The 57671-nt window shown below is 70.6% G+C and carries 51 protein-coding genes and 1 pseudogene (2 of these 52 only partly in view); 37 read left to right on the top strand and 15 right to left on the bottom strand.

Annotated features, from left to right (window positions below):
- The 4 genes from metH to AC5677_RS08255 form a co-directional block, all read left to right on the top strand.
- On the top strand, positions 1-2682 hold the 3' portion of the coding sequence (metH, locus tag AC5677_RS08270; protein WP_497194359.1) for a methionine synthase. 828 nt of this gene lie to the left of the window's left edge; 2682 of the gene's 3510 nt are visible here — the last part of the coding sequence; its start codon lies beyond the left edge, outside the window; it ends in the stop codon at positions 2680-2682.
- A gap of 154 nt (positions 2683-2836) precedes the next feature.
- Entirely contained in the window at positions 2837-3538 is a 702-nt protein-coding gene (locus AC5677_RS08265; protein WP_497194358.1) for an HAD family hydrolase, read from the top strand.
- A gap of 397 nt (positions 3539-3935) precedes the next feature.
- Positions 3936-5540 (top strand): ABC transporter substrate-binding protein, encoded by a 1605-nt coding sequence (locus tag AC5677_RS08260; RefSeq protein ID WP_497194357.1) that lies wholly within the window; start codon positions 3936-3938, stop codon positions 5538-5540.
- Positions 5541-5699: 159 nt separating this feature from the next.
- Positions 5700-7298 carry an ABC transporter substrate-binding protein gene (locus tag AC5677_RS08255; protein ID WP_497194356.1) on the top strand — a complete coding sequence of 533 codons (1599 nt, stop codon included), beginning with the start codon at positions 5700-5702 and terminating at the stop codon, positions 7296-7298.
- Between the two features lie 72 nt (positions 7299-7370).
- Here the strand turns inward: AC5677_RS08255 and AC5677_RS08250 are convergent, their stop codons facing one another.
- Both AC5677_RS08250 and AC5677_RS08245 read right to left on the bottom strand, forming a co-directional pair.
- Positions 7371-8042 (bottom strand): response regulator, encoded by a 672-nt coding sequence (locus AC5677_RS08250; protein ID WP_497194355.1) that lies wholly within the window; start codon positions 8040-8042, stop codon positions 7371-7373.
- Between the two features lie 13 nt (positions 8043-8055).
- Positions 8056-9018 carry a RecB family exonuclease gene (locus AC5677_RS08245; RefSeq protein ID WP_497194354.1) on the bottom strand — a complete coding sequence of 321 codons (963 nt, stop codon included), beginning with the start codon at positions 9016-9018 and terminating at the stop codon, positions 8056-8058.
- A gap of 175 nt (positions 9019-9193) precedes the next feature.
- Here AC5677_RS08245 and AC5677_RS08240 point away from each other — a divergent pair, with 175 nt between their 5' ends.
- The 3 genes from AC5677_RS08240 to AC5677_RS08230 all read left to right on the top strand — a co-directional run bounded on the left by AC5677_RS08240 (position 9194) and on the right by AC5677_RS08230 (position 12519).
- The gene (locus AC5677_RS08240) at positions 9194-10444 is read left to right on the top strand and encodes a site-2 protease family protein (RefSeq protein ID WP_497194353.1); all 1251 of its coding nucleotides are present in this window, start codon (positions 9194-9196) and stop codon (positions 10442-10444) included.
- Positions 10445-10777: 333 nt separating this feature from the next.
- Complete coding sequence (locus tag AC5677_RS08235; RefSeq protein ID WP_497194352.1) at positions 10778-11731, top strand: tRNA (adenine-N1)-methyltransferase; 954 nt, start codon at positions 10778-10780, stop codon at positions 11729-11731.
- Between the two features lie 200 nt (positions 11732-11931).
- Complete coding sequence (locus tag AC5677_RS08230; RefSeq protein WP_497194351.1) at positions 11932-12519, top strand: hypothetical protein; 588 nt, start codon at positions 11932-11934, stop codon at positions 12517-12519.
- A 93-nt stretch (positions 12520-12612) separates the two neighbouring features.
- On the opposite strand, the gene AC5677_RS08225 is transcribed toward AC5677_RS08230, so the two are convergent.
- The gene (locus AC5677_RS08225; RefSeq protein ID WP_497194350.1) at positions 12613-12909 is read right to left on the bottom strand and encodes a ferredoxin; all 297 of its coding nucleotides are present in this window, start codon (positions 12907-12909) and stop codon (positions 12613-12615) included.
- Between the two features lie 250 nt (positions 12910-13159).
- Here AC5677_RS08225 and arc point away from each other — a divergent pair, with 250 nt between their 5' ends.
- The 6 genes and pseudogenes from arc to prcA all read left to right on the top strand — a co-directional run bounded on the left by arc (position 13160) and on the right by prcA (position 19271).
- Positions 13160-14926 (top strand): proteasome ATPase, encoded by a 1767-nt coding sequence (gene arc, locus AC5677_RS08220; protein WP_403504356.1) that lies wholly within the window; start codon positions 13160-13162, stop codon positions 14924-14926.
- A gap of 276 nt (positions 14927-15202) precedes the next feature.
- Entirely contained in the window at positions 15203-16714 is a 1512-nt protein-coding gene (gene dop / locus AC5677_RS08215; protein WP_403504358.1) for a depupylase/deamidase Dop, read from the top strand.
- A 188-nt stretch (positions 16715-16902) separates the two neighbouring features.
- Positions 16903-17121, top strand: coding sequence for a ubiquitin-like protein Pup (locus AC5677_RS08210; protein WP_363151457.1), 219 nt, complete (start codon positions 16903-16905; stop codon positions 17119-17121).
- Positions 17122-17353: 232 nt separating this feature from the next.
- Positions 17354-17533: pseudogene (locus AC5677_RS08205) on the top strand (endonuclease VII domain-containing protein); the annotation flags it as partial.
- The gene (gene prcB, locus AC5677_RS08200) at positions 17485-18330 is read left to right on the top strand and encodes a proteasome subunit beta (protein ID WP_497194349.1); all 846 of its coding nucleotides are present in this window, start codon (positions 17485-17487) and stop codon (positions 18328-18330) included. The pseudogene AC5677_RS08205 and the gene prcB, both read left to right, overlap by 49 nt.
- Positions 18331-18392: 62 nt before the next feature.
- The gene (gene prcA, locus AC5677_RS08195; RefSeq protein ID WP_497194348.1) at positions 18393-19271 is read left to right on the top strand and encodes a proteasome subunit alpha; all 879 of its coding nucleotides are present in this window, start codon (positions 18393-18395) and stop codon (positions 19269-19271) included.
- Positions 19272-19308: 37 nt separating this feature from the next.
- Here prcA and AC5677_RS08190 read toward each other — a convergent pair whose 3' ends face one another.
- Positions 19309-20436, bottom strand: a complete 1128-nt coding sequence (locus tag AC5677_RS08190) for a LacI family DNA-binding transcriptional regulator (RefSeq protein WP_497194347.1) — start codon at positions 20434-20436, stop codon at positions 19309-19311.
- 121 nt (positions 20437-20557) lie between these two features.
- Between AC5677_RS08190 and AC5677_RS08185 the strand changes: the two genes are divergently transcribed.
- The 10 genes from AC5677_RS08185 (at position 20558) to tatC (ending at position 28896) form a co-directional block, all read left to right on the top strand.
- On the top strand, positions 20558-21817 hold the full coding sequence (locus AC5677_RS08185; RefSeq protein ID WP_497194346.1) for an MFS transporter: 1260 nt from the start codon (positions 20558-20560) through the stop codon (positions 21815-21817).
- 9 nt (positions 21818-21826) lie between these two features.
- Positions 21827-23188, top strand: a complete 1362-nt coding sequence (pafA, locus tag AC5677_RS08180; RefSeq protein WP_497194345.1) for a Pup--protein ligase — start codon at positions 21827-21829, stop codon at positions 23186-23188.
- A 339-nt stretch (positions 23189-23527) separates the two neighbouring features.
- On the top strand, positions 23528-24331 hold the full coding sequence (locus tag AC5677_RS08175) for an FKBP-type peptidyl-prolyl cis-trans isomerase (RefSeq protein WP_497194344.1): 804 nt from the start codon (positions 23528-23530) through the stop codon (positions 24329-24331).
- A 57-nt stretch (positions 24332-24388) separates the two neighbouring features.
- Positions 24389-24763 (top strand): FKBP-type peptidyl-prolyl cis-trans isomerase, encoded by a 375-nt coding sequence (locus AC5677_RS08170; RefSeq protein ID WP_497194343.1) that lies wholly within the window; start codon positions 24389-24391, stop codon positions 24761-24763.
- Positions 24764-24882: 119 nt separating this feature from the next.
- Entirely contained in the window at positions 24883-25851 is a 969-nt protein-coding gene (locus AC5677_RS08165; RefSeq protein WP_497194342.1) for a helix-turn-helix transcriptional regulator, read from the top strand.
- A gap of 16 nt (positions 25852-25867) precedes the next feature.
- Positions 25868-26818: a helix-turn-helix transcriptional regulator gene (locus tag AC5677_RS08160; protein WP_497194341.1), complete on the top strand. Its 951-nt coding sequence runs from the start codon at positions 25868-25870 to the stop codon at positions 26816-26818.
- A 59-nt stretch (positions 26819-26877) separates the two neighbouring features.
- Positions 26878-27150 (top strand): hypothetical protein, encoded by a 273-nt coding sequence (locus AC5677_RS08155; protein WP_497194340.1) that lies wholly within the window; start codon positions 26878-26880, stop codon positions 27148-27150.
- Between the two features lie 16 nt (positions 27151-27166).
- Complete coding sequence (locus tag AC5677_RS08150; protein WP_497194339.1) at positions 27167-27367, top strand: hypothetical protein; 201 nt, start codon at positions 27167-27169, stop codon at positions 27365-27367.
- 217 nt (positions 27368-27584) lie between these two features.
- The gene (gene tatA, locus AC5677_RS08145) at positions 27585-27875 is read left to right on the top strand and encodes a Sec-independent protein translocase subunit TatA (protein WP_497194338.1); all 291 of its coding nucleotides are present in this window, start codon (positions 27585-27587) and stop codon (positions 27873-27875) included.
- A 115-nt stretch (positions 27876-27990) separates the two neighbouring features.
- Entirely contained in the window at positions 27991-28896 is a 906-nt protein-coding gene (tatC, locus tag AC5677_RS08140) for a twin-arginine translocase subunit TatC (protein WP_497194337.1), read from the top strand.
- Between the two features lie 115 nt (positions 28897-29011).
- Here tatC and AC5677_RS08135 read toward each other — a convergent pair whose 3' ends face one another.
- A complete protein-coding gene (locus AC5677_RS08135; RefSeq protein WP_497194336.1) occupies positions 29012-29305 on the bottom strand; it encodes an alpha-amylase inhibitor in 294 nt (97 codons plus the stop codon).
- Positions 29306-29561: 256 nt separating this feature from the next.
- Here AC5677_RS08135 and AC5677_RS08130 point away from each other — a divergent pair, with 256 nt between their 5' ends.
- Positions 29562-32381 carry a DEAD/DEAH box helicase gene (locus AC5677_RS08130; RefSeq protein ID WP_497194335.1) on the top strand — a complete coding sequence of 940 codons (2820 nt, stop codon included), beginning with the start codon at positions 29562-29564 and terminating at the stop codon, positions 32379-32381.
- Between the two features lie 568 nt (positions 32382-32949).
- Here the strand turns inward: AC5677_RS08130 and AC5677_RS08125 are convergent.
- Positions 32950-34086, bottom strand: a complete 1137-nt coding sequence (locus AC5677_RS08125) for an LLM class flavin-dependent oxidoreductase (RefSeq protein ID WP_497194334.1) — start codon at positions 34084-34086, stop codon at positions 32950-32952.
- A gap of 507 nt (positions 34087-34593) precedes the next feature.
- Here AC5677_RS08125 and AC5677_RS08120 point away from each other — a divergent pair.
- Positions 34594-35262, top strand: a complete 669-nt coding sequence (locus AC5677_RS08120) for a MerR family transcriptional regulator (RefSeq protein WP_497194333.1) — start codon at positions 34594-34596, stop codon at positions 35260-35262.
- A 93-nt stretch (positions 35263-35355) separates the two neighbouring features.
- Here the strand turns inward: AC5677_RS08120 and AC5677_RS08115 are convergent, their stop codons facing one another.
- Positions 35356-36213: a siderophore-interacting protein gene (locus AC5677_RS08115; RefSeq protein ID WP_497194332.1), complete on the bottom strand. Its 858-nt coding sequence runs from the start codon at positions 36211-36213 to the stop codon at positions 35356-35358.
- Positions 36214-36308: 95 nt separating this feature from the next.
- A complete protein-coding gene (locus AC5677_RS08110; RefSeq protein ID WP_497196541.1) occupies positions 36309-37223 on the bottom strand; it encodes a 5'-3' exonuclease in 915 nt (304 codons plus the stop codon).
- Positions 37224-37451: 228 nt separating this feature from the next.
- Here AC5677_RS08110 and AC5677_RS08105 point away from each other — a divergent pair, with 228 nt between their 5' ends.
- The 4 genes from AC5677_RS08105 to AC5677_RS08090 all read left to right on the top strand — a co-directional run bounded on the left by AC5677_RS08105 (position 37452) and on the right by AC5677_RS08090 (position 42754).
- The gene (locus AC5677_RS08105; RefSeq protein ID WP_497194331.1) at positions 37452-38612 is read left to right on the top strand and encodes a quaternary amine ABC transporter ATP-binding protein; all 1161 of its coding nucleotides are present in this window, start codon (positions 37452-37454) and stop codon (positions 38610-38612) included.
- Positions 38605-41214 carry an ABC transporter permease/substrate binding protein gene (locus AC5677_RS08100; protein ID WP_497194330.1) on the top strand — a complete coding sequence of 870 codons (2610 nt, stop codon included), beginning with the start codon at positions 38605-38607 and terminating at the stop codon, positions 41212-41214. The genes AC5677_RS08105 and AC5677_RS08100 overlap by 8 nt, the downstream gene beginning before the upstream one ends.
- Positions 41215-41447: 233 nt before the next feature.
- Positions 41448-41942: a hypothetical protein gene (locus AC5677_RS08095; RefSeq protein WP_497194329.1), complete on the top strand. Its 495-nt coding sequence runs from the start codon at positions 41448-41450 to the stop codon at positions 41940-41942.
- A 65-nt stretch (positions 41943-42007) separates the two neighbouring features.
- Positions 42008-42754 carry a helical backbone metal receptor gene (locus tag AC5677_RS08090; protein ID WP_497194328.1) on the top strand — a complete coding sequence of 249 codons (747 nt, stop codon included), beginning with the start codon at positions 42008-42010 and terminating at the stop codon, positions 42752-42754.
- Positions 42755-42812: 58 nt separating this feature from the next.
- On the opposite strand, the gene AC5677_RS08085 is transcribed toward AC5677_RS08090, so the two are convergent.
- Positions 42813-43976, bottom strand: a complete 1164-nt coding sequence (locus AC5677_RS08085) for a TDT family transporter (protein ID WP_497194327.1) — start codon at positions 43974-43976, stop codon at positions 42813-42815.
- A 70-nt stretch (positions 43977-44046) separates the two neighbouring features.
- On the opposite strand from AC5677_RS08085, the gene AC5677_RS08080 reads away from it, so the two are divergent.
- Positions 44047-44979: a LysR family transcriptional regulator gene (locus AC5677_RS08080; RefSeq protein ID WP_497194326.1), complete on the top strand. Its 933-nt coding sequence runs from the start codon at positions 44047-44049 to the stop codon at positions 44977-44979.
- Positions 44980-44982: 3 nt separating this feature from the next.
- Here the strand turns inward: AC5677_RS08080 and AC5677_RS08075 are convergent, their stop codons facing one another.
- Both AC5677_RS08075 and AC5677_RS08070 read right to left on the bottom strand, forming a co-directional pair.
- A complete protein-coding gene (locus tag AC5677_RS08075; RefSeq protein ID WP_497194325.1) occupies positions 44983-46323 on the bottom strand; it encodes a uracil-xanthine permease family protein in 1341 nt (446 codons plus the stop codon).
- A gap of 3 nt (positions 46324-46326) precedes the next feature.
- A complete protein-coding gene (locus AC5677_RS08070) occupies positions 46327-47451 on the bottom strand; it encodes an aryl-sulfate sulfotransferase (protein WP_497194324.1) in 1125 nt (374 codons plus the stop codon).
- A gap of 137 nt (positions 47452-47588) precedes the next feature.
- Between AC5677_RS08070 and AC5677_RS08065 the strand changes: the two genes are divergently transcribed.
- The 3 genes from AC5677_RS08065 to AC5677_RS08055 all read left to right on the top strand — a co-directional run bounded on the left by AC5677_RS08065 (position 47589) and on the right by AC5677_RS08055 (position 49160).
- Positions 47589-48143: a helix-turn-helix domain-containing protein gene (locus AC5677_RS08065; RefSeq protein ID WP_497194323.1), complete on the top strand. Its 555-nt coding sequence runs from the start codon at positions 47589-47591 to the stop codon at positions 48141-48143.
- Positions 48144-48247: 104 nt separating this feature from the next.
- Positions 48248-48529, top strand: coding sequence for a DUF1876 domain-containing protein (locus tag AC5677_RS08060; RefSeq protein WP_497194322.1), 282 nt, complete (start codon positions 48248-48250; stop codon positions 48527-48529).
- A 262-nt stretch (positions 48530-48791) separates the two neighbouring features.
- Entirely contained in the window at positions 48792-49160 is a 369-nt protein-coding gene (locus tag AC5677_RS08055) for an SH3 domain-containing protein (protein WP_497194321.1), read from the top strand.
- Between the two features lie 8 nt (positions 49161-49168).
- On the opposite strand, the gene AC5677_RS08050 is transcribed toward AC5677_RS08055, so the two are convergent.
- The 3 genes from AC5677_RS08050 to AC5677_RS08040 all read right to left on the bottom strand — a co-directional run bounded on the left by AC5677_RS08050 (position 49169) and on the right by AC5677_RS08040 (position 52231).
- Positions 49169-49873: a gamma-glutamyl-gamma-aminobutyrate hydrolase family protein gene (locus tag AC5677_RS08050; protein WP_497194320.1), complete on the bottom strand. Its 705-nt coding sequence runs from the start codon at positions 49871-49873 to the stop codon at positions 49169-49171.
- Between the two features lie 36 nt (positions 49874-49909).
- Complete coding sequence (gene eat / locus AC5677_RS08045; RefSeq protein WP_497194319.1) at positions 49910-51379, bottom strand: ethanolamine permease; 1470 nt, start codon at positions 51377-51379, stop codon at positions 49910-49912.
- Positions 51380-51481: 102 nt separating this feature from the next.
- Complete coding sequence (locus tag AC5677_RS08040) at positions 51482-52231, bottom strand: FadR/GntR family transcriptional regulator (RefSeq protein ID WP_497194318.1); 750 nt, start codon at positions 52229-52231, stop codon at positions 51482-51484.
- Positions 52232-52304: 73 nt separating this feature from the next.
- Here AC5677_RS08040 and AC5677_RS08035 point away from each other — a divergent pair, with 73 nt between their 5' ends.
- The 4 genes from AC5677_RS08035 (at position 52305) to AC5677_RS08020 (ending at position 57260) form a co-directional block, all read left to right on the top strand.
- A complete protein-coding gene (locus AC5677_RS08035; RefSeq protein ID WP_497194317.1) occupies positions 52305-53672 on the top strand; it encodes a glutamine synthetase family protein in 1368 nt (455 codons plus the stop codon).
- A gap of 11 nt (positions 53673-53683) precedes the next feature.
- Entirely contained in the window at positions 53684-55078 is a 1395-nt protein-coding gene (locus AC5677_RS08030; protein ID WP_497194316.1) for an aldehyde dehydrogenase family protein, read from the top strand.
- On the top strand, positions 55075-55875 hold the full coding sequence (locus AC5677_RS08025) for a 3-oxoacyl-ACP reductase (RefSeq protein ID WP_497194315.1): 801 nt from the start codon (positions 55075-55077) through the stop codon (positions 55873-55875). The genes AC5677_RS08030 and AC5677_RS08025 overlap by 4 nt, the downstream gene beginning before the upstream one ends.
- Positions 55876-55988: 113 nt before the next feature.
- Positions 55989-57260 (top strand): haloacid dehalogenase-like hydrolase, encoded by a 1272-nt coding sequence (locus AC5677_RS08020; protein WP_497194314.1) that lies wholly within the window; start codon positions 55989-55991, stop codon positions 57258-57260.
- A gap of 43 nt (positions 57261-57303) precedes the next feature.
- On the opposite strand, the gene AC5677_RS08015 is transcribed toward AC5677_RS08020, so the two are convergent.
- Positions 57304-57671, bottom strand: the final stretch of a protein-coding gene (locus tag AC5677_RS08015) for an amino acid deaminase/aldolase (RefSeq protein WP_497194313.1). 937 nt of this gene lie beyond the right edge of the window; only the last 368 of its 1305 coding nucleotides appear in the window; its start codon lies beyond the right edge, outside the window — the gene reads right to left on this strand; it ends in the stop codon at positions 57304-57306.

Raw genomic sequence — 57671 nt, 5'->3', positions numbered from 1 at the left:
CCGCTGTCCGCCCCCGAGCTGGCCGACGCCCAGGAGACCTTCGTCGCCGAGTACGGCCTGTCCCTGGTCGGCGGCTGCTGCGGTACGACCCCCGAGCATCTGCGGCAGGTCGTCGAGCGGCTCCGCGGCGTGGCCCCCACCGCCCGCGAACCGCGCCCCGAGCCCGGCGCCGCGTCCCTGTACCAGACCGTGCCGTTCCGCCAGGACACCTCGTACATGGCGATCGGCGAGCGCACCAACGCCAACGGCTCCAAGAAGTTCCGTGAGGCGATGCTGGAGGGCCGCTGGGACGACTGTGTGGAGATGGCCCGCGACCAGATCCGCGAGGGCGCCCACATGCTCGACCTGTGCGTCGACTACGTCGGCCGGGACGGCGTCGCCGACATGCAGGAGCTGGCCGGACGCTTCGCCACCGCCTCCACCCTGCCCATCGTCCTGGACTCCACCGAGCTCCCGGTGATCCAGGCGGGCCTGGAGAAGCTGGGCGGCCGCGCCGTCATCAACTCCGTCAACTACGAGGACGGCGACGGCCCCGAGTCACGCTTCGCGAAGGTCACCGCGCTCGCCAAGGAGCACGGTGCCGCGCTGATCGCGCTGACCATCGACGAGGAAGGCCAGGCCCGCACGGCCGAGAACAAGGTCGCCATCGCCGAGCGCCTCATCGAGGACCTCACCGGCAACTGGGGCATCCACGAGTCGGACATCCTCATCGACACCCTGACCTTCACCATCTGCACCGGTCAGGAGGAGTCCCGCAAGGACGGCATCAACACCATCGAGGCCATCCGGGAGCTCAAGCGGCGCCGCCCGGACGTCCAGACCACGCTGGGCCTGTCCAACATCTCCTTCGGCCTCAACCCGGCCGCCCGCGTCCTGCTCAACTCCGTCTTCCTGGACGAGTGCGTCAAGGCCGGCCTGGACTCGGCGATCGTGCACGCCTCCAAGATCCTGCCCATCGCGCGCTTCGACGACGAGCAGGTCACGGTCGCCCGCGATCTCATCTACGACCGCCGCACCGACGGCTACGACCCCCTGCAGAAGCTCATGGAGCTCTTCGAGGGCGTCTCCACCAAGTCGATGAAGGCCGGCAAGGCCGAGGAGCTCCTCGCCCTGCCGCTCGACGAGCGCCTGCAGCGCCGCATCATCGACGGCGAGAAGAACGGCCTGGAGGGCGACCTCGACGAGGCCCTGCGGGACACGCCCGCCCTCGACATCGTCAACAACACCCTCCTGGAGGGCATGAAGGTCGTCGGCGAGCTCTTCGGCTCCGGCCAGATGCAGCTGCCGTTCGTCCTCCAGTCCGCCGAGGTCATGAAGACCGCGGTGGCCTACCTGGAGCCGCACATGGAGAAGTCGGACGCGGAGGGCAAGGGCACGATCGTGCTCGCCACCGTCCGCGGCGACGTCCACGACATCGGCAAGAACCTCGTCGACATCATCCTGTCCAACAACGGCTACAACGTCGTCAACCTCGGCATCAAGCAGCCGGTCTCCGCGATCCTGGAAGCCGCCGAGGAACACCGCGCCGACGTCATCGGCATGTCCGGGCTCCTGGTCAAGTCCACCGTGATCATGAAGGAGAACCTCGAAGAGCTCAACCAGCGCAAGCTGGCCGCCGACTTCCCCGTCATCCTCGGCGGCGCGGCCCTCACCCGCGCCTACGTCGAGCAGGACCTGCACGAGATCTACGAGGGCGAGGTCCGCTACGCCCGCGACGCGTTCGAGGGCCTGCGCCTGATGGACGCCCTGATCGCCGTCAAGCGCGGCGTGCCCGGCGCCGCCCTGCCCGAGCTCAAGCAGCGCCGCGTCGCCAAGCGGGACACGGCCGTCCTGGAGGTCGAGGAGCCGGAGGGCTCGGTGCGCTCCGACGTCGCCGTCGACAACCCCGTCCCCACCCCGCCGTTCTGGGGCACCCGCGTCGTCAAGGGCATCCAGCTCGCCGACTACGCCTCCTGGCTGGACGAGGGCGCGCTCTTCAAGGGCCAGTGGGGCCTCAAGCAGGCCCGTACGGGTGAGGGCCCCAGCTATGAGGAGCTGGTGGAGACCGAGGGCCGCCCGCGGCTGCGCGGCTGGCTGGACAAGCTGCAGACCGAGAACCTCCTCGAGGCCGCCGTCGTCCACGGCTACTTCCCCTGCCACTCCAAGGGCGACGACCTGATCCTCCTGAACGAGGACGGCACCGAGCGCACCCGCTTCACCTTCCCGCGCCAGCGCCGCGGCCGCCGCCTGTGCCTGGCGGACTTCTTCCGCCCGGAGGAGTCCGGCGAGCGCGACGTCGTCGGCCTCCAGGTCGTCACCGTCGGCTCGAGGATCGGCACGGAGACGGCCAAGCTCTTCGAGGCCAACTCCTACCGCGACTACCTCGAACTGCACGGCCTGTCCGTCCAGCTGGCCGAGGCACTGGCCGAGTACTGGCACGCCCGGGTGCGTGCCGAGCTCGGTTTCGCGGGCGAGGACCCGGCCGACGTCGAGGACATGTTCGCGCTCAAGTACCGCGGCGCGCGCTTCTCGCTGGGCTACGGCGCCTGCCCCGACCTGGAGGACCGCGCCAAGATCGCGGACCTGCTGCAGCCGGAGCGGATCGGCGTCCAGCTCTCCGAGGAGTTCCAGCTGCACCCCGAGCAGTCCACGGACGCCATCGTGATCCACCACCCGGAGGCGAAGTACTTCAACGCGCGGTAGCACCGCGTCCCGGACGGTTTCCGTCCGCTTGACCGCGCGTATCGGCCCGTACCGTCGTACACTGGTCGGTCCGGTAGAGGCCGGTCGCAACCCCCGCCGGGGGCGGCGACCGGCCCTTTCGTCCCTTCGGGGACGTCTCAACGGAGGTGGATGGATGACCAGCAGCATCCCCGCAGTCGGCACCCGTGCGGCCGAGCCCGCCACCCTCCAAGCCGTCTTCCTCGATCTGGACGGCACCCTCGTCGACACCGAGGGGTTCTGGTGGGAGGCCGAGGCCGAGGTCTTCGCGGAACTGGGCCACATCCTCGACGACGGCCACCGCCAGGTCGTCGTCGGCGGTCCGATGACCCGCAGCGCCGGCTATCTCATCCAGGCCACCGGCGCCGAGATCGGCCTCGCCGAACTCAGCGGGCTGCTCAACGCCCGCTTCGCCGCCCGGATCGGCCGCGGGGTGCCGCTGATGCCCGGGGCCCGGCGGCTGCTGGCCGAGCTGCGGGCCCACGGCGTGCCGACCGCCCTGGTCACCGCCTCGCACCGCGCCATCATCGAGCTGATGCTGCACTGGCTGGGCCGGGAGCACTTCGATCTGACCCTCGCCGGCGACGAACTCGAACGCACCAAGCCGCACCCGGACCCGTATCTGACGGCCGCCGCCCGGCTGGGCGTGGACCCGGCGCGCTGTGCCGTCGTCGAGGACACCCTGACCGGAGTGACGGCGGGGGAGGCCGCGGGCTGCCGGGTCGTCGCCGTACCGTCGGTGACGCCGATCCCGGCCGCGGACGGCCGTACGGTCGTGGGCTCGCTCGAAGAAGTCGATCTCGCATTTCTCCGCGCGCTCATCACGGAAAGCCGCTGAATCGTGTACTGAGCGTGTCCCCGCCGCTCCCCCGGGAAAAACGCCGTTAACGCACCGGGAACTCAGGGGAGCGGCGCGCTCATTTTCCGTTACACAGACTCCGGCGGAATTACCTCGGCGCCACGCCCCTCGGAATGCGTGACGTTTCTCACGTGTAGCCCCATCGACAGCGGACTCGACAGATGATCCACAGGGTGCACTTGGGGGTTTCTACGGGGGTAAGTGTCCGGATTGATGGGGCAACGCGCGAATCGTTCCGCCGTCCGGATATCGGTCACGCCGTCGCCGTTATCCCTTGGCCATATTGATTCAACTCCGTTGTGTCCCGGACCGGCTGACCGTTCCTACTAATGTCTACGCGAGCAACACCTCTGCGCTGATAAGGAACCTGCCGAAGATGAACCGCAAGACCTTGGTGCTTCCGGTCGTGGCCGGTCTGCTCGCGCCCGTACTCGCCGCCTGCGGCACGGACGGCGCGGGCGAGGGCGGCGACCCCATCGTCGTCGGTGTTGCCTCCCAGATCGAAGCCACCGCAGCGGCGCCCGCGCCCCTCGACCCGGCCCAGGCCTACGACGTCGATGCCTGGAACATGCTGCGCGGCACCCTCCAGACGCTCATGCGGCTGCCCCGGACCGGCACCGCCCCGGTGCCCGAGGCGGCCGAGTCGTGCGGGTTCCGGGACACGCAGAACGAGCAGTACCGCTGCACCCTCCGCAAGGGGATGCGGTTCTCCAACGGGCACGCCCTGACGGCGCAGGACGTCAAGTTCTCCATCGACCGCATGCTGCGGATCGACAACACCAGCGGCCCGGTGTCGCTGCTCTACGGCATCGACAAGGTCGAAACGCCCAACGACGCCGAGGTGGTCTTCCACCTCAAGAAGCCGGACGCCACCTTCCCGCAGAAGCTCGCCACACCGGCCGCCGCCATCGTCGACTCCCAGGTGTATCCGAAGGACCACCTCTACAAGGGCTTCGACCTGATCGGCTCCGGCCCGTACACCCTCAAGGCCGAGCACACCTCCGACCGCATCACCAAGGCCGTCTTCACCAAGAACCCCAAGTACAAGGGCGGGATCGAGGTCAAGAACGACAAGGTCGAGATGCGCTTCTTCGCCGACTCCGGGGCGATGGAGAAGGCGCTGCGCAAGGGCGACATCGACGTGATGAACCGCGGCCTGTCACCGGAGCAGATCAAGGGCCTGGAAAACTCCGACGACAAGCACATCACGCTCCAGCCGATGCCCGGCCAGGAAATCCGCTACATCGCCTTCGACACCAAGGACCCCAAGGTCTCCGACAAGGCCGTCCGGCAGGCGATGGCCCAGGTCATCGACCGCTCGCAGTTGGTGCGCGACGTCTACGCCTACACCGGCGACCCGCTCTACTCGCTGGTCCCCAGCGGCCTCACCGGCCACATCAACTCGTTCTTCAACAAGTACGGCAACCCCAGCGTCGCCGCCGCCCGCAAGACCTTGCAGCAGGCGAACATCACGACCCCGGTGAAGTTCACCCTCGCCTACACCACGAACCACTACGGCTCCAGTACCGCCAAGGAGTTCCGTACGCTGCAGACGCAGCTCAACGACAGCAAGCTCTTCGACGTCAGCCTCAAGGGCATCGACAGCTGGCAGCAGTTCCGTGCCGAATCCCGGGCCGGGCGGTACACCGCCTACGGGATGGGCTGGTTCGCCGACATCCCGGACGCGGACAACTACATCGCGCCGTTCATCGGCAAGGGGAACTTCCTCAACACCCCCTACCGCAACTCCACCATCGAGTCGCAGGTGATCCCCGGCACCCGCCAGCAGACCGACCGCAACGCCGCCGCGGCCGGCTTCAAGCAGGCGCAGAACATCCTCGCCGACGACGTCCCGATCCTCCCGCTGTGGCAGGGCAAGCAGTACGTTGCCGCCCGCGACGACGTCACCGGCGCCGAGTGGGCCCTCAACTCCTCCTCGGCACTGCAGATCTGGGAGCTGGGCCACGGCGTCGCCGGCTGACCTCGGCAGTCGTTCCGTACCCACCCCCGCGCCGCAGCGGCAGCCCCGCCGCGGCCGCACCGTGCGCCCACACATCACGCACCACCGCGACACGGCAGCATGCACCACCGCGACACCGCACCAGGCAACACAGCGACACCGAACGTGAGGAACCACGTAGTGAGGCAGCGTGACCAATGGCTGGCCGCCCCGATCGGAGCGGGGCTGGCAACAGCCCTGCTCGCGCTCGCAGGGTGCAGCGCCGACGACTCAGGAGCCGCCGGAGTGGGCGAGCCCGTCGTCATGGGAATGACGGACAAGGTCGTCGCCACCGACCCTGCCGCGGGCTACGACCCCGGGTCCTGGCTGTTGTTCAACAACGTCTTCCAGTCCCTGCTGAGCTTCCCCAAGGGCGGCACCACACCGGAGCCGGAGGCCGCCGAGAGCTGCACCTTCACCGACACCCGCAGCCAGGTCTACCGCTGCACCCTCAAGGACGGCCTCACCTTCAGCAACGGTGACAAGCTGACCTCGAAGGACGTCAAGTACTCCTTCGACCGCACCCGGCGCATCAAGGACAAGAACGGCCCCGCCGTGATGTTCTCCGCCCTCGACAAGGTCGAGACGCCGGACGCCAAGACCGTGGTCTTCCACCTCAAGACGCCCGACGCCACCTTCCCCATGAAGATCGCCTCGGGCGCCGGCTCCATCGTCGACCACACCTCCTACCCGGCCGACCGGCTGCGCACCGACGGCAAGGCCGTCGGCTCCGGCGTCTACACCCTCAAGGAGTACGGGGCCAAGCAGGCCGTCTTCGACGTCAACCCGTCCTACAAGGGCCCGGCCAAGGTCAAGAACGCCGGGATGACCCTGAAGTTCTTCCACGACCGCGAAACGCTCAAGAAGGCCGTCCGCAGCGGGAGCGTCGACATCGCCTACCGCGGACTGTCCACCCAGGACATCGCCGCCCTCTCCAACGCCTCACTGAACCAGCAGCACGGCACGCAGGTGGTCGAGGGCAGCAGCGCCGAGGTCATGCACCTGGTCTTCAACTTCAAGGACCCGGTCGCCGGCAAGCTCGGCGTCCGCAAGGCGATCGCCTACCTCCTGGACCGCTCCACCCTCGTCCGCGACGTCTACCAGCACACCGCCGAACCCCTGTACTCCATCGTCCCCGCGGGCATCACCGGCCACAACACGGCCTTCTTCACCACCTACGGCGACCGGCCGCAGCCCGGCAAGGCGGCCGCCGCCCTGCGCGGCGCCGGCATCACCGGCAAGGCCAAGCTCACCCTCTGGGCCACCCCGGACCGCTTCGGCCCCGGCACCGTCCCCGCCTTCAAGGAAATCGCCCAACAGCTCAACGCCAGCGGCCTGTTCGACGCCAAGGTGCGCAGCGTGCCCACCAAGGAGTACGAGCAGGGCGTGGCGGCCGGCCGCTTCGGTGTCTACGTCAAGGGCTGGGTCCCCGACTACCCGGACCCGGACAACTTCACCCAGCCGTTCTTCGGCAAGAACAGCGTGCTGTCCAACCACTACGACTCGCCGCAGATCACCGGCCGGCTGCTCCCCAAGACCGCCGACCAGCCCGACCGCGGCGCCACCAAGGACGACTTCCGCGAGCTGCAGGACATCGTCGCCCGCGATCTGCCGGTCATCCCGATCTGGCAGGGCAAGCAGTACGCCGTCGCCCGCGACGGGATCTCCGGCCTGGAATGGACCCTGGACTCCTCCACCGTCTTCCGGTTCTGGGAGATCAGCAAGGCGGCCGACGCCTGATCCGGCACATCAATGACGGTGGGGCGGGCCCGGGGATCCCCGGGCCCGCCCCACCGTCGTTTCCGCTGTCGGCTACTGCGCGCCGGGGCGCACCAGCCCGCTCTCGTACGCGTACACCGCCGCCTGCACCCGGTCCCGCAGACCCAGCTTCGTCAGCACATGGCCCACATGCGTCTTGACCGTCGTCTCGCTGACGAACAGATCCGCGGCGATCTCGGCGTTCGACAGCCCGCGCGCCACCAGCTTCAGCACCTCCACCTCGCGCTCGGTGAGCGTGCCCAGGGTGTCCGGCACCGCCTCCTCGCCCGACGGCAGATGGCCCGCGTATTTGTCCAGCAACCGGCGCGTGATGCTGGGCGCCAGCATCGCCTCGCCCGCCGCCACCACCCGGATCGCCTGCACCAGCTCATTGGCCGGCGCGTCCTTCAGCAGAAAGCCGCTGGCCCCCGCGCGCAGCGCCTCGACGACGTATTCGTCCAGATCGAACGTCGTCAGCACCAGCACCTTCGCCGGGCCGTCCTTCGCCGGGCCGGTGATCTGCCGGGTCGCCTCGACGCCGTCCATCCGGGGCATCCGGATGTCCATCAGCACCACATCGGGCTGCAGTGCCCGCACCTGGTCCAGCGCCTGCAGACCGTCTCCGGCCTCACCGACGACCGCCAGATCCTGCTCGGCCTCCAGGATCATGCGGAATCCCGTGCGCAGCAGGGGCTGGTCGTCGACCAGCAGGACGCGGATGGCCACGAGCTCTCCTTCGTTAGATCTGCTCCATTCTGCCCTGCTCGCCGGCGCCGCCCGCCGCCGGGCGGACCGTCAGGGGATAGACCGGGGGAGTGCCGCCGAATTCCGGACAGTGCGCCTGGTGGTCGCACCAGCCGCACAGCTTGGTCGGCCGCGGCCGCCAGTCCCCGGTCTCCGTCGCCAGCCGGATCGCGTCCCACAGCGCCAGCAACTTCCGCTCCACGCCCCGCAGATCGGCCTCGGTCGGGTCGTACGTCACCAGATCGCCGCTGCCCAGATACACCAGCTGCAGCCGCCGCGGCACCACACCGCCGCGCCGCCACATCACCAGCGCATAGAACTTCATCTGGAACAGCGCGCCCTCGGCGAACTGCGGCCGCGGCGCCTTACCGGTCTTGTAGTCGACGATCCGCACCTCGCCCGTCGGCGCGACGTCGACCCGGTCGATGAACCCGCGCAGCTGCAGCCCGGACTCCAGCACCGTCTCCACATACAGCTCACGGTCGGCCGGCTCCAGCCGCGTCGGATCCTCCAGCGAGAACCACCGCTCCACCAGCGCCTCGGCCTCCGCCAGCCACGCCGCCAGCCGCTCGCCGTCCGCGTCGTCCGTGAACAGCTCCGCCAGCTCCGGCCGCTTGGCCAGCAACTTCTCCCACTCGCCCGGCACCATCGCCCGCGCGCCGGGCGCCGTACGCTCCGCCGCCGGCGCATCGAAGAGCCGCTCCAGCACCGCATGCACCACCGTGCCGCGCGTCGCCGCCGCGCTCGGCTTCTCCGGCAGCCTGTCGATCACCCGGAAGCGGTACAGCAGCGGACACTGCATGAAATCGCTCGCCCGCGACGGCGACAGCGCGACCGGCGGCTGCGCCCCGCCCGCCGCCCGCTCGCCCTCCGGCGCCACCCGCTGGGCCCCGGGCCCGCCCGCGGTCCGCTGCCCGCCCTGCGTGGCCGCCTCGGCCCTCTCGGTGCTCGTTCCCATGCCACCGACCCTACGGCCCGCCACTGACAAGCGGGTACGACCGGTGCAACGGCGGGGCCCCACAGCGGATACGGGCCGAACGCTCCGCATACCATCGACGCCGTACCCCTTTGCGCTGCATGATCGGGAGATCACGCCGAGCAGGCGCAAAGGCCGCATTCGACGAGGGGACGCCGTGGACGACAGCGGGAAGCCGCAGGACCCCCAGGAGTCCGCGCAGTACCGGCCGCCCGAGCCGCCCAGGGACGCCAAGAAGCCCAAGGCGGCGGGGCGCAAGAAGGGCGGCGGCATCCTCATGGGCCGCCCCTTCGGTGTGCCCGTCTACGTGGCTCCCAGCTGGTTCGTCGTCGCCGCCCTGATCACCTGGGTCTTCGGCGGCCAGCTCGAGCGCGTCCTGCCCGAACTCGGCGCCGCCCGCTACCTCGTCTCCCTCTTCTTCGCCGTCGCCTTCTACGCCTCGGTGCTCGTCCACGAGCTCGCACACACCGTCGCGGCGCTCCGTTTCAAGCTCCCCGTACGCCGCATCCAGCTCCAGTTCTTCGGCGGCGTCTCGGAGATCGAGAAGGAGTCCGAGACCCCCGGCCGGGAATTCGTCCTGGCCTTCGTCGGACCGCTGCTCTCCCTGGTCCTGGCCGGCATCTTCTACGCCGGCATGTACCTGGTCGAACCCGGCACCGTCCCCGGTGTCCTGCTCGCCGGCCTGATGATCTCCAACCTCATCGTCGCGATCTTCAATCTGCTGCCCGGCCTCCCCCTGGACGGCGGGCGGATGCTGCGCGCCGTCGTCTGGAAGATCACCGGCAAGCCCATGACGGGCACCGTCGCCGCCGCCTGGGTCGGCCGCGCGCTCGCCGTCACCGTCCTGATCGGCCTCCCGCTGCTCACCCACACCGGCGCCCTCGGCGGCACCCCCGAAGAGATCGGCGACACCGACTGGCTCACCGACGGCCTGCTCGCCGCGATCCTCGCCGCCATCATCTGGACCGGCGCCGGCAACAGCCTGCGCATGGCCCGGCTGCGCGAACGTCTCCCCGACCTCACCGCCCGCACCCTCACCCGCCGCGCCGTCCCCGTGGAGAGCGACACCCCGCTCTCCGAGGCGCTGCGCCGCGCCAACGACGCCGGTGCCCGCGCCCTGGTCGTCGTCGACCGCCAGGGCGACCCCACCGCCGTGGTCCGCGAGGCCGCCATCGTCGGCGTCCCCGACCACCGCCGCCCCTGGGTCCCCGTGGGCACCCTGGCCCAGGACCTCAAGGACGGCATGCGCGTCTCCGCCGAACTCGCCGGCGAGGACCTCCTGGAATACCTGCGCGCCACCCCCGCCACCGAATACCTCGTCGTCGAGGAGACCGGCGAGATCTACGGCGTCCTGGCGACGGCCGACGTGGAACGCGCCTTCGTCTCGGCGATGGCCCGCCCGTCCTGACGCCTGCCAGTCCTGACGTCTGCCCCGACGGTCGCCCGCCGCGCCGGTCCATTACGTCCGCCCTGACGCCTGCCCTTCCTGGCGCCCGCCCGTCCTGACGCCCGTCGTGACGCGCGGGCTTCGCCTCCGGCACCCCTGGGTAGCCCCCAGCCGGGGGGAGCGCCGTGTTCGACCGGCCGGATAGCACCGAGGCCCGCCCTCCACAGCACCAAGGCCCGCCCCCACCCACCACAGCCCGCCCGCCCCCGGCCGGACGCCCCCCCCGCCCGCGCCGCCCCCCGCCCACACCGCCCACTGGTCCGTCCCGCCCCGATCGGCCGGTAGGCTGGTCACATGTCCGAACCGACCGGTGCCGCCCGCCGTCGCGGGCCCTTCAAGGTCGGGGACCAGGTCCAGCTCACCGACCCCAAGGGACGCCACTACACCTTCACGCTCGAAGAGGGAAAAAGCTTCCACACCCACAAGGGAGCCTTCCCCCACGACGAGCTGATCGGTGCTCCCGAGGGCAGTGTTGTCCGTACCACCGGGAACGTCGCTTACCTTGCGCTGCGCCCGCTGCTCCCCGACTACGTCCTGTCCATGCCCCGCGGCGCCGCCGTGGTCTACCCCAAGGACGCGGGGCAGATCCTGGCGATGGCCGACATCTTCCCCGGCGCCCGCGTCGTCGAGGCCGGTGTGGGCTCCGGCTCGCTCAGCAGCTTCCTGCTGCGCGCCACCGGCGACGACGGCATGCTGCACTCCTACGAGCGCCGCGCCGACTTCGCCGAGATCGCCACGCAGAATGTGGAGCGCTACTTCGGCGGCCCGCACCCCGCGTGGACGCTCACCGTCGGTGACCTCCAGGACAACCTCTCCGACACCGACGTCGACCGCGTCATCCTCGACATGCTCGCCCCCTGGGAGTGCCTGGAGGCCGTCTCCAAGGCCCTGGTCCCCGGTGGCATCCTCTGCGCCTACGTCGCCACGACCACGCAGCTGGCCCGCACCGTCGAGGCGATCCGCGAGCACGGCACCTTCAACGAGCCGTCGGCCTGGGAGACCATGGTCCGCACCTGGCACGTCGAGGGCCTCGCCGTCCGCCCGGACCACCGCATGATCGGTCACACCGGCTTCCTGCTCACCGCCCGCCGCCTCGCCGACGGCGTCGAGCCGCCGCTGCGCCGTCGTCGCCCCGCCAAGGGCGCCTACGGTGAGGACTACACCGGCCCCGGCAAGAAGACCCAGGGCGCGGCCTCCGACAGCACCGAAGGCACCGACGCCACCGAAGGCGCCACGGACCGCGGCTGACCGCCCCCGACCGGCTACCGAACCACCGGGCGCCGTCGACGAGTTCCCCAGGGACCCGCCGGCGGCGCCGTTCGTTCACCTCTGCGCCCACCGCGTGATCGGCACGTAAAACTCCGGTCCCGCTGGTTCCGCGCCGTGGCCTCCTGTGGAACGATGCTGGGCACTCCCACCGCAACAGCTCTTCACAGGAGTCACCCCGCGTGCAGCCTTTGGCCGGCCAGGACCTTTTGCATACCCAGCCCCACCCCATGCACTGGCTCGCCACTGCCACCGCCGTCTCGGCGGTCGTCGCGGCCGCGTCGTTCATCCAGCCGCCGGACGCCACGGCCACCACCGCGCACGGCACCAAATCCGGCCGGCACATCACGGCCGCCGCCCCCGACCCGGCCAAGGTCACTTTTCCCGTCAACTGCGGACCCAACCGCCTCGACGTGGTGAAGCAGGCCTCCGGCGACCTCGACGGCGACGGCACCACCGAGACCGTCGCGGTGGTCCGCTGCCACAGCGAGACCGGCACCCCGCCCAGCGGCGTCTTCGTCCTCGCCCGGCCGACCGACCCCAAGGCCGCGCCACGCGTCGTGGCGACCCTGCTCGCGCCCTCCCAGAGGCTCACCGTCCAGGACTTCGCCCTGCAGCACGGCGAGATCTCCACGACGCTGCTGGGCTACTCCACGCTCGATGTCCCGCGCTGCTGCCCCGACGTCCACAAGAGCACCAAGTGGCAGTGGAGGGACGGGAAGTTCCTCCAGAGTGAACCCCCGGCCGGCGCGACCACCGAGGGTGTCTGATTCCTCACATGCTGTGCGCGTAAAGGGCGTGCCGTCTACGCTCCGCCTACGCCGTGTCTGTGAAGTGTCTACGCCGCGTTGCCGCGGCTCCGGTTAGTCCGCGTCCGGCCCGTAGACCTCGACCCGGTCCGCGACCCGACGCACATGAATGCAGTCGCCGGGGCACTCCTTGGCCGAGTCCCGGACGTCGTTGAGCAGCGTCAGCGGGACGGGCGTTGTGGCCCCCTTGTCCTGCAGCAGCTCGTCATCCGCGCTCTTGACATACGCCAGGCCGTCGATATCGAGCTCGAAGACCTCCGGGGCGTACTCCACGCAGATCCCGTCGCCCGTGCACAGGTCCTGGTCGATCCAGACTTCGAGCTCTGGAGAGGCTTCATCCTGCGCGGTCATCTCGCCCTGCCGTTCCTGCGTACGTGAATCGTTTTTGTCTAAGTGGCGCCAGCCCTGACGGGTGTTGACCGACTCGACGATACAACCGCTCGCTTTCCGATGTTGTTGGGTGGGTATTCCCTTGGCGTGAGGACGTGCGCAAGGGTGAAGATCGGACACACCCCGACAGTCTTTTCGATCTAGGGGTTTCAACCTGCACCGGCCCAGGTAGGGTCAGGAAGCGTCCAGCTCCTTGGAGGAGGTGAGGACCGTGGCAGCCCACGACGACGACATCAACCGCGGCATCCGGCCGGGGCGAGGGTCTGAAGATCCAGCCGGCCAGGTTGCCTATCTTGAGCAGGAGATCGCCGTCCTGCGACGCAAGCTCGCCGACTCTCCGCGGCACACGAGGATTCTCGAAGAGCGGATCGTCGAGCTGCAGACCAACCTGGCCGGCGTTTCCGCCCAGAACGAGCGACTCGCCAATACTCTCCGCGAGGCCCGCGACCAGATCGTCGCGCTCAAGGAGGAAGTCGACCGGCTCGCGCAGCCGCCGGCCGGCTTCGGTGTCTTCCTGCAGGCGAACGAGGACGGCACGGCCGACATTTTCACCGGAGGCAGAAAGCTCCGCGTCAATGTCAGCCCCAGCGTCGAGCTCGAGGACCTCCGGCGCGGCCAGGAGGTCATGCTCAACGAAGCGCTCAATGTGGTCGAGGCCATGGAGTTCGAGAGTGCCGGGGACATCGTCACCCTCAAGGAAATCCTTGAGGACGGCGAGCGCGCCCTGGTCATCGGGCACACCGACGAGGAACGGGTGGTGCGGCTCGCCGAGCCCCTGCTGGACATCACCATCCGCCCCGGCGACGCCCTGCTGCTCGAGCCCCGCTCCGGCTACGTCTACGAAGTCATCCCGAAGAGCGAGGTCGAGGAACTCGTCCTCGAAGAGGTCCCGGACATCGACTACACCAAGATCGGCGGTCTGGGCGGCCAGATCGAACTGATCCGGGACGCGGTCGAGCTTCCGTACCTCTACCCCGACCTCTTCAAGGAGCACGAACTCCGCCCGCCCAAGGGCGTCTTGCTCTACGGCCCGCCCGGCTGCGGCAAGACACTCATCGCCAAGGCGGTCGCCAACTCCCTTGCCAAAAAGGTCGCCGAGGTGACCGGTCAGCCCGCGGGGAAGAGCTTCTTCCTCAACATCAAGGGCCCCGAGCTGCTCAACAAATACGTCGGAGAGACGGAGCGGCACATTCGGCTGGTCTTCCAGCGCGCCAGGGAAAAGGCCAGCGAGGGCACCCCCGTCATCGTCTTCTTCGACGAGATGGACTCCCTCTTCCGCACCCGGGGATCCGGCGTCAGCTCGGACGTGGAGAACACCATCGTCCCGCAGCTGCTCTCCGAGATCGACGGCGTGGAGGGCCTCGAGAACGTCATCGTGATCGGTGCCTCGAACCGCGAGGACATGATCGACCCGGCGATCCTGCGCCCCGGCCGCCTCGATGTGAAAATCAAGATCGAGCGTCCGGACGCGGAGGCCGCCAAGGACATCTTCTCGAAGTACCTCACGGAAAATCTGCCGCTGCACGCCGATGATCTCTCCGAGCACGGCGATTCCCGTAAGGCCGCGGTCAGCGCGATGATCCAGTCGGTCGTCGAGCAGATGTATGCGGAATCCGAGGAGAATCGCTTCCTCGAGGTCACCTATGCCAATGGTGACAAGGAAGTCCTTTATTTCAAGGACTTCAACTCCGGAGCGATGATCGAAAACATCGTCGGACGTGCGAAGAAGATGGCCATCAAGGCCTTCCTCGAGCACAATCAAAAGGGCCTGCGGGTCTCCCATCTCCTCCAGGCATGCGTGGACGAGTTCAAGGAGAACGAGGACCTCCCCAACACCACCAACCCGGACGACTGGGCCCGGATCTCCGGCAAGAAGGGCGAGCGGATCGTCTACATCCGTACGCTGGTCACCGGAAAGCAGGGCGCCGACACCGGCCGTTCCATCGACACGGTGGCGAATACCGGCCAATACCTGTAACACCGCACTCCGGCTGCGGATGTCCTGCACGGGGCGTCCGCAGCCGGACGCTTTTCCGGGGCCGCAGGGCCGGCCCCCGTCAAGAGCGCGATGGACCAGGGAAAACCGGACTGGAGCAATGACTGTAATGATCTCCCCAGAGCCGCAAAGGCGTTCTAGGCTCGTCGGTACCGCCGCGTCACGCTGTGCGGGAGCGGGGAACGCACACGGACCGGAAGCGCAGCGGTACTTGAGCGCCGCCCCCATCCGGGGGCGCCGCCGGGCAAGGAGGGCCGCATGACCGTACGGCGAGTAATGGGGATCGAGACGGAGTACGGGATCTCCGTCCCCGGCCACCCGAATGCCAATGCCATGCTCACCTCGTCCCAGGTCGTCAACGCCTACGCGGCGGCGATGCACCAGGAACGACGTGCTCGCTGGGATTTCGAGGAGGAGAACCCGCTGCGGGACGCCCGCGGCTTCGACCTCGCCCGCGAGGCCGCCGACTCCAGTCAGCTCACCGACGAGGACATCGGCCTGGCCAATGTGATCCTCACGAACGGGGCCCGGCTCTACGTCGACCACGCACACCCCGAATACAGCGCTCCCGAGGTCACCAACCCGCGCGACGCCGTCCTGTGGGACAAGGCCGGCGAGCGGATCATGGCCGAGGCCGCCGCACGGGCCGCCCAGGTCCCCGGCGCCCAGCCCATCCACCTCTACAAGAACAACACCGACAACAAGGGCGCGTCCTACGGCACGCACGAGAACTACCTGATGAAGCGGGAGACCCCCTTCTCGGACATCGTGCGCCATCTGACCCCGTTCTTCGTCTCCCGCCAGGTGGTCACGGGCGCCGGCCGGGTCGGCATCGGCCAGGACGGCCACGAGCACGGCTTCCAGCTCAGCCAGCGCGCCGACTACTTCGAGGTGGAGGTCGGGCTGGAGACGACCCTCAAGCGGCCCATCATCAACACCCGCGACGAGCCGCACGCGGACGCGGAGAAATACCGCCGCCTGCACGTAATCATCGGCGACGCGAACCTCTCCGAGATCTCGACGTACCTCAAGCTCGGCACGACGTCCCTGGTCCTGTCCATGATCGAGGACGGGTTCATCGCCGTAGACCTGGCCGTCGACCAGCCCGTACGCACCCTCCATCACGTCTCCCACGACCCCACCCTGCAACACCTCATCACCCTCCGCAGCGGGCGCACGCTCACGGCCGTACAGCTCCAGATGGAGTACTTCGAGCTGGCCCGCAAATACGTCGAGGACCGCTACGGCGCGGATGCGGACGAGCAGACCAAGGACGTGCTGACCAGGTGGGAGGACGTACTGGGGCGGCTGGAGAACGACCCGATGAGCCTGTCGGGCGAGCTGGACTGGGTGGCCAAGCGCGAGCTGATGGAGGGCTACCGCCGGCGCGACGGCCTCGACTGGGACGCCGCACGGCTGCACCTCATCGACCTGCAGTACGCCGACGTACGCGCCGAAAAGGGCCTGTACAACCGTCTGGCGGCCCGCGGCAAGATGAAGCGCCTGCTGGACGACGCCGACGTCGAGCGGGCCCAGCAGAAGCCGCCGGAGGACACCAGGGCCTACTTCCGCGGCCGCTGCCTGGAGCAGTACGCCGACGACGTCGCGGCCGCGTCCTGGGACTCGGTCATCTTCGACCTCCCGGGCCGTGACTCGCTGCAACGGGTCCCCACGCTGGAGCCGCTGCGCGGCACCCGCAAGCACGTCAAGGAGCTCCTGGACCGCTGTCGCACGGCTGAGGAGCTGGTGAGGACGCTTTCCGGCCGCTGACGTGCGGCGGATTCGGGACAGATTCATGGCGATCGATGGCCGATGCGCGGCTGAAATGGCCGCGGTCCGGGAATGATCCTGGAGACTCCCGGACGTTGCACCAAGTGCAGGGCCGATGTCGGACCCTGCTTGTAGGGTCGGATCTTGAAGGTCACATCGAGCGGGGCGAACCGAGCGGGGTGAGGGATATGGCGACCAAGGACAGCGGCGGCGGGCAGCAGAAGGCCACGCGTTCCACCGAAGAGGTCGAGGAGCAGACGCAGGACGCGCAGGCTTCGGAAGACCTCAAGGAACGCCAGGAGAAATTGTCGGACGACGTGGATTCGGTGCTGGACGAAATCGACGATGTCCTCGAGGAAAATGCCGAGGACTTTGTTCGGTCATTTGTTCAGAAGGGCGGCGAGTAGTCCGGAGATGCCCGCATTGCATGGGGAGGGTATTCACTCGCGATGCAGGCGGACATTGTCGACGGACGCATTCGCCGGTCACCCCTCCCTGTGTGACGGGCCGCGGGCGGACTGCCGGGAGTGCTCTGCGGAGCGCTGCCGGCAGCGCCTGGCCGGTGGCGGCAGGGGAGCGGTCCCCGGCGCGCTTACGGTATGACCGGGTCCGGGTGCGCCGAGATGATCCTGGTCCCGGCATGTGGATCACGACCACCAGACGGGTAAGGTCCGAGGCGTACTGTGCTTCAGCTGCAACGCAGCCTTGGGCCAATTCAAGGATCGGCCGGACGTTTTGAGGCGGGCGGCCGAGTATCCGGAAGGAAACGTGTGGAAGCCAACACTCGTAGCACCGGGCGACTGCCAGCAGCCTTCCTGACGCCCGGATCGTCATCGTTCATGGACTTTCTCGGCGCGCACTCGCCCGATCTGCTGCCGGGCAACCGCCCGTTGCCGCCCGTGCAGGGGGCCATCGAGGCGCCGCACGGCACGACGATCGTGGCGGCGTCGTTCCCCGGCGGTGTGGTGCTCGCCGGTGACCGCCGGGCGACGATGGGCAACGTCATCGCGCAGCGCGACATCGAGAAGGTCTTCCCGGCCGACGAGTACTCCGCGGTCGGCATCGCCGGCACGGCCGGTCTCGCCGTGGAGATGGTCAAGCTGTTCCAGCTGGAGCTGGAGCACTTCGAAAAGGTGGAAGGCGCCCAACTCTCCCTGGAGGGCAAGGCGAACCGCCTTTCCACGATGATCCGCGGCAATCTCGGGATGGCCATGCAGGGTCTGGCGATCGTGCCGCTGTTCGCCGGCTGGGACGTGGACCGCCAGAAGGGCCGGATCTTCTCCTACGACGTCACCGGCGGCCGCTCCGAGGAGCACGGCTTCGCGTCGACGGGCTCGGGTTCCGTCTTCGCCCGCGGTGCTCTCAAGAAGCTCTACCGCGAGGACTTCACGGAGAACCAGGCCGCCACGGCCGTGGTCCAGGCGCTGTACGACGCGGCGGACGACGACTCGGCGACGGGCGGGCCGGATCTGGCCCGGCGGATCTATCCGATCGTCACGGTGATCACCGAGGACGGCTTCAAGAAGCTGACCGAGGCCGAGGTGTCGGAGATCGCCCGAGCCATTCATGAGCGCCGCCTCGACCAGCCCGACGGCCCGCGTGCCGCGCTGCTCTGACGGGACGGATGATCATGCATGCGCCAGTGAGAGAGTCATTGACAGAAAGGGACGGATAGCCGGTGTCGACGCCGTTCTATGTCTCACCCCAGCAGGCCATGGCCGATCGCGCCGAGTACGCCCGCAAGGGCATCGCGCGCGGGCGCAGTGTCGTGGTGCTGCAGTACACCGACGGCGTGGTTTTCGTCGCCGAGAATCCCTCCCGCGCCCTGCACAAGGTCAGCGAGATCTATGACCGCATCGCCTTCGCGGCGGTCGGCAAATACAACGAGTTCGAGAATCTGCGGATCGGCGGTGTGCGCTATGCCGATCTGCGGGGTTACACCTACGACCGCGAGGACGTGACCGCGCGCGGTCTGGCGAATGTCTATGCCCAGACGCTCGGCACGATCTTCTCCAGCGCCGCGGAGAAGCCGTACGAGGTCGAGCTGATCGTCGCGGAGGTCGGCAACGGCCCCGAGGACGACCAGATCTACCGGCTGCCGCACGACGGCTCGATCGTGGACGAGCACGGCTCGGTCGCGGTGGGCGGCAATGCCGACCAGATCAGCAGCTATCTCGACCAGCATCACCGTGAGGGCATGACGCTGGGCGAGGCGCTGAAGCTGGCGGTGGAGTCGCTGTCGCGGGACACGAGTGGCAGTGAGCGCACGCTGACCGCGGAGCAGCTCGAGGTCGCCACGCTGGACCGTACGCGGCCGCAGCAGCGCAAGTTCAAGCGGATCCTGGGGCGTCAGCTGTCCCGGCTGCTGGACGAGCACGGTGGCGTGGACGGCGGGAAGTCGCCGGAGGGTGACGAGGGCGCGGACGCGGCGGACGAGGCCACGGGTGCTTCCGATGCTGGGGCCAAGTCCGCCAAGCCCGCCAAGTCCCCCAAGGGCGAGGCCGGTTCGGATGCCTCGGAGGACGGCGGTGCCGAGGGGGCGTCGGCCGACTCGTAGGACCGGGCGTTCTTCCTTCGCGCGCCCCGGTGGGTCATCACCCGCCGGGGCGCGCGCTGTTGTGGGCGCCGGCGGACGGCGGGGCCGTGGAGCCGCGGGCGATCAGTTCCACCGGCAGGGTGGGGGGCGCGGGGCGGTCGCCGTCGAGCACGGCCATCAGGGCCCGCATGCCCGCCTCGCCGAATTCCTCGGCGGGCAGCCGCACGGTCGTCAGCTCCGGTTCGACGGCGACGGCGAGCGCCAGATCGTCGAAGCCGGTGACGGAGATGTCCTCGGGAATCCGCAGGCCCAGGCGGCGTACGGCCTTGCAGGCGCCGGCGGCGATGATGTCGTCGTCGCACAGGAGGGCCGTGGGGCGGGGGCCGGGCGCGGTCAGTGCGGCGTGTGCGGCGTGCAGGCCGGCATCGACGGAGAGGGCGGTCGGCTGCCGGCGCAGCAGCGTACCGGGGACGCCGGCGAGCGCGTCGGTGACGGCGCGGGCGCGCAGCGCGAAGGTCCAGGAGTCCACGTCGGCCGCGAGGTGGGTGATGCGGCGGTGGCCCAGACCGGTCAGATGGGCCGCCAGCCGGCGTGCGCCGTCGGCGATGTCGAGGTTGACGGTGGTGGTGACGCGGTCGTCCTCGGGGTCGCTGTCGAGCATGACCAGGGGCAGGCCGGTATCCCGGAGCACGGTCAGGGCGTCGACGGCCATGGAGGAGGCGATCACGCCGTCCAGGGAGGCCGCGGCGGAGTCGAAGGGGTCGCGGGCCGGGCCGATGCCCTCCGGGGAGGGGTAGAGGACCACGCCGAAGCCGTGGTCGGCGGCGGCGCGGGCGGCGCCGGTGTAGACCCGGGCGAAGAATTCGGTGGTGAGGGCGGGGACGACGAGAAGCACGGTGCGGGTGCGGCCCATGCGCAGGCTGCGGGCGGCGAGGTTCGGGCGGTAGCCGAGCTCGCGGGCGGCGGCGCGGACCGCCTCGGCCTTGGCGGGGGAGACCCGGCCGCGCCATTTGTCCCCGAGGACGAGGGAGACGGCGGCCTGCGAGACCCCGGCGGCCCGTGCGACGTCCCGGCTGGTGACGCGGGCCGCGGCGGCCGGGCCGGGGGTGTCTCCCGGGGGCACGTCCCGGACCGCGTCCGCGGGGGGCTTCGGCGGGCCGCCGGGGTTCGTCTCGTGGCTGGTCACCTGGTGTGTCACTCCTTGCGTGCGGCCGCTGCGGGGTGGACCGCGGGGTGCCGCCATGATACGTATAACGGCGAAGGTTATACGTAACATGTCTGGCTGGCCCGGACGGAGAGGGGCGGGGATGGCCGCGGGATATGCGGAGCTGCTCAGAACCCGGCACGCGGCGCGGCTGCTGGCGGGGACCCTGGTCGGCAGGCTGCCGAACGCCACCGCGGCGCTGGCCGTGGTCCTGTTCGTCCGCGCCGAGGGCGGCAGCTACGCCCTCGCCGGTGTGCTCTCCGCGGTCTACGGCGTCTGCAACGCGATCGGCCAGCCGCTGCTCGGCCGGGCCGTGGACCTCTACGGCCAGCCGAGGGTGATGCTGCCCGCCTCGGTGCTCTCCGCCCTCGGGATGGCGCTGCTGGCCGCCGTGGGACTGGATCCTTTGTGGGTCGCGTATGCCGCCATGGTGATCGCCGGATTCTTCACCCCGCCGCTGGAGGGCGGTCTGCGGGCGCTGTGGCCCGGCGTCCTGAAGCGCCCGGACCGGGTGCACGCCGCGTATGCCCTGGACGCGGTCGCGCAGGAAGTCATGTTCGCGGTGGGGCCGTTGCTGGTGACGCTGTGCGTGTCGGCCTGGTCGGCGGGGGGCGCGCTGCTGGTCATCAACGCGATCGGGGTGCTCGGTGCGCTCTCCGTCGTCGTCTCCGAGCCGTCCCGGGAGTGGCGGAGCGGGCCGCGGGAGGCGCACTGGCTGGGCGCGCTGCGCTCGCCCGGTCTGCTGGTGCTGATCGGGGCGTTCTTCTTCGTGGGGCTGGCGCTGGGTTCGATCGCGGTCGCGGCGGTCGCCTACGCCGATGAGCACGGCGGGGGGATGGTCTCCAGCTATCTGCTCTCCGCGCTCGGGGTCGGCGCGCTGGCCGGCGGTGTCGTCTACGGCGCCCGCGAGTGGCCGGGGCGGCCGGAGAGCCGGCTGCGGCTGCTCATCGGCCTGCTGGCGCTGGGGTATCTGCCGCTGGCGCTGGCCCCTGGTGTGGCCGGGATGACGGCGCTGACCGGGGTCGCCGGGGTGTTTCTGGCGCCCGCGCTGGCCTGCGCGTTCGTAGTGGTGGACCGGCATGCGCCCAAGGGCACGGTGACGGAGGCCTTTTCGTGGCTGGTGACGACGTTCGGCGTCGGGTCCGCGGTGGGCGCCTCGGTGGTGGGCCCGGCGGTGGAGGGCGGCGGTTCGGCGGCGGGATTCGCGGTCGCGGGTGCCGGAGGGATCGCCGCGCTGCTCGTCCTTTTGTCGACGAAGCGATTTCTCGGGGAGCCGGTGCAGCGTACGGCGGGTGCGGACCCGGCGGAAAATGATCGGAACGGGGCCGTCGAACCCGGTTTCAGAGCAGGCCGTCAGGCGTAATGTTCAGTCATGGACCGCCGCATTTTCGGGCTGGAGAACGAGTACGGCGTCACATGCACGTTCCGGGGACAGCGCCGACTGTCGCCTGACGAAGTGGCGCGGTACCTCTTCCGCCGTGTTGTGTCATGGGGCCGCAGCAGCAATGTCTTCCTGCGGAACGGCGCCCGCCTGTACTTGGACGTGGGATCGCATCCGGAATACGCAACACCCGAGTGCGACAACGTGACCGAGCTGGTCACCCACGACAAGGCCGGTGAGCGCATTCTCGAAGGCCTGCTCGTCGATGCCGAACGCCGTCTGCACGAGGAGGGAATCGCGGGCGACGTCTATCTCTTCAAGAACAACACCGATTCGGCGGGAAACTCCTACGGCTGCCACGAGAACTATCTCGTCGCCCGGCACGGTGAGTTCTCCCGGCTCGCGGACATCCTCATTCCGTTCCTCGTCACCCGTCAGCTGCTCTGCGGCGCCGGCAAGGTGCTGCAGACCCCGCGCGGCGCCGTCTACTGCGTCAGCCAGCGCGCGGAGCACATCTGGGAGGGCGTCTCCTCGGCGACGACCCGCTCCCGGCCGATCATCAACACCCGCGACGAACCGCACGCCGACGCCGAGCGCTACCGCCGGCTGCACGTCATCGTCGGCGACTCCAACATGTCCGAGACGACCATGCTGCTCAAGGTCGGCGCCACCGATCTCGTGCTGCGCATGATCGAGGCGGGCACGGTCATGCGCGATCTGACGCTGGAGAACCCGATCCGCGCCATCCGCGAGGTCAGCCACGACATCACCGGTCAGCGCAAGGTGCGGCTGGCCAGCGGGCGGGAGGCCTCGGCGCTCGAGGTGCAGCAGGAGTACTACGAAAAGGCCGTCGACTTCTGTGAGCGCCGCGGAATCCGCACGGGAACGGTCGAGCAGGTTCTGGAGCTGTGGGGCCGCACCCTCGAGGCAATCCGGGACCAGGAGCTGGGCCGTATTGCGACCGAGATCGACTGGGTGATGAAACATCAGCTCATCGAGCGGTACCGCACAAAGAACAACATCACCATGTCCCACCCCAGGGTGGCGCAGATAGACCTCGCGTATCACGACATCCACCGCCGCCGGGGGCTTTACTACCTCCTGGAACGGAAGGGACAAGCGGCGCGGATCTGCAACGACTTGAAGATCTTCGAGGGCAAGTCGGTGCCACCGCAGACCACCCGCGCCCGGCTGCGTGGCGATTTCATCCGGCGGGCCCAGGAACAGCGCCGGGATTTCACCGTCGACTGGGTGCATCTCAAACTCAATGACCAGGCGCAGCGCACGGTCCTGTGCAAGGACCCGTTCCGTTCGGTGGACGACAGAGTGGAGAAGCTGATCGCCGGCATGTGACCGGATTCCGGGGCGTAAGAAGCTGCCGGTATCGGGCCGGATTCCCTGCGTGACCGACGGCAGGGAATCCGGCCCGTTCGCATGTGGCGTCCAAGGCGTGTGATGCCGGTGAGGGCGCCGGACGAATGGGACAGTGGCGGGGGCCGCATGACGTGGCCCCCGCCATTGTTGCGTGGCGTGGCTAGAGTGGCACCGTCCATTTACATTGATCGCAGCCCGTTTTGAGGGATATACGTGCGCCGACGCCGAATCGCAGCCCTGATCGCCGTGCCCCTGCTTCTTGTTTCCGCAGCGGCCTGCGGCGATGACGACTCATCCAAGGCCGGCTCAGCGCCGACGGTGAGCGGGCAGGCGGATGCCAAGCCCAAGGTCGACAAGGGTGAAGGCGACCCGCCCAAGAAGCTCGAGGTCAAGGTCCTCAAAAAGGGCAACGGGCCGGTGGTGAAGAAGGGCGACGCCCTCAACGCCAACTACCTGGGCCAGACGTGGGAGGGCAAGGCCTTCGACAACAGCTGGGACCGCGGCGCGCCCGCCACCTTCGAGATCGGCAGCGGCAAGGTCATCAAGGGCTGGGACGAGGGCCTGGTGGGCCAGAAGCTCGGCAGCCGCGTCGAGCTGGTCATCCCGCCGGACAAGGGCTACGGCGCACAGGCGCAGCAGAACATCCCGGCCAACTCCACGCTGGTCTTCGTCGTCGATCTCAAGAAGATCATGCCGAACAAGATCGAGGGCAAGCCGGTCGCGCAGGACAACGCCGACCTCCCCAAGGTCGGGACCGAGATCGCCGACAAGGCTCCGAAGATCACCCTGCCCAAGGGCAAGGACGCGCCGAAGAGCATCACCAGCGCGACGATCGTCGAGGGCAAGGGCGCGACGATCGGCGAGAAGAGCACCGTGCGCGCCAACTACACGGTGGTCACCTGGAAGGACGGCAAGGTGCTCGGCGACACCTGGGCGCCGGGGCAGCCCGGAGCGCAGGACGTCCCGGTCGCGCAGCTGCCGGGCTGGAAGGAAGGCCTCAAGGGCAAGAAGGCCGGCAGCCGGGTGCTGATCGTGGTGCCCAAGGACAAGCTGACCCCTGAGCAGCAGAAGGCCATCGGCTCCGATCTTGTGTTCTCCGTGGACGTCCTCAGTGTCAGCTGACGCCGATCTGCGAGACTGGCGCCGTAATCGTGAAGATTCGCACGTAGGAGCACATCAGTGAACATCGACAAGCCCGAGATCGACTTCCCCGACGGCCCGGCTCCGACCGACCTGGAGATCGTCGACCTGTGGGAGGGCGACGGGGCGGTCGCCAAGGCCGGGGACTTCGTCAAGGTCCACTACGTCGGCGTCGCGTTCAGCACCGGCGAGGAGTTCGACGCGAGCTGGAACCGCGGCAACCCGCTGGAGTTCCAGCTGGGCGCCGGCCAGGTCATCGCCGGCTGGGACAAGGGCGTGCAGGGCATGAAGGTCGGCGGCCGTCGCAAGCTGACCATCCCCGCGCACCTCGCCTACGGTGACCGCGGCGCCGGCGGCGGCCGGATCGCCCCGGGCGAGACGCTGATCTTCGTCTGCGACCTGGTCTCCGTCTGAGACGTCCGCGTTCGACGCACCCGTAGGGCCCCTGCCGCGACGGCAGGGGCCCTCGGCTTTGCCCGGAGCACCCCGAGGGGTACGGTCAGCGATCGGGAGTTCCACGAGAAAGGGCGTCGATGGCCATTGCCAAGGCCGAGCGGCTGATGAATCTGGCGCTGTGCCTGCTGGGGACGCGACGCCCGCTGACCAAGCGTGAGCTCAGGTCGTCCATCGAGGCCTATATCGAGGCCAACAGCGACGACTCGTTCAACCGCATGTTCGAGCGCGACAAGGACGATCTGCGGGAGCTCGGCCTGGTCATCGCGACCGTGGACGCCCTCGACGGCGAGGTCGGCTATCTCGCCCGCCGCGACAGCAACCGCCTCCCCCCGATCACCCTGGACGCCGAGGAGGCCGCGGCCCTCGGGCTCGCCGCCAAGATCTGGCAGCAGGCCCGGCTCGCCGGCGCCGCCAGCGGCGCGCTGCAGAAGCTGCGGGCGGCCGGTATGCCGCTGGCCGGGGACGGCGAGGAGTACGACGACCGGCAGCCGCACAGCGCCCTCGAACCCCGCATCCCGGCCCATGAAGCCGCCTTCGAACCGCTGATGCTGGCCTGCCGCGACCGCCGCCCGGTCGTCTTCGACTACCGCAAGGCCAACGCCGCCCGCCCCGAGCAGCGGCAGGTCGAACCGTGGATCCTGGAGTGCTGGCGCGGCCACTGGTACGTCGCCGGATGGGACCGGGGCCGGCAGGCCGAGCGGGTCTTCCGGCTCTCCCGGATCACCGGCAAGGTCCGCTCCCGGCAAGGGGCGTTCACCGCGCCGGTGCCCGATCACGTCACCGTACGGGAGACCGTCGAGAGCTGGGCCGGGGAGACCGCCACCGGCACCGCCCGCATCAAGCTCCGCGCCGACCACGGCTATCCGCTGCGGTCCCGCGCGCTCGCCGTCCGGGACCTGGGCGACGGCTGGGACGAGCTGGAGATCCCCAACGGGCACGGACTCGACGCCTGGCTGGTGGAGTTCGGGCCCGATGTGGTGGTGCTGGAGCCGGCCGAACTGCGGGCCGATGTCATCGACCGGCTGCGCGCCGTGGCCAAGGGCTGAGAGGGATACGTAACCCATGGCGACGAACGCCATCGACCAGACCCGCAGGATGCTGTCCCTGGTGACCTATCTGCGCGAGCGCCCCGGCGCCCGCGTCGGCGATGTCGCCCGCGCCTTCGGCATCTCCGAGGACGAGCTGATCGCCGACCTCGACGTGCTGCCGATGTGCGGGACGAGTTTCCGCGGCGGCGACCTCCTGGACATCGACACCGACGGCGACCGCATCTGGTGGCACAACCCCGACGACGTGGCCGAGCCGCTGCGCCTGGCCGCCGACGAGGCGACCGCACTGCTGGTCGCGGCCCGCGCGGTGGCCACCCTGCCCGGTCTGCGCGAGGGCGACCGGCAGGCGCTGCTGCGCGCCACCGCCAAGCTGGAGGCGGCGGCCGGCGAGGCGGCCGGCGCCAGCTCCCGGCTGTCGGTGACCTTCGAGTCCGAGGGCGGGGTGTTCGCCGATGTGGACCGCGCCATCGCCGAGCGCCGCCGGCTGTGGCTGCGCTACTACTCCCCGGCCCGCGACGAGCTGACCGAGCGCGAGGTCGACCCGATCCGGCTCTTCGCCGTCGGCCACACCTATGTGGAGGCCTGGTGCCGGCTCTCCGAGGCGCGCCGGACCTTCCGCCTCGACCGGGTCGCCGAGATCAAGCTGCTGGACGCGCCCGCCGACCCGCCGCCCATCGAGCTCCGCGATCTGTCCGAGGGACTCGTCCAGCCCGCGGCCGAGGACCCCGAGGTGTGCATCGAGGTCGGGCCCGGCGGCCGCTGGGTCGCCGAGTACTACCCGCACGACAGCGCCGAGGAGCTGCCCGACGGCGGGCTGCGCATCACCCTGCGGACCCCCGACCCGGCGTCGCTGCGGCGCCTCGCGCTGCGACTGGGCCGGGACGGCCGGATCGTGGCGCCGCAGGCGCTCGCCGACAGCGCGCGACGGGCGGCGGCAGCGGCCCTCGCGGCGTACGGCGAGTGAGCGCGGCGCGCCGGTCACCGTAAGGCCCAGGGAAGTCCGCAAGGAGGAGGCAGCGAAGGATGACGAGAACGATGGCGACCACGATGGCGACGACCACTATGGGGACCACGACCGCTCCGGTGCTCTTCAAGGCGGCCTGCCCGGACTGCCGGGGCCGCTTCGAACTGGCCTCGGACGCCTTCCGGCTGGCCATCGGCGCCAGCCGTCGCACCACCTTCTACTCCTTCACCTGTCCCGACTGCGGCCGCGCGGTGCGCCGGCCGGCCGGGGAGCGGATCGTCGAGCTGCTCACCGGCGGCGGGGTGCGCACCCTGCGGCTGCACATCGGCTGACCGATAGGCTCGCCCCATGCTCTGGCCCATGATCGCTGTCGCCCTCGGGTTCCTCGGGATCGCCGTGCTCGGCGTCCTCGCCGTCCGCGTCTTCGTCGAGGTACGGCGGCTGGCCCGGCAGGTCGGCGCGGCGTCGGCGCGGATCCAGCGGGCCGCCGAGGACCTCGAGCGGGCGGCCACCCCGCTGGCCGCATCCCTGAACCTGACGAAGAAGTGACGTCCGGCGGGCGGCCCTGACCAGCCTTTCCCCATGGGCGGTACGCTGTGGCCCAGGGCCGATGGTCGAGGCGCGGCCCGCAACCGGGAGTGCGCACAGGGGTTGCCCCCTATTCACCCGTGAGCGCTACGATCGCTGCAAGTTGGGCGGGCGGACGGAGGTCCGGCCACGTCAGCTAGTTCCATCCCCAGCCGCCTCGGTGAGAAGGTAAAAACTTATGTTCGGTGGCAAGATCGGCACAATGGAGCTCGTCCTCATCGTTGTCGTCCTGCTTCTTCTGTTCGGCGCGAAGAAGCTTCCCGACATGGCCCGCTCACTGGGCAAGTCCGCCCGCATCCTCAAGAGCGAGGCGAAGGCGATGAAGTCCGAGGCCTCCCAGAAGCAGGAGGCACCCGCCGACCCGCCGAAGGACGAGCCGCAGGCCGAGTACAAGACCATCAAGGCCGCTCCGGGCGATGTGACCAGCGCGCGGCCGGTCAATGATCCCGAGCACACCGCGCAGCGCTGACCGAGGGCTTGACCGTGGCGGCGGCCGCCCCGCCGCCGGTGGCATGAGATGAGGACAAGGGTTGCGGAAGTCTGCCCCTGAAAAGCGAGCGAAGGAGAAGGACCCCGAGGGGCGTATGCCCCTCGTGGAGCATCTGCGTGAGCTGCGCAACCGGCTGGCCAAGGGCGTCCTGGCCATCGTCGTGGCGACGGTGGTGGCGGCGTTCTTCTACGAAGCGATCATCAACTTCTTCACCAAGCCGGTGCTGCAGTCGGTCGGCTGCCACGCGCTGTTCACCGAGGTCGCCAAGCTGGACAAGGGCCAGCAGTGCGCCAACATCGTGATGCTGGACCTGCTCGGACCGTTCACGCTGGCCCTGAAGGTGTCCCTGATGGCCGGCGTGGTGCTGTCCTCCCCGGTCTGGCTCTACCAGCTGTGGGCCTTCCTCGCGCCCGGTCTGCACCGGCACGAGAAGAAGTACACGCTGAGCTTCGTCGCCGCCGGATTCCCGCTGTTCGCGGCCGGCGCCTACTTCGCGTACTGGACGCTGCCGACCACGGCCAAGGTGCTGACCAGCTTCACGCCCGCGGGCGTGGGCAACCTCCTCCAGCTCGACAAACTGCTCGATCTGATCACCCGCATGGTGCTGGTCTTCGGGCTGTCCTTCGAGCTGCCGCTGCTGCTGGTGATGCTCAACTTCGCCGGGATCATCACCGGCCGGCGGATGCTGGGCTGGTGGCGCGCGATGGTCATGGGGATCACGGTCTTCTCCGCCATCGCCACGCCCAGTACGGACCCGCTGACCATGATCGCGCTGGCCGCGCCCATCGCGGTGCTCTACTTCGTGGCGGTCGGCGTCGCACTGTCCAACGACGCCCGGCGCCGGCGCCGGCAGGAGGCCGGGCCCGCCGACGACGAGGCGTCCGAGCTGGATCTGACGCCCGAGGACATCGGCGAGCTGGAGCCGGTGGCGGGGCCCGCCGCGCTGACCGACGGCAATGACTCCGGGCGCGGCCGCAGCGGCTACGACGACGTCACCTGAGGCCACGCCGGACGCCTCGGACGCGAAGGAGGCGGGGAGCCCGAGGGCTCCCCGCCTCCTTTTCCGTGCGCCGGGCGCGGTGCGCTGGTGGTCCCGGCCCGTCAGCGTCGGCCCGTCAGCACTTCTTCAGGCCCTGGAGGGAGCCGGTGCCCCGGTAGTACAGGCTCTTGTTCGGCTTGATCGTGTGGCAGTCGCTGTCCGGCCACCAGCGCTCGGCCACCCGCACCCGGATCGACGACTTGCAGCCGTTGTGGATGTTCACCGCGTTCTTGCTCAGGTACCAGGTCGCGGTGACGCACTTGCCGAACTCCGAGCTCGCGGCGGCCGCCGGGCCGGCCGTGGCCATCGGGATCCCCACCGCGGTCACGGCGAGCGCCGCGGTCACCGTCGCAGCCTTGAACTTGTTCATCGTTCCCCTTCGTCACGGGGGCGTCCGCCCCCTGCCCTTCCGCCCGCGGCCGTCGCGCCTGGTCAGGGGCGTGACGTACGAAATCCGCGGTACATGCGAAATGATCTTGATGAGTATAAGCAGGCCATTTATGGGTGATCCAAACGGGTTTCGCCAGGTCCGGTCGGTACGGGCGATCCGGCCTCGGGCGGGCAGGTAAAGGAGCCGGATAATGATCCGGTCGTTGTCAGAGGTGGCCGGTAGGCTCGTAAGCACGATGACCGAGGACATGTCCCCTGCTGAGCGCTATGCCGCCGCCAAGCTCCGGGCGGCCGAGCAGGCCACCGCACTCGCCCCTTTCCGAGAGATGTACGACTTCGATCTGGACGCGTTCCAGCTCGAGGCGTGCAAGGCCCTGGAGGCCGGCAAGGGGGTGCTGGTCGCGGCACCCACCGGATCCGGCAAGACGATCGTCGGCGAATTCGCCGTCCACCTGGCCTTGGAGCAGGGCCGCAAATGCTTCTACACCACCCCGATCAAGGCGCTGTCCAACCAGAAGTACCAGGACCTGGTCAAGCGTTACGGAGCCGACAAGGTCGGCCTGCTGACCGGCGACAACAGCGTCAACTCCGAGGCGCCGGTGATCGTGATGACCACCGAAGTGCTGCGGAACATGCTCTATTCCGGCTCGCAGTCCCTGATAGGCCTCGGTTACGTGGTCATGGACGAGGTGCACTACCTCTCCGACCGCTTCCGCGGCGCCGTCTGGGAAGAGGTGATCATCCATCTTCCCGAGTCGGTGACGCTGGTGTCGCTTTCGGCCACGGTCTCCAACGCCGAGGAGTTCGGCGACTGGCTGGACACCGTCCGTGGTGACACCGAAGTGATCGTCGCCGAGCACCGGCCGGTGCCGCTGTGGCAGCACGTCCTGGCGGGCCGGCGGATGTACGACCTGTTCGAGGAGCGGGACGGCGGCCAGGGCGGCGGCCGCCGCGAGGTCAACCCCGACCTGGAGCGGCTGGCGCGGATGGAGAACAGCCGCCCGACGTTCGGCCGGGACAAGCGGCGCGGCCGCAACATGCGCGAGGCCGACCGCGAGCGCGAGCGCCGCCAGCGGGCCCGGATCTGGACGCCCAGCCGGCCCGAGGTGATCGACCGCCTCGACAACGAAGGCCTGCTGCCCGCGATCACCTTCATCTTCAGCCGCGCCGGCTGCGAGGCGGCCGTCCAGCAGTGCCTGGCGTCGGGCCTGCGGCTCAACGACCAGGAGGGCCGCGAGCGGGTCCGGCGGATAGTGGAGGCGCGGACGGCCGGTATTCCGGACGACGACCTCCATGTGCTGGGCTACTTCGAGTGGCTGGAGGGCCTGGAGCGGGGCATCGCGGCGCACCACGCCGGCATGCTGCCGACGTTCAAGGAGGTCGTCGAGGAGCTGTTCGTCCAAGGGCTGGTCAAGGCCGTCTTCGCGACCGAGACGCTCGCGCTGGGCATCAACATGCCCGCCCGGTCCGTGGTGTTGGAGAAGCTCGTCAAGTGGAACGGCGAGCAGCACGCCGACATCACCCCCGGCGAGTACACCCAGCTCACCGGGCGGGCGGGGCGCCGGGGCATCGACGTCGAGGGCCATGCGGTGGTGCTGTGGCAGCGCGGGATGAATCCGGGCGCGCTGGCCGGCCTCGCCGGTACGCGTACGTATCCGCTGCGGTCCTCCTTCAAGCCGTCGTACAACATGGCGGTCAACCTCGTCTCGCAGTTCGGGCGGCACCGTTCGCGGGAGCTGCTGGAGATGTCGTTCGCGCAGTTCCAGGCCGACAAGTCGGTGGTCGGGATCTCCCGGCAGGTGCAGAAGAACGAAGAGGGGCTGGCGGGTTACCGCGGCTCGATGACCTGTCACCTCGGCGACTTCGAGGAATACTCCCGGCTGCGGCGGGAGCTGAAGGACCGTGAGACGGAGCTCGCCAAGCAGGGCGCGGCGCAGCGGCGGGTGGCCGCCGCGGCGGCGCTGGAGAAGCTGAAGCCGGGCGATGTCATCCATGTGCCGACGGGCAAGTACGCCGGCCTGGCGCTGGTGCTGGATCCCGGTATGTCCTCGGGCCGTACGGACCGGCACCGCGGCTTCGATGCGCAGGACGGCCCGCGGCCGCTGGTGCTGACCGCCGAGCGGCAGGTCAAGCGGCTGGCCTCGATCGACTTCCCGGTGCCGGTCGCGCCGCTGGACCGGATGCGGATCCCCAAGTCCTTCAACGCCCGCAGCCCGCAGTCGCGCCGCGATCTGGCGTCCGCGCTGCGCACGAAGGCCGGTCATCTCGTGCCGTCGCGGCACCGCAAGCCCCGTTCGGAGGCGGCCGACGACCGCGAGATCGCCCGGCTGCGTACGGAGATCCGCGCGCATCCCTGCCACGGCTGCGCCGAGCGCGAGGACCACGCCCGCTGGGCCGAGCGCTACCACCGGCTGGCGCGGGACACCCGCCAGCTGGAGCGCCGTATCGAGGGCCGGACGAACACCATCGCCCGCACCTTCGACCGGATCTGCGCGCTGCTGACCGAGCTGGACTACCTGGAGGGCGACACCGTCACGGAAGAGGGCCGACGGCTGGCCCGGCTGTACGGCGAGCTGGATCTGCTGGCCAGCGAATGCCTGCGCGACGGCGTCTGGGAGGGGCTGGGCCCCGCCGAGCTGGCGGCCTGTGCGTCGGCGCTGGTGTTCGAGGCGCGGCAGGCGGACGATGCGGTGGCGCCGAAGCTACCGTCCGGCAAGGCCCGGGACGCGCTGGCGGAGATGGTCCGGATCTGGGGGCGGCTGGATGCCCTCGAGGAGGACCACAAGATCAACCAGGCGGAGGGCGTCGGCCAGCGCGAGCCGGACCTCGGCTTCGCGTGGGCCGCGTACCGCTGGGCCTCCGGCTTCGGCCTCGACGAGGTGCTCCGGGAGGCGGAGATGCCGGCCGGCGACTTCGTCCGCTGGTGCAAGCAGCTGATCGACGTCCTCGGTCAGATCGCGGCGGCCGCCCCGTCCGGCAGCTCGGTGGCCCGTGCGGCGCGCAAGGCGGTGGACGGGGTGCTGCGGGGCGTGGTGGCGTATTCGTCGGTGGGGTAGTCGGCGGGGCCGGTGACGGTGCTTGCTCTTCGTTGATGACGGTGCTCGCCTCCTGGTACGGGGGCGAGCACCGTCATGTGGTTTGGGGGGGTGGGCCGTTGGGGGGTGGGCCCTTAGGGGGGTGGCGAACAGATCCCGTAGGGGTTGCGGAAGCCCCCTGCGGGTCCACAACGCGGGGGCGCGGGGCGGTATTCCGGGGGGCGGGGGCATGGGATGTGGGCGGCGGGATGGTGGTCGGATCCGCCAGGGGCGGGGCGGTCGCCTGGCGGGGGTCGCCTGGTGGTCGCCCGGCGGCGGTCTGGCGGCGGTCGCCTGGCGATCTCCCGGCGACGGTCGCCCGGCGGTCTCCCGGCGGGGACCTGGCGACGGTCGCCCGGCGATCACCCGACGATCGCCCGGCGGGGGTCTGGCGGCGATCACCCGACGATCGCGCGGCGGGGACCTGGCGACGGTCGCCCGGCGATCACCCGGCGATCGCGCGGCGGGGACCTGGCGACGGTTGCCCGGCGGTCTCCCGGCGGTCTCCCGGCGGGGACCTGGCGCCGGCCGCCCTGCGGTCACCCGGCGATCACCCGGCGGGGACCTGGCGATCTGTGTCTCGTTCGGCGGAGGTCTGGCGCTCCGCATCCCGCTTGGCGACTTCCTCGCGGACGATCGGGATGACGTGGCGGCCGAAGTCGATCGCGTCGTCGAGCAGGTCGTAGCCGCGCGCGGAGATGATGTCCACGCCCAGGTCGTAGTAGTCCAGCAGGGCCTGCGCGACCGTCTCCGGCGTGCCGACCAGGGCGGTGGAGTTGCCGGCGCCGCCCGTTTCCGCGCTGGTCGGGGTCCATAGCGCCCGGTCGTGGCGCTCGCCCGCGGCGGCGGCCGCGAGCAGCCGCTGGGAGCCGGCGTTCTGCGGGTTCTTCAGTCCCTGATGGCGGTTGAGCGGCGCGCCCGCCTTGCGGGCCTTGATCCGTTCCAGGGTGCGGTGCGCCTTTTCCCAGGCCAGCTCCTCGGTCGGCGCGAGGATCGGCCGGAAGGCGACCTGGATCCGGGGGACATCGCTGCGGCCCGCCGCCCGTGCCGCCGCCTTGACCGAGGCGATCTGCTCGGCGGTCCCTGCCAGCGGCTCGCCCCACAGGCAGTAGATGTCCGCCTCGGCGCCGCCCGCCGCATACGCCGCGGCCGACGACCCGCCGAACGACACCTGCGGATGGGGCTGTTGGAGGGGGAAGGTGTCGGAGACGAAGTCGTGGAAGCGGTAGTGGGTGCCTTCGTGGTCGAAGGGCTCGTGGCTGGTCCAGATCTTCTTGACGATGCGGATGTACTCGCGGGTGCGCTCGTAGCGCTCGTCCTTGGAGAGCGTGTCGCCCTCGCGGCCCTGCTCGTGGTCGTTGCCGCCGGTGATGAAGTGCACGGCCAGCCGCCCGTCGCTGATCCGGTCCAGCGTGGCGAAGGTCTTCGCGGCGAAGGTGGGGTACGAGACGTTGGGGCGGTGGGCGACCAGCAGCTGCAGGGTCTCGGTGCGGGCGGCGATATAGGCGGCGGCGGGGGAGGGGTCGGGCGATCCGGAGGCGTAGGCGAACAGCACTCGGTCCCAGCCGTATTCCTCATGGGCGCGGGCGAGCTTGAGCGTGTAGTCCTTGTCGAAGGAGGCGCCGGAGCGGGGGGTGACTTCGGATCCGTCGTGGGTTGCGGCGATGCCGAGGAACTCGACAGGCATGGGGTGGCCTCGTCTTCTCGTAGATCATGCGGGGCATGCGCAGGAGGCATGCGAAGGGCGGCATGCAGGGGGTGACATATCAGGCATGCAAGGGGTGATGTGCGAAGGGCGGCATGTGCGGGCGGCGTGCGGGCGTACGGGAGGGGGGTACGGGAAGGCCCGGCGGAGCGCCGGGCGGAAGCCCCGGACGAAGCGCCGTACGGAAAAAGGAAAGCGCCCGCTACGGAGAAGTCAGCGGCAACAGGAGGCGGACCACACCCGACCGAAGTCGATGTGGTCGCGGGTGACCAGCCGCTGGAAAGGACGCATGGGATCAGTGGAACAAAGAGATGTATGCGCCGTCAACCAATACTTCCGGCGGGGCAGTTGGCGAAGGGGGTGCCGGAGGCGGGGCGGGCCGGCGAGGTGCACAGCCGACGCACGGACGGGGCACGGGGTCTCCCGCCGCCGACTGGATAGCCGGGCTATCTATCATGGCGGGGTGAAGTGGCGAGGAAGGGGCAGCGCATGCGCATCGGGGAACTGAGCCGGCAGACCGGCGTGGCGGTCCCGACGATCAAGTATTACGTGCGGGAAGGACTGCTCCCCGCGGGCCGCCTGACCAGCCCCAATCAGGCCAGCTACGACGACACCCATGTGGGCAGGCTGCGGCTGATCCGCGGGCTGATGGACGTCGGGGGGCTGTCCGTCTCGGCCGTCCGCGAGGTGCTGGCCGCCGTCGACTCGCCCGAGGAGTCGGTGCACAAGGTGCTGGGTGCGGCGCAGGAGGCCATCACTCCGGTGTCCGCGGGGGAGCCGGAGGGGCTGGCGGAGGCGCGGCGCACGGTCGCGGAGCTCGTACGCCGGCGGGGCTGGCAGGTCGGTCCGGACCATGTCTCGGCCGAGGCGATGGCCGTCGCGCTGGCCACCTTCCGGGGCATCGGGCACGGCTCCTTCGAGGAGGTGCTGGACGACTACGCCGAGGCGTGCGAGCGGATCGCGGCCGCGGATCTGGCGTTCGTGGGGCGCAACGCCGAGGTCGACACGCTGGTGGAGAGGGTCGTGGTGGGGACGGTGCTGGGCGATGCGGTGCTCAGCGCGATGCGGCGGCTGGCGCATGTGGACGGCTCGGCCCGCCGGTTCGACGAGGGTGCCCGCGCCGCCTCCGGAGGGACGGGGGCGGGGCCGGGGCGCTGAGGCCCGGCCCCGCCGGATGCGGCACGGGCCGGGGCGCCGGAGGCGGCGCGCTCGGTGCGGTGGTTCAGGACGCGGCGCGGCCCGTGCGGAGGTTCAGGACGCGGCCGCCGGGGCGGTTTCCTGTTCCGCCTCCACCCGCTGGTTCCAGTCGCGCTTGGAGGCCTGCCAGCCGTCCTCGTCGTGGCCGGTGCGCCAGTAGCCGGAGATGGACAGGGCCTCGCGGGGGATGTCGTGGTCGATGCGGAGCAGGCGGCGCAGTTCCTTGACGAACCCGGCCTCGCCGTGGACGAAGGCCTGCACCCGGCCCGGTGGGAACTCCCACCGCTGTACGGCGGCGACCAGTTCGCGGCCGACCGGGGCGGCCCCGCGGTGGAGCCAGGTGATCTCGGCGCCGGCCGGGGCGTCGAGCTCCTGGCGCTCCTCGGGCCCCGCCACCTCGATGAAGGCGTGCACCGGCGCGCCCGCGGGCATCCGCGCGAGCGAGGCCGCGATGGCCGGCAGGGCGCTCTCGTCGCCGGCCAGCAGATGCCAGTCGGCGTCGGCGGCCGGGGCGTAGGCGCCGCCGGGGCCGAGAAAGAGGATCTCGTCGCCGGGAGCGGCGGCGGCCGCCCACGGCCCGGCCAGTCCCTCGTCGCCGTGCACCACGAAGTCGAGGGTCAGTTCGCGGGCCGTGGGGTCCCAGGAGCGCACGGTGTACGTACGGGTCCTGGGCCACTGGTCGCGGGGGAGTTCGGCGCGGATGTGGGCCATGTCGAACGGCTCGGGGTAGCTGACCCCGGGCAGCGGGAACACCAACTTGACGTAGTGGTCGGTGTATTCGCCCGCCGTGAAGTTCCTCAGGCCGTCACCGCCCAGCACCACGCGCACCATGTGCGGAGTGAGCCGCTCGGTGCGCACCACCTGGGCGCGGTGCAGTGTGGGCTGTTTGCGGGCCGGACGCTCTGCTGCCACGACATTCCCCTGACGTGTTCGCCGGATGGATGGACCCGATCGGACGCGACCCCCGGTCGACGAGGTCGCGAATTAGGTATGCCTAACCTAACAGGTTACCGGTGGAGGGTGGCGAGCAATCGCTGCAAGGATCCGCCCAGGCCCCACTGCGCGGCGAGCGCTTCCAGCCGCTCCGGGTCGCCCGGCTCGGCGGGCAGGGTGTGATCGACGTCGGGAACCGGCACGTCGGTGGCCACGCGGACGACCTTCGGCGCGACGTCCAGGTACGGGCGCGCCTCGGTCAGGCGCTTGCGCTGGGTGGGGGTCAGCTTCGACGCCGGGTCGTCGGCGGCGGCCATGATGCCCGCCAGATCGCCGTAGGCGTCCAGCAGCTTGGCGGCGGTCTTCTCGCCGACGCCCGGCACGCCGGGCAGTCCGTCGCTGGGGTCGCCGCGCAGCAGCGCCAGATCGGCGTAGCCGGAGCCGTCCACGCCGTACTTCTCGCGCAGCAGCGCCCCGTCGGTGATCTGGAGGGTGCCGACGCCCTTGAGGGGGTACAGGACGCGGATGCCGCGCGCGTCGTCGACGAGCTGGAAGAGGTCGCGGTCGCCGGTGACGATGTCGACCGGGCCGTCCGCCCGCGCGGTCAGGGTGCCGATGACGTCGTCGGCCTCGTAGCCCGCGGCGCCGATCCGGGCGATTCCCAGCGCGTCCAGGACCTCCTCGATGACCGGGACCTGCGGGGAGAGGGTGTCGGGGATCTCTTCCTCGTCGGGCTCCCCGGAGGCGGCGGGCGCCTCCTCGGCGACCCGGTGCGCCTTGTACGACGGGATCAGCTCGACCCGCCACTGGGGCCGCCAGTCGAAGTCCATGCACGCGACCAGATCGTCGGGGTGGTGGTCCTGGACGAGCCGGGCGATGAAGTCCAGCAAACCGCGCACCGCGTTGACGGGAGTGCCGTCCGGGGATTTGACCGATTCCGGTACCCCGAAATAGGCGCGGAAGTACAAAGAGGCGGTGTCGAGGAGCATCAGGCGTCGAGTCACACCCCGCATGATGCCGTATGCCCCTTACCTCACACGGTTGTGATGTGGGACACCGTCTTGTTTGAGCCCCATAAAGACGGGCAGGCGCGCAGCCGGAGCGGACCTGGTAGGGAATTCAACTTTCACGCCGGGTGAGCCGGGCCGAACCCGTGCCGTTCCACGACCTGCCGGCGGGGGTGGCAGGTCGTTTCTCGTGCGACAAGAGAGGTCTATGTGTCCAGGCTGCAAGCCGAGCATCTGTACAAAGTGTTCGGCAGACGACCCGAGGACGCGGTCCGCAAGCTCGAAGACGGCGTCGGCCGTGACGATCTGCGGGCCGAAGGCACCACCGCCGCCGTGATCGATGCGTCGATAGAGGTGGACGAGGGCCAGATATTCGTCGTCATGGGTCTGTCCGGTTCCGGCAAGTCCACGCTGCTGCGCATGCTCAACGGGCTGCTGGAGCCGACCGCCGGCACCGTCCGGATCGATGGCCAGGACCTGACCTCTCTCAGCGGCAAGGAGCTGCGCAAGGTCCGCTCCGAGAAGATCTCCATGGTCTTCCAGCACTTCGCGCTCTTCCCGCACCGCAGCGTGCTGGAGAACGCCGCCTACGGCCTCGAGGTGCAGGGCGTACCGCGCGCCGAGCGCGAACGGCGGGCCACCGAGGCGCTCGAACTCACCGGGCTCAAGGGCTGGGAGAAGTCCTGGCCCGACGAGCTCTCCGGCGGTATGCAGCAGCGCGTGGGCCTGGCCCGTGCGCTGGCCACCGACGCCGATCTGCTGCTGATGGACGAGTCCTTCAGCGCGCTCGACCCGCTGATCCGCCGCGATATGCAGGACCAGCTGCTGGAGCTGCAGAAGACGCTGAAGAAGACCATCGTCTTCATCACCCACGACCTCAACGAGGCCATGCGGCTCGGCGACAGGATCGCGGTGATGCGCGACGGGCGGATCGTGCAGACCGGCACCGCCGAGGACATCCTCGTGCGCCCGGCCAACGACTACGTCGCCTCCTTCATCCAGGACGTCGACCGCACCCGGGTGCTGACCGCCGGCGCGATCATGGACGAGGTCGGCACCGTGCTCGGCATGACGACCGACGACGGCAAGAAGCTCGCCACCGCGGCGGAGTTCCAGGCCGCGTCGCCCGCCACCGCCGACGTGGACACCCCCCTCGTCGAGCTCTTCACCCCCTGCTCGACCAGCACCGTCCCGGTCGCCGTCACCGACGAGCAGGGCAAGCTGATCGGCGCCGTCCCCGTCGCCCGGCTGCTCGGCGTCCTCGGCGAGTCCGCCCACGAGGACCCGGCCACCGATGCCCCCGACGGGTCCGCGGACGCCACCACGCCCCTCACCAAGAAGACCGAGGGCAAGGTGATCGCCGGTGCCTAGGATCCCCGTGGGCAGCTGGGTCAGCGACGGCGTCGACTGGCTCCGGGACAACCTCAGCTGGCTCTTCGACTTCGTCACCCACATCCTGAACGGCTTCTACAGCGCGATCCACACGGTCCTCGCCGCGCCCGCGCCGCTCATCCTCGTCGGCATCCTCGCCGTCATCGCCTGGTGGCTGCGCGGACTGCCGGCCGCCGTGTTCACCTTCCTCGGCTTCGCGCTGATCATCTCCATCGAGCAATGGGACGAGACCGTCTCCTCGCTGTCGCTGGTGCTGGTGGCCTGCCTCATCACGATCGCGGTCGCCATCCCGCTGGGCATCCTGGCGGCCCGCAGCCGCGCCGTCGGCGGCGCGCTGCGCCCGGTCCTGGACCTGATGCAGACGATGCCCGCGATGGTCTACCTGATCCCCGGCATCCTCTTCTTCGGCCTCGGTGTCGTCCCCGGCATCGTGTCGACCATCGTCTTCGCCATGCCGCCCGCGGTCCGCATGACCGAGCTGGGCATCCGGCAGGTCGACGAGGAACTGGTCGAGGCCGCCGAGGCGTTCGGCACCCACCCGCGGCGCACCCTCTTCCGCGTGCAGCTGCCGCTGGCGCTGCCCACGATCATGGCCGGTGTCAACCAGGTCATCATGCTCGCGCTGTCCATGGTCGTCATCGCCGGCATGGTCGGCGGCGGCGGTCTGGGCGGCTCCGTCTACAACGGCATCAGCTCCGTCGATGTGGCGCTGGGCTCCGAGGCCGGCCTCGCGGTCGTCATCCTCGCCATGTACCTGGACCGGATGACCGGCGCGCTCAACCAGCGGGTCTCCCCGCTCGGGCGGCGCGCCCTGGCCAAGGCGCAGTCCGCGCTCGGCGGATGGAAGTTCCTCCAGTGGAAGCCCGCCACCTCCGTGGCGATGGTCGGCGTGATCGTGCTGGCGCTGCTCGCCGGCGGGATGAACTTCATGGGCAAGGACAGCGGCGGCGCCGGCGGCACCACCGACGGCAAGGGCCGTCCGGTCAGCCTCGGCTACGTCAACTGGGACGAGGGCAAGGCCACCACGTACCTGTGGAAGGAAATCCTCGAACAGCGCGGCTACAAGCCCAGGGTCCAGGCCCTGGAGGCCGGTCCGCTGTTCGCCGGGCAGGCTCGCGGTGACATCGACGTCCAGACCAACGCCTGGCTGCCGACGACGCACGCCGCGTACTGGAAGAAGTACCAGGACAAGCTGGAGGACCTGGGCGCCTGGTACGACAAGACGTCGCTGGAGATCGCGGTCCCCTCGTACATGAAGGACCTCACGTCCCTCGACGACCTCAAGGGCAAGGGCGGCGAGTTCGGCGGCAAGATCACCGGAATCGAGCCCGGCGCCGGCGAGATGAAGATCCTCAAGGACAAGGTCCTCAAGGACTACGGCCTGGGCGGCGAGTACAAGGTGCAGGAGTCCAGCACCTCCGCGATGCTCACCGAACTGGACCGCGCCATCCACGCCAAGAAGCCGATCGCGGTCACGCTGTGGTCCCCGCACTGGGCCTACAACAAGTACAAGCTCACCAAGCTGAAGGACCCCAAGGGCTCGTTCGGCTCCGGTGACAGCCTGCACATGCTGGGCCGCAAGGGCTTCGCCAAGGACGAGCCGCAGGTCGCCGGGTGGATGAAGAACTTCCACCTGGACGAGAAGCAGCTCACCAGCCTGGAGGACGACGTCAAGACCGCCGGCGTCGGCCATGAGCAGGAGGGCGTGCGCACCTGGCTCAAGAAGAACCCGGGCCTGGTCAACAAGCTCGCCCCGTCCGCCCACGCCACGTACGCCAAGGGCAAGGACGCCGGCAAGGCGCCGAACATCGGCTACCCCGCGTGGGACGAGGGCATCGCCACCACCTACCTGTGGAAGAACATCCTCGAGAAGCGCGGCTACAAGCCGAACATCCGCAACCTCGACGTCGGCCCGATGTGGACCGGCCTGTCGACGGGGCAGATCGACGTCGAGACCGACGGCTGGCTGCCGGTCGCGCAGAAGCAGTACTGGGACAAGTACAAGAAGGACGTCGTCGACGGCGGCGCCTGGTACGACAAGACGTCGCTGGAGATCGCGGTGCCGTCCTACGTCAAGGGCGTCAAGACCATGGACGATCTGCGCGAGCACAAGGACGAGTTCAAGGGCAAGATCATCGGCATCGAGCCGGGCACCGGTGAGATGAAGCGCCTGCACGATGTCGTCCAGCCCGCCTACGGACTGAAGGACTTCCAGGTCACCGAGGCCGGCACCGGCGCCATGCTCACCGAGCTGGAGCGGGCCTACGCCAAGAAGGAGCCCATCGCGGTCGTCCTGTGGTCCCCGCACTGGGCGTACAGCAAGTACAAGCTCACCAAGCTCGAGGACCCCAAGGGCACCTGGGGCGCCAACAACCAGATCAAGACGGTCGCGAACAAGAGCTTCCCGAAGAAGTTCCCGGAGTTCGCCGGCTGGCTCAAGAACTGGAAGATGACGCCCGACCAGCTCGGCAGCCTGGAGAAGGACATCCAGGACGCCGGCAAGGGCCATGAGAACCAGGGCGTCGAGAAGTGGATCGCCGACCACCCCGGCATCGTCGACAAGATGGCGCCGGTGAAGTGACCGCACCGCCCTTCCCCGCGGACCCCGCCCCCGGCAGCAGCCGGGCGGCGGGGTCCGCCGTTTCGCCCGCCACCTGCCCGCCGTCCGGCACGCGACGGCTCGCCCTGGAATGGAGTACCGCCTCCACCTGTCGGCCCCGCCCGCGTCGCGACCTGGTGCGGGCAGTGATTCGCTCCCCTTGTGCCGGTCTTGCCGCGCGGCCGCCGAAGCCGCGGCCGGCGCAGGAGGCGACCGTGAACCCTGTACGTACCGCCGCCGTCGCCCTGGCCGGCGCAGCCGTTCTGGGATGTGCCGCGCCGGCCGCGGCGGCGCTGGTCGAGCCGGACCCGATGGCGGCCGGGCAGCGCGTGAGCGTCAGCGACGGCCGGCGGTGCGCGGTGGACCGGGGTGCCACGGCCGCCTCGCCCCTCTTCGGCTCGGTGGTCCTCGAGCCGGCCGCGCGCGGGATGGCGGCCGATACGACCGTGCACCGGAGCGCCACGCCCGGCCACTACCGGGTCACCGTCGACTGCGGGAGCGGCGGCGGGAAGTTCAGCGAGACCGTGACCGTACGCGACGGGCGGGTCGACGGGGTCAACGCCAGCCAGGCGGCCGGCGGGCTGGCGCTGCTGGCGCTGGCGGGCGGCGCCGCCTATCTGCTCCGGCGCAACGCCCACGCCAACGCCCGTGCCCATGCCCATGCCCGTGCCCGTGCCGGCGTGGACTCCGGCACCAACACCCGTTCCTGACCGGCCGGTTCCGGGGCGGCGCGCGTTCTCGGCGGGCGCCGGCCCCGGCCGCGTACCGTGGACGGATGACCCCTCAGCTCCCCGGCGGCCCCGTCCGGCGCGTGGTGTCCCTGGTGCCCTCCCTCACCGAGGCGGTGGCGGCCACCGCGCCCGAGCTGCTGGTCGGCGCCACCGACTGGTGCAGCCACCCCGCCGGGCTCGACGTCATCCGCATCGGCGGCACCAAGAACCCCGACACCGCCCGGATCGCGGCCCTCGCGCCCGACCTCGTGATCGCCAACGAGGAGGAGAACCGCCCGCCGGACCTGGCCACGCTGCGGGCCGCCGGGCTGACCGTCCACGTCACCGAGATCCGCACCCTCGACCAGGCACTGCGCGAGCTGGACCGGTTGCTGGTGCGCGGCTGCGGACTGCCCCGGCCCGACTGGCTGGACGCGGCCGAGGCCGCCTGGCGGGACCTGCCCGCCGGGGCGGAGCGCCGGTCCGCGGTGGTGCCGATCTGGCGGCGGCCGTGGATGGTGCTGGGGCGGGACACCTTCGCCGGTGATCTGCTCGCCCGGCTCGGCGTGCGCAATGTCTACGCAGGCCACGCCGACCGCTACCCCCGTATCCCCCTCGACGAGCTGAACGCCACCGGCGCCGATCTCGTCGTGCTGCCCGACGAGCCGTACCGCTTCACCGCCGACGACGGGCCCGAGGCGTTCCCCCGGCTGCCCGCCGCGCTGGTCAGCGGGCGCCATCTGACCTGGTACGGCCCGTCGTTGGCGCAGGCCGCCGGGTCGCTGGCGGGGGCGCTGGCGGCGGCGCGGTGACCAGGGCCTGTCCGATGGGTCATGGCCGGGCGCGCGGCGCCGACCCGTCGGAAAGGCCCTACCGCGCCGCGGGCTGCGGGCTCGGCGGCGCCAGGAGCTGCCCGCGGGCCAGGCCGAGCCCGGTGCGGGTGGCGGTCACCGCCACCGCCGTCACCAGGACGGCGAACAGCGCCACCGCCAGCCAGGTGTACGCGGCGAGTCCGGTGTGCCGGGCGAGCCCCGCGGCCCCGGTGACGCAGGTGCCGACCGGGAAGGTGAAGCCCCACCAGGTCATCGCGAAGCCCATGCCGTTACGGAACGCCCGCACCACCATCGCCGCGGCGATCGCCAGCCACAGCAGAGCGAAGCCCATCACGGGCACGCCGTACAGGACGGCGAACGCGCCCATGGCGTGTGCGGAGGAGGCGGCGACGACCCCGGGGGCGGCGTCGGCGAGGTTGTGCACGGCGGTGGTGGACTGGCCCAGCGGGCCGAGGACGAGGAGCAGCGTCGGGGTCAGCGCGAGCGGCAGCGGACCGTGGTGGAACAGCCGGGCCAGGACGAGCGGCAGCACCAGCAGCGTCGCCAGCAGCGACATCCCGAACATCGCGTAGCAGCCCAGCAGCATCGCCGCCCGCCACTGCCCGGCCGGCAGATGCGGTATCAGGGCCGGCCCGGTCGCCGCCGCCACCATCGGCGCGACCAGCGGCAGGATCCACGCCGGTGCGGCGCTGCCCGCCTCGATGCGGTGCCTGGTGATCATCAGATACGGGATACCGGCGGCGACCACCAGCCCGACGAGGGTGCCCGCGGTCCACAGCACGCCGTCGGCGGCGAGCGCGGCCCCGGCGCCCAGTACGTCCCGGCCCACCGCGAGGGTGCCGGCGCCGACCGCGAGCAGCGCCATCGACAGGCACCCGTAGAACGGCGCGACGGCCGGGTCCAGCAGATGCAGCCGGGCCTGGTCGCGGTGCCGGACCCAGTGGACGGTCCGGGCGCCCAGCAGCGTCACCAGCATCAGCGCCGACAGCGCCCAGACGACCGTGTACGCGCCGCGCAGCCCCGGTGCCCGCAGCGGCAGGGCCGCACCGGCGTTGGCGACGATCGCGGTGCCCATCACCGCGGCGTACCAGTTCGGGCCGAGATGACGGACGGAGGGGCGGGGGCGGCGGGCGGAGGCGGTGCCGCGGGTGCCGGGGGCGGCGTCCGTGGCCGGCGAAGGTGCTTGCGCGGTGAGGCTCATGAGACGAGCGTCGCCGTACCGGGCCGCGCCCACCAGGGACATTGCGTCTATGAGGGCATAAGCTGGGTTTATGGGCAACGAAGAGTCCGGACCCGCCGCCGTACCCCTCGCGCACCGGGTCCCGGACCTCGGCGCGCTGGAGCTGCTGCTCGCCGTCGCCCGGCTCGGCAGCCTGGGGCGGGCCGCCCGCGCGACGGGCATCACCCAGCCCGCCGCCAGCAGCCGCATCCGCTCGATGGAACGGCAGCTCGGCGTGGCCCTGGTGGAACGCTCACCGCGCGGCTCCCGGCTCACCGACGCCGGGGTGCTGGTCACGGACTGGGCGCGGCGGGTGGTGGAGGCGGCCGAGGCGTTCGACGCGGGCGCGCAGGCGCTGCGCGGGCGCCGCGACTCCCGGCTGCGGGTCGCCGCCAGCATGACCATCGCCGAATATCTGCTGCCCGGCTGGCTGATCGCGCTGCGCACCCAGCGCCCGGACACCGCCGTGTCGCTGATCGCGGGCAACTCCAGCGTGGTCGCCGAACGGCTGCTGGCGGGCGAGGCCGACCTCGGTTTCGTCGAGGGCCTTCAGGTGCCGGCGGGGCTGGACGGCGCGGTCATCGGCCACGACCGGCTGATCGTGGTCGCCGCCCCCGGCCACCGCTGGTCCAGGCGGCGTACGGAGCTGACCGCCGCCGAACTGGCCGCCACCCCGCTGATCCTGCGCGAACGCGGCTCCGGCACCCGCCAGGTGCTGGACGCGGCACTCGCCCGCTACGGCGGCCTGGCGCAGCCCCTGCTCGAACTCGCCTCCACCACCGCGGTCAAGGCCGCCGTGGTCAGCGAGGCCGCGCCCTCCGTCGTCAGCGAACTCGCCGTCGGGGAGGAGCTGACCGCCCGCCGGCTGGTGCAGATCCCGGTCCAGGACCTGCGCCTCGGGCGGGATCTGCGGGCCGTCTGGCCGACCGGTCAGCGCCCCGCCGGTCCGGCCCGGCAGCTGCTGGGGCTGACGCAGGGGTCCTGAGGCTCAGCGCGGCGGCCCGGCGAGCGAAGCGGGCCGCGCCGCGTCCGGCGCATCCGCCGCCCGCCGTCCGAAGAGCGCCGACAGCACGATCGCCGTCAGGGCGGCGGCCGGCACCCCGCTGCCGAACAGCGTGCGGGCCCAGCCGGGCAGCGGTGCGTACAACTGCGGGGCCAGGACGGGCAGCAGCCCCGCCAGCAGGGTGAGCGCGACGACGGTGGAGGCGGCGCGGTCGGCGAGGTCGGTACGGCGGAGCATGCCGATGCCCATGGCCGCGATCACCGCGTAGATCACCAGGGCCGCGCCGCCGACCACCGGGGTGGGCAGCGCGGCGAGCAGCCGGGTGACCGGCGCGAACAGACCGCTCAGCACGAGCAGGGCACCGGCCGCGGCGGTCACGAACCGGCTGCGGACACCGGTGAGCTGAACGATGCCGATGTTCTCCGCGCTGGTCACCATCACCGGCCCGCCGAGCAGCCCGGCGCCCAGCGAGGTGAGGGCATCCGCGCGGGCGGTGCGCGGGACATCGCGCGCCGGGTCGGGAGTACGGCCCACCGCCTCGCTGTTGAGGACGGTCTGCCCGGTCGCCTCGGCGAGCGAGGCGAGCGCGAAGACCATCAGGGGCAGCGCGGCCAGCAGGTCGAAGTGCGGGACGCCGTACGGGAGCAGCCGCGGCAGGGCCAGCACCGCATCGCCCGGGACGGTACGGAAGGCACCGCCGCCGCCGAGCGCGGCGACGGCGGTGCCGGCCACCATGCCGATCAGCACCGACAGCTGCCGCCAGACCCCGCGCAGCAACAGGAAGCACAAGGTGGTCGCGGCAATGGTGACCAGCGCCAGCCGGCGCCCCGCGACCGCCATGGGCGCCGCGACATGGACCATGTTGACGCCGATGACCAGCACCGTCGCGCCCATCACCAGCGGCGGGAAGAACCGCAGCAGCCGCCCGTACAGCGGCAGTACGGCCAGCAGCAGCGCGGCCGCGAGGAGAACGGACCCCGAGGCGGTGGCGGCGCCGTGGGCATGGGCGATCTCCAGGAAGATGGCCACCGCCGCGCCGCCCGGCAGCATCATGAACGGCAGCCGGGCCCCGGTCCCGAGCACTCCGAAGGACTGGAGCAGCGCCCCGGCCCCGCACAGCACCAGGGTGGCGCTGAGCAGGGACGCGGTGCGGGCGGGCGGCAGATGCAGACCGGCCGCGATCAGGAAGACCGAGGAGACGGGCGCCGCGATCATCGCGAGGACGTGCTGCGCGGCCAGCGGCAGCAGCCGGGACAGCGGCAGCCGCTGGTCCACGGCGGGCGTGGCGGGCACGACGGGCGTGGGGGTTCCCGGGGCGGCGGCCATCGGTCACACCCGCCGCTTCAGCCAGGGCAGTTGCCCGGCGTCATAGCGGTAGGCGCGGAAGACCGCGTTGTTCAGCGACGGGAAGAGCGTGCCGACCTCGGGCTCGCGGTAGCTCCCGAACTCCGGGACGACGTACTCCCAGCACAGCAGCCCGTCCGCCGTCACCTCGAAGAGCCGCCCGGCGGGGGAGTCGGTGATCAGGGTGTTGCCGTTGGGCAGCCGCTGGGCGCTGCCCATGAACGGTGCGAAGAACGCCTCGCGCGCCGGGTCGTGGTACTCCCACACCACCTTGCCGGACGGCCGCTCCACCTCGATGACGCGGGAGAACGGCACATCGTGGCCGGGCCGGAAGACGCCGTTGTCGAAGATCAGGATGTTGCCGTCGGGCAGCTCGGTGGGGTGGTGCTGCTGGGAGACCAGTCCCGGCTCGGTACGCCACAGGATCTCCCCGCTCTCCCGGCTGATGACGATCACCGCGGAGACGCTGCGCAGGCTGGCCAGGATGTTGCCGTCGGCGAGCGGGAGGACGGAGTTGATCAGCGGCCAGTGTTCGCGGGAGTAGTCGGGGTGCAGGGCGTACTCATCGCGGTCGAGGTGGTCGGCGACCCGCCAGGACCACAGCAGCCGGCCGTCCGCGTCGACCTCGCGGATGGTGTCGGCGTACACCGTGCCGCCGGCCGCCTCCGATCCGGCCACGCCGCCGCGTACCGCCGCCGCCCGCGCGCCGGTCAGCGGCTCCAGCGCGGTGTAGAGGATCCGCCCGTCGCCGTAGTGGTGCGCGTCGTGGTGCTGGAGCGGATCGGTGAACTCCCGCAGCACCGTCCCCTGCGGATCGATCTCCTGCATCAGCCCGCCCCGGTACTTGTGCCACATCGGGAACAGTGCGTCCTGGTCCGGGAGGGTGGCGTTGTAGGCGAGGTTGCCGTTCGGCAGGATGCGGGCGTGGCGTCCGGGGCGGTGCGGCAGCCGCCAGCGGTGCGCGACGGTGCCGTGGAGGTCGATGAGCAGCACCTCGCCGCCGCCGGTGAGCGGAGCATAGAGGGTGTAGCCGGCGAAGGCGGCCTGTTCGTCGAGGGCGATCAGGCCGGTGCCGCGGCGGCGGCGTGTGTTTTGATCGACTGCGGTCATGATGATTCCCCTGGTCAAGCGTGATGTCGAAGATCGCGGAGCTTGAACTCGTCAAACTTTGTTTGATGGGATCAAACAGCGTAGACGCTAGGGGCGCGGTGTTGCAGACCTGTGAACGCAGCAATAAGGAGCGGGCGATGAGCGAGGCGGCGGACACTCCCCGGGTCGGGGCGGGGGTGCGCAGACGGCGCCGCGCCCTGGAGATCACGCTGGCCGAACTCGCCCGCCGCACGGGGCTGTCCGCCCCCTTCCTCAGCCAGGTCGAGAACGACCGCGCCCGCCCCAGCATGCGCTCGCTCCAGAAGATCGCCGATGCGCTGGAGACCACCGCGGTCCGCCTCCTGGCCGCCGCCGACGGCCCCCGTACGGTCGATGTCGTCCGCGCCGGTTCCCCGGCCGTCCCCGAGGACGGCGAGCACGGCCGGGTGCGCCCCCTGGTCCGCGGCCGGCAGCAGCTGCACGCCCTGGAGTTCACCGGGCGGCACGACTGGCAGCGCGAATTCCGCCATCCGCACGACGAGTTGATGTACGTCATCGAGGGCTGCGTGGAGGCCGAGGCCGAGGGCACCCGCCACCGGCTCGGTCCGGGCGACACCTTCTACTGCTCCGGCGGCGTCACCCACCGCTGGCGCTCCCTCGTACCGGAGAGCCGGGTCCTGCTGGTCGGGGTGGCGGACGACTTCCGGGGTTAGGGTCTGCGGGGCGCGGCCGGGCCCGCGGGCGGCCGCCGCGCCACATCGTGCGCGGATGCGGGACCTGACGCACTCTGGTAACAGCGGCTCCGGAGGTGATCGTCATGATGAAGATGCAGACCGCTGTCGGATGGCATGTGGAGCTGGAATTCGAGGAGGACCATCACCGCACGCGCGCGGCGGCGCTCGTACGGCTCCCGGACGGGAGCGAGGTGCGGTCCCATGGATACGCCAGCCGTCATCCCGCCGATTCGGATCAGCCGAGGGTCGGCGAGGAGGTCGCGGGGGCCAGGGCGCTCAACGACCTGGCGATGAAACTGCTGACCAAGGCGCACGACGAGATCGACGCGGCGTCCGGCCGGGCGTCGTATCCGCTGACGCACTGACCGGTCGGCCGACCGGTCGGCCGACCCCACGGCGGACTGAACCGAAGAGCCGAACGTCCGGCCGATCACCACCCGGCCGGTCCGCCAACCGCTGCCCGGCGGCGCCCAACCTCCCGCGGGCGGCGGCCGGTTGAGCCGTGCGGGCCTTCCCGCGGGTGCGGCAATCTCGTTGATCACCTCCCCCCGTCTCGCTAGTGTGTGCGAACGGCCGGTGTGCTCCCATACGCCCGCCGGCACCACATGCAAGGGGGAACCACCACACATGAGGCTCAAGTTCATCGCGCCCGCCCTCGCCTCGGCGGCCCTGATCGGCACCGCCATGACCAGCGGGGTCGCCACGGCCAGTACGCCCGGGACGCCGCACACCGCCGCCGCGGCCGCCACGTCCGCGCCGGCCTCCTGCGTCCGGGCCGAGGCGCAGGAGAGCGTGAAGATCCGCACGGAGAAGAAGGTGAGCGCCACCGCGCTCGGACTCTTCCCCAAGGGCAAGACCGCCTGCATCGTCGGCGGCCTTGCCTCGAAGGGCGGCTCGTACAACCTGTGCGGGCACAAGGACAACACCTGGCTCAAGATCTCTTACGCGGGCAACCGCGGCTGGATCCCGTACTTCTGCGGGTCGAGGGAAGTCTGAGCCGCCGGTTACGCCGCCGGGGACGTCCCACGCGCCGCCGCCACCAGCGCGTCCATGACGCGCGGGTCGTCCCCGGCCTCCGGGTGCCACTGCACGGCCAGTGCGAAGCCGTGCGCGGCCGGCAGCTCCAGGGCCTCCACGGTGCCGTCCTCCGCGTACGCCGAGACCACCAGTTCCCGGCCGAGCCGGTCCACCGCCTGGTGGTGGTAGGTCGGCACGGACACCGGCTCGGGCAGCGTCGCGTCGAGCAGGGTGCCGGCCACGGGCTTGATGTCGTGGCGGTCGAAGACCCCGGGCGGGCCCGCATGGCCGTCGAGATGCTGGACGAGCGTGCCGCCCAGCGCCACATTCAGCAGCTGAAGTCCCCGGCAGATGCCCAGCAGCGGGAGCCGGGCCGCCAACGCGGCCTCGATCAGGGCCAGTTCCCAGGCGTCCCGGTCCAGTGCGGGCGGGCCGGTCCTGGGGTGCGGCTCGGCCCCGTACCGCGCGGGCTGGACATCCGCGCCGCCGGCGATCACCAGCCCGTCCAGCCGCGCGACGGTCGCCGCGGCGGTGTCGGGGTCGCCGGGCGGCAGCAGCGCCGGGAGCCCGCCCGCGCGCTGGACGAGCCGGGGGTATCCGGCGGGCACCAGCGCGGCGGGCAGCGTCCAGACCCCCCACCGGGCCTCTTCCTGGTAGGTGCTGATGCCGATGAGGGGCTGGGGCTGGGACATCGGGACGTCCTCCGTAGACGGTGTGCGGGGATGGATTCAGTCGCGGGTGAGTTCGGCCTCGGCGGCCGCCAGCGCGGCGAACTCCTCCTCGGGAGCCGCGGCCACCAGGCGGTGCCGGGAGTAGAAGGCGAAGTAGGCCAGCGCCACGACGTACACGCCGAGCGCGATGAAGGCGGCGTCCTTGTCGACCAGGAACGTCGCCACCAGCGCCGAGAGGGCCAGGACGAAGGCGAGGGACGAGGTCAGCATGCCACCAGGGGTGCGGTACGGGCGGTGCAGACCGGGCTCGCGGCGGCGCAGCACCATATGGGAGAGGGCCATCAGGGCGTAGGAGATGGTGGCGCCGAAGACGGCGACGTTCAGCATCCGGGCGCCGTCCCCGGTGGCCGCGGCGAGCGCGAAGCCCAGTGCGCCCGGTACGAGCAGCCCCAGGTAGGGAGCCTTGCGGCGGCTGGTCAGGGACAGGAAGCGGGGGAGGTAGCCGGCCCGGGAGAGGGCGAACAGCTGCCGCGACCCGGCGAAGATCAGCGAGAAGAAGGACGCCACCAGCCCGGCCAGGCCCGCGTAGTTGACGATCCGGCTCACCGTCGTCGGCGTACCGTGCGGCTGCAGCGCCTGCACCAGCGGATCGCCCGCGGACTGGATGGCGGCCGAACCGCGCGCCCCGGTGGCGGCGACGAAGGTGATCAGCGCGAGCAGCAGCAGAATGCCCATCGCGGCGGCCATCGCCCTGGGCAGCGACCGCGCCGGGTCCTTGGTCTCCTCGGCGGCCAGCGGTACGCCCTCGACGCCGAGGAAGAACCACATCCCGAAGGGGAAGGCCGCCCAGATCCCCAGAACGCCGAACGGCAGCCAGGAGTTGGCGCCGAAGGCACCGGCCTTGACGGGGATGTCGTTGAGCGCGTCCACATGGAAATCGGTGAGCGCGGCGAGCGCGAAGACGACGAGTGCGGCGACCGCGACGGCGGTGACGATCAGGCTGAAGCGCAGCGCCTCGCCCACGCCCCACAGATGGATGCCGATGAAGATCACGAAGCAGGCGAGATAGACCGGCCAGCTGGAGTGCAGGCCGAAGAGGCCGAGGGATTCGACGTAGTCGCCGATGAAGATGGAGATCGCGGCGGGCGCGAGGACGTATTCGATGAGGATCGCGGTGCCGGTGAGGAAGCCGCCCCAGGTCCCCAGGGCACGCCGGGCGAAGCCGTAGCCGCCGCCCGCGGTCGGCAGGATCGACGCCAGCTCGGCCAGCGCGAAGACCAGACACGTGTACATCAGGCCCATCAGGACGGCGGCGATCGCCAGGCCGCCGAAGCCGCCCTGGGCCAGGCCGTTGTTCCAGCCGGAGAAGTCGCCGGAGACGACATAGGCGACGCCCAGGCCGGTCAGCAGCAGCGGCCCCGCGCTGCCGCGGCGCAGGGTTCGCCGTTCCAGATAGGCCTCGTCCAACGAGGCGGCGCCCGGGGCCGTGGGGGGCGGTGCGGACTGCGAAGTGGTGCTGTCGGCCATGAGCCGCTCCTGCCTTGCCGAGGGGAGAATCGTGCAAAGGTTCAGCGGCATACCTTTGCTCTCCGCACGGCGACAGCGCAAGACCTCCGGGTAAAAGACTGGTTAACGCGGGGCCCCGGGCCGCGCCGACGGGTCGGTGAGGAATCCGCGCAGCAGGGCCGCGGTCCCGCAGCAGTGCTCACGCATCACCTCGCGCGCACCGTCCGCATCGCCCTCCAAAATCGCCTCCACCAGCGCGGCGTGCTGGGTCTGGGAGTGCTCCAGGTTCCGTACCAGCAGCGGGATGCAGTCCAGGAGGTCGTTCACACCCGCCCGTACGGCCGCGTACTGGGCGGCCAGCGACGGCGAACCGGACAGCTCCGCCAGCGTCAGATGGAGCAGGGTGTCGTGCCGGCGGTAGTCCGCGAGCGGGGCGTCCTGGGTCGCCGCCAGCGCCGCGCGCAGCCGGTCGGCCCCCTCGTCAGTGAGCCCATGGGCCGCACAGAGCCCTGCCGCGCCGACCTCCAGCACCTCCCGGAAGCGCAGGGTGTCCTCGACGTCGATCTTCTCGATCCGGCGCCGCAGCTCCGGCTCGCCGGGACTCTTCGTGCGCGTCCGGACGAAGGTGCCGCCATAGCGCCCGCGCCGGCTCTCCACCAGGCCCTCGTCCTGAAGCACCTTCAGCACCTCGCGCAGGGTGACCCGGCTGATCTGCAGCCGTTCCGCCAACTCCCGCTCCGCGGGCAGCCGTTCGCCCTGGGGCACCAGTCCGAGCCGGACGATCTGGAGTATCTGCTCCAGCGCCTCCTCGAAACCGTTGCCCGCCCGCACCGGCCGCAGCACGGGGGACAGTCGATCCGCCGCACCGTCCATCGGAACCCCTTCCCAATCAATGGTCCGTGTGCCTACCTTATGACTTCCGGATGCAGTGACAGGAGGCAATACCGTGGCAGACCGCACGCCCCCGCTCTCCGTCGAGGAGCTCAGAGTCCTTGTCGATGCCGGCGAGATCGACACCGTCGTCCTCGCCTTCACCGATATGCAGGGCAGGCTCCAGGGCAAGCGGTTCGCCGCCCGCTACTTCCTCGACACCGTTCTCGACCACGGCACGGAGGGCTGCAACTACCTCCTCGCCGTCGACGTCGACCTCAACACCGTCGACGGTTACGAGATGTCCTCCTGGGAACGCGGCTACGGCGACTTCGCCATGCACGGCGACACCGCCACCCTGCGCCGCACCCCCTGGAACCCCGGCACCGCGCTGATCACCGCCGATCTCGCCTGGCACGACGGCTCCCCGGTCGTCGCCTCGCCCCGGCAGATCCTGCGCCGCCAGCTCGACCGGCTCGCCGAGCACGGCTGGAGCGCGTACGCCGGCACCGAGCTGGAGTTCATGCTCTTCAAGGACAGCTACGAGGACGCCTGGACGCGCGGCTACCGCCAGATGACGCCCGCCAACCAGTGGAACGGCGACTACTCCGTCCTGGGCACCGGCCGCGTCGAGCCCGTACTGCGCCGCATCCGCAACGAAATGGGCGCGGCCGGCATGACCGTCGAGTCCGCCAAGGGCGAATGCAACCTCGGCCAGCACGAGATCGTGTTCGTCTACGACGAGGCGCTCACCACCTGCGACCAGCACACCATCTACAAGACCGGCGCCAAGGAGATCGCCGCCCAGGAGGGCATGGCGCTCACCTTCATGGCCAAGTACGACGAGCGCGAGGGCAACTCCTGCCATATCCACCTCTCGCTCCAGGACGAGCAGGGCCTGCCGGTGCTGGCCGACGACGACGGCCCGTACGGCATGTCGACGACCATGCGGCACTTCCTCGCCGGCCAGATCGCCGCCATGCGTGACTTCACGCTCTTCTACGCCCCCAACATCAACTCCTACAAGCGCTTCCGCCCCGGCTCCTTCGCGCCCACCGCCGTCGCCTGGGGCCCGGACAACCGCACCTGCGCCCTGCGGGTCGTCGGCCACGGCCGCGGCCACCGCCTGGAGAACCGCCTGCCCGGCGGCGATGTGAACCCCTACCTCGCGGTCGCCGCCATGGTCGCGGCCGGTCTGTACGGCATAGAGAACGAGCTGGAACTCCCCGAGGCGACCACCGGCAACGCCTACGACGGCGACGCCGCGCACGTCCCCACCACCCTGCGCGAGGCCGCCGACCTGTGGGAGGCCAGCCCGATCGCCCGTGCCGCCTTCGGGGACGACGTCGTCGAGCACTACCGCCACATGGCCCGCGTCGAGCAGGACGCCTACGACGCCGCCGTCACGGACTGGGAGCGCTTCCGCTCCTTCGAGCGCATGTAAGGAACACGACCGTGACCAATGGTCTGCACGAACTGAACATCCTCAACCCGGCCACCGAGGAAGTGGTGGCCACCGTCCCCACCACCTCGCCCGCCGAGGTCGACGCCGCCGTCCGCCGGGCCGCCGCCGCCCAGGAGGCCTGGGCCGCCGTCGCCCCCGGCGACCGCGCCCGCATCCTGCGCCGCTTCGCCGACGTCGTCGACGCCCACATCCCGCAGCTCGCCGAACTGGAGCTGACCGAGGCGGGCCACCCCCTGGGCAACGCCCAATGGGAGGCGGGCAACGTCCGCGATCTGCTGCACTACGCCGCCGGGGGAGTGGAGCGCCTGACCGGCACCCAGATCCCCGTCGCGGGCGGCCTGAACATCACCGTCCAGGAGCCGCTCGGCGTCGTCGCCGTCATCGCCCCCTGGAACTTCCCGATGCCGATCGCCGCCTGGGGCACCGCCCCCGCGCTCGCGGCCGGCAACGCCGTCCTCCTCAAGCCCGCCGAGACCACCCCGCTCACCGCGCTCAGGCTCGCCGAACTCGCCCTGGAGGCCGGGCTCCCCGAGCACCTCTTCCAGGTCCTGCCCGGCGAGGGCCCGGTCACCGGCACCGCGCTGGTCGACCACCCCGGCGTCGCCAAGGTCGTCTTCACCGGCTCCACCGCCACCGGCCGCCAGATCGCCGCCCGCTGCGCCGAGCAGACCAAACGGCTGACCCTGGAACTCGGCGGCAAGAGCCCCAACATCATCTTCGCCGACGCCGACCTCGAGGCCGCCGCGGCCGCCACCCCCGGGTCCTTCCTCGACAACACCGGCCAGGACTGCTGCGCCCGCAGCCGCATCCTCGTCCAGCGCTCGGTCTACGACCGCTACATGGAGCTGCTGGAGCCCGCCGTCCAGGCGTTCACCGTCGGCGACCCGGCCGACCCGGCGACGCAGATGGGCCCGCTGATCTCCGCCGCCCAGCGCGAGCGGGTGCGCTCCTTCGTCCCCGAGGACGCCCCGGCCGCCATCCGCGGCGAGGCCCCCGCCGGCAAGGGCTTCTGGTACCCGGCCACCGTCCTGGAGGGGCGCCCCGGGGACCGTACGGCGGTCGAGGAGATCTTCGGCCCGGTCGCCGTCGTCCTGCCCTTCGAGGACGAGGCCGACGCGGTACGGCTCGCCAACGCCACCGACTACGGCCTCTCCGGCTCCCTGTGGACCCGCGACGTCGGCCGCGCCCTGCGCGTCTCGCGCGCCGTCGCCGCGGGCAACCTCTCCGTCAACTCCCACAGCAGCGTGCGCTACTGGACCCCCTTCGGCGGGTTCAAGCAGTCCGGACTCGGCCGTGAGCTGGGCCCGGACGCGCTCAAGGCCTTCACCGAAACAAAGAACATCTTCATCAGCACCGAGCCCAGCACAACCGAGGAGAGCAAGTGACCGACCAGACCGCAGTGTGCCGCCGCCTCGTCGGCCGTACCGCCGTGATCACCGGAGCCGGCAGCGGCATCGGCCTGGCCACCGCCCGCCGACTGGCCTCCGAAGGCGCCAACGTCGTCTGTGCCGACATCGACGAGGTGGCCGGAAAGGCCGCCGCCGAAGAGGTCGGCGGCACCTTCGTCCAGGTCGACGTGACCGACGACGAGCAGGTCGAGGCGCTCTACCGGACCGCCTTCGACACCTACGGCTCGGTCGACATCACCTTCAACAACGCCGGTATCTCGCCGCCCGACGACGACTCCATCCTCACCACCGGCCTGGACGCCTGGAAGCGCGTCCAGGAGGTCAACCTCACCTCGGTCTACCTCTGCTGCAAGCACGCCCTGCCCTACATGCAGCGCCAGTTCGAGCAGACCGGCCGCGGCGGCTCCATCATCAACACCGCCTCCTTCGTGGCCGTGATGGGCGCCGCCACCTCCCAGATCAGCTACACCGCCTCCAAGGGCGGCGTGCTGGCCATGTCCCGCGAGCTGGGCGTGCAGTTCGCCCGCGAGGGCATCCGGGTCAACGCCCTGTGCCCCGGGCCGGTCAACACCCCGCTGCTCAAGGAACTGTTCGCGAAGGACCCCGAGCGCGCCGCGCGCCGCCTCGTCCACGTCCCGGTCGGCCGGTTCGCCGAGCCCGAGGAGATCGCGTCCGCCGTCGCCTTCCTCGCCAGCGACGACTCCTCGTTCGTCAACGCCGCCGAATTCCTCGTCGACGGCGGCATCGCGGGCGCGTACGTCACCCCCGTGTAAGCGCTCGCCGTTCCCCTCCGGGGACGCGCCATGGCAGCCGGGCCGTCGCACGACGCCCGGCCGCCGTGCGTGCGCGTCCGTCTTCTCTTCCTCGACCGACAGGAGTGCGATCCATGACCGACAAGCGTCGCCGGCTGGCAGCGGGTGTCGCCGCCCTCGCGGTCGTAGGAGGCGGCATCGCGATCAGCCAGATATCCACCACGGAGCCGCCCCCGCGCCGGTGCCCCACCCTCCAGGTCTCCAAGGGCTGGTACGGCGAGAACCGCGCCAAGCTGCAGAAGCTGATCGACACGCGCGGCAACTGCTCCGCATCCGCCGGCGCCAGGCCCGTCGCGACCTTCGACTGGGACAACACCGTCGTCAAGAACGACATCTCCGACGCCACGCTGGCCTGGATGCTCCGGCACGACAAGGTGCTCCGGCCCGCCGGCTGGAAGGCCACCAACAAGTGGCTGACCGACGACGCCGACCGCGCGCTCACCAAGGCCTGCGGCACGTCCGTACGCCCCGGCAGCCCGCTGCCCACGTCCACCGACACCGACTGCACCGACGAGATCCTCGACATCTACCAGGACGAGAAGACCTCCGACGGCAAAACCGCGTTCGCGGGGGAGTGGAACCACCGCCGCACGGTGCCCGCCTACGTCTGGATCACCCAGCTCTTCGGCGGCCGCACCCCGGAAGCGCTGACCGCGCTCGCCCGCCAGGCGCGCACCGAGAGCCTTGCCGCCCCGATCGGCGCGGAGCAGAAGGTCGGCACGCACACCGTGCCCGGCTATGTGCGCTACTACGACCAGCAGCGCGACCTCATCCGCACGCTCCAGAAGGCCGGTTTCGACGTCTACATCGTCTCGGCCTCCGCCGAACCGGTCGTACGCGCCTGGGCGCCCGGAGTGGGCATCGACCGCGACCACGTCATCGGCATCCGCAACACCGTCCGCGACGGCCGGCTCACCAACGGCGTCCAGGGCTGCGGCGACGTCAAGGACACCCACGGCGAGGTCCTGACGTACATGGACGGCAAGCGCTGCTGGATCAACCAGGAGATCTACCACGTCAAGGGCGCCGAGGCCTGGAAGCAGCAGGACCCGGCGCACCGCCCAGCCCTCGCCGCGGGCGACGCCGAAACCGACGTCACCTTCGTCGGCGACGCGACCGGGGTGCATCTGGCCCTCAACCGCAACAAGACCGAACTCACCTGCCGCGCCTACGACAACAGCGACGGCCGCTGGCTCGTCAACCCGATGTTCATAGAGCCGGAGAAGCGCCAGGCCGCTCCCTACCCCTGCTCGACCGCCGGTTACGTCCGGCCGGACGGCAGCCTCGCCCCGCTCCACCGCCCCGACGGTTCGGTGATCCCGGACCAGAAGGACAAGGTGTACTGAGCGACCGGGCCACGACACGGCCACGACCGGGGGCCGCACCGGGTCACAGGAAGGTGCGGCCCTCGCCCCGGTACGTCGGTACCGTCCCCACCACCCGGTCCCCGTCGATCAGATGCAGCTGCGCGAACCGCTCGCACAGCTCACCGGCCTTCGCGTGCCGGAACCACACCTTGTCGCCGATCGCCAGCCCGTCCGCGGCCGCCCCCAGCAGCGGCGTCTGCACCTCGCCGGGCCCCTCCTGCGGGTCGTAGCGCAGCCCCGCGGGCAGATACGGCTCCGGCAGCCGGTCCGCGCCCGCCACCCCCGACGCCGGATAGCCGCCACCCAGCACCGTGACGACGCCCGGACCGGGCCGGCGCACCACCGGCTGGGCGAACAGCGCCGCCGGATGCCCGCTGAACGAACGGAAGT

The sequence above is a fragment of the Streptomyces sp. JLSY215 genome, assembly GCF_059682825.1.
Note: the sequence above shows the minus strand (reverse complement) of the source record. Positions and strands in the feature narration are given on the sequence as shown.

Excerpts from the sequence above, each read along its gene's own strand:
- AC5677_RS08130 (WP_497194335.1), top strand. The coding sequence starts at position 29,562 with ATGACCGAGGACATGTCCCCTGCTGAGCGCTATGCCGCCGCCAAGCTC.
- AC5677_RS08090 (WP_497194328.1), top strand. The coding sequence starts at position 42,008 with ATGACCCCTCAGCTCCCCGGCGGCCCCGTCCGGCGCGTGGTGTCCCTG.
- eat (WP_497194319.1), bottom strand. The coding sequence starts at position 51,379 with ATGGCCGACAGCACCACTTCGCAGTCCGCACCGCCCCCCACGGCCCCG.
- AC5677_RS08210 (WP_363151457.1), top strand. The coding sequence starts at position 16,903 with ATGGCGACCAAGGACAGCGGCGGCGGGCAGCAGAAGGCCACGCGTTCC.
- AC5677_RS08080 (WP_497194326.1), top strand. The coding sequence starts at position 44,047 with ATGGGCAACGAAGAGTCCGGACCCGCCGCCGTACCCCTCGCGCACCGG.
- AC5677_RS08165 (WP_497194342.1), top strand. The coding sequence starts at position 24,883 with ATGGCCATTGCCAAGGCCGAGCGGCTGATGAATCTGGCGCTGTGCCTG.
- AC5677_RS08150 (WP_497194339.1), top strand. The coding sequence starts at position 27,167 with ATGCTCTGGCCCATGATCGCTGTCGCCCTCGGGTTCCTCGGGATCGCC.
- tatA (WP_497194338.1), top strand. The coding sequence starts at position 27,585 with ATGTTCGGTGGCAAGATCGGCACAATGGAGCTCGTCCTCATCGTTGTC.
- AC5677_RS08245 (WP_497194354.1), bottom strand. The coding sequence starts at position 9,018 with ATGGGAACGAGCACCGAGAGGGCCGAGGCGGCCACGCAGGGCGGGCAG.
- AC5677_RS08070 (WP_497194324.1), bottom strand. The coding sequence starts at position 47,451 with ATGACCGCAGTCGATCAAAACACACGCCGCCGCCGCGGCACCGGCCTG.
- AC5677_RS08075 (WP_497194325.1), bottom strand. The coding sequence starts at position 46,323 with ATGGCCGCCGCCCCGGGAACCCCCACGCCCGTCGTGCCCGCCACGCCC.
- tatC (WP_497194337.1), top strand. The coding sequence starts at position 27,991 with ATGCCCCTCGTGGAGCATCTGCGTGAGCTGCGCAACCGGCTGGCCAAG.
- AC5677_RS08085 (WP_497194327.1), bottom strand. The coding sequence starts at position 43,976 with ATGAGCCTCACCGCGCAAGCACCTTCGCCGGCCACGGACGCCGCCCCC.
- dop (WP_403504358.1), top strand. The coding sequence starts at position 15,203 with ATGACCGTACGGCGAGTAATGGGGATCGAGACGGAGTACGGGATCTCC.
- pafA (WP_497194345.1), top strand. The coding sequence starts at position 21,827 with ATGGACCGCCGCATTTTCGGGCTGGAGAACGAGTACGGCGTCACATGC.
- AC5677_RS08060 (WP_497194322.1), top strand. The coding sequence starts at position 48,248 with ATGATGAAGATGCAGACCGCTGTCGGATGGCATGTGGAGCTGGAATTC.
- AC5677_RS08065 (WP_497194323.1), top strand. The coding sequence starts at position 47,589 with ATGAGCGAGGCGGCGGACACTCCCCGGGTCGGGGCGGGGGTGCGCAGA.
- AC5677_RS08260 (WP_497194357.1), top strand. The coding sequence starts at position 3,936 with ATGAACCGCAAGACCTTGGTGCTTCCGGTCGTGGCCGGTCTGCTCGCG.
- AC5677_RS08120 (WP_497194333.1), top strand. The coding sequence starts at position 34,594 with ATGCGCATCGGGGAACTGAGCCGGCAGACCGGCGTGGCGGTCCCGACG.
- AC5677_RS08055 (WP_497194321.1), top strand. The coding sequence starts at position 48,792 with ATGAGGCTCAAGTTCATCGCGCCCGCCCTCGCCTCGGCGGCCCTGATC.
- AC5677_RS08020 (WP_497194314.1), top strand. The coding sequence starts at position 55,989 with ATGACCGACAAGCGTCGCCGGCTGGCAGCGGGTGTCGCCGCCCTCGCG.
- AC5677_RS08125 (WP_497194334.1), bottom strand. The coding sequence starts at position 34,086 with ATGCCTGTCGAGTTCCTCGGCATCGCCGCAACCCACGACGGATCCGAA.
- AC5677_RS08050 (WP_497194320.1), bottom strand. The coding sequence starts at position 49,873 with ATGTCCCAGCCCCAGCCCCTCATCGGCATCAGCACCTACCAGGAAGAG.
- AC5677_RS08265 (WP_497194358.1), top strand. The coding sequence starts at position 2,837 with ATGACCAGCAGCATCCCCGCAGTCGGCACCCGTGCGGCCGAGCCCGCC.
- AC5677_RS08225 (WP_497194350.1), bottom strand. The coding sequence starts at position 12,909 with ATGACCGCGCAGGATGAAGCCTCTCCAGAGCTCGAAGTCTGGATCGAC.
- AC5677_RS08135 (WP_497194336.1), bottom strand. The coding sequence starts at position 29,305 with ATGAACAAGTTCAAGGCTGCGACGGTGACCGCGGCGCTCGCCGTGACC.
- AC5677_RS08110 (WP_497196541.1), bottom strand. The coding sequence starts at position 37,223 with ATGCTCCTCGACACCGCCTCTTTGTACTTCCGCGCCTATTTCGGGGTA.
- AC5677_RS08155 (WP_497194340.1), top strand. The coding sequence starts at position 26,878 with ATGACGAGAACGATGGCGACCACGATGGCGACGACCACTATGGGGACC.
- AC5677_RS08160 (WP_497194341.1), top strand. The coding sequence starts at position 25,868 with ATGGCGACGAACGCCATCGACCAGACCCGCAGGATGCTGTCCCTGGTG.
- AC5677_RS08040 (WP_497194318.1), bottom strand. The coding sequence starts at position 52,231 with ATGGACGGTGCGGCGGATCGACTGTCCCCCGTGCTGCGGCCGGTGCGG.
- AC5677_RS08235 (WP_497194352.1), top strand. The coding sequence starts at position 10,778 with ATGTCCGAACCGACCGGTGCCGCCCGCCGTCGCGGGCCCTTCAAGGTC.
- AC5677_RS08185 (WP_497194346.1), top strand. The coding sequence starts at position 20,558 with ATGGCCGCGGGATATGCGGAGCTGCTCAGAACCCGGCACGCGGCGCGG.